General features: G+C 62.0%; 54 protein-coding genes, 1 tRNA gene, 1 other RNA gene and 3 pseudogenes (1 of these 59 running past the window's edge). 37 read left to right on the top strand and 22 right to left on the bottom strand.

What is annotated here, in order from left to right; genetic code table 11:
- Positions 1-679, top strand: partial view of a hypothetical protein gene (locus RA167_RS09035; protein WP_139336989.1) — the 3' portion only. 275 nt of this gene lie to the left of the window's left edge; 679 of the gene's 954 nt are visible here — the last part of the coding sequence; the start codon falls outside the window, past its left edge; its stop codon occupies positions 677-679.
- Positions 680-760: 81 nt separating this feature from the next.
- Here the strand turns inward: RA167_RS09035 and RA167_RS09030 are convergent, their stop codons facing one another.
- From RA167_RS09030 to ompA, 6 genes are all read right to left on the bottom strand, one after another.
- Complete coding sequence (locus RA167_RS09030; protein ID WP_076787329.1) at positions 761-1,210, bottom strand: type II toxin-antitoxin system YhaV family toxin; 450 nt, start codon at positions 1,208-1,210, stop codon at positions 761-763.
- Entirely contained in the window at positions 1,210-1,530 is a 321-nt protein-coding gene (locus tag RA167_RS09025; protein WP_076785287.1) for a type II toxin-antitoxin system PrlF family antitoxin, read from the bottom strand. Before RA167_RS09025 ends, RA167_RS09030 begins: the two co-directional genes overlap by 1 nt.
- Positions 1,531-1,830: 300 nt before the next feature.
- Positions 1,831-2,189: a transfer-messenger RNA gene (ssrA, locus tag RA167_RS09020) on the bottom strand.
- Between the two features lie 92 nt (positions 2,190-2,281).
- The gene (locus tag RA167_RS09015; protein WP_076787327.1) at positions 2,282-2,992 is read right to left on the bottom strand and encodes an HAD family hydrolase; all 711 of its coding nucleotides are present in this window, start codon (positions 2,990-2,992) and stop codon (positions 2,282-2,284) included.
- Between the two features lie 11 nt (positions 2,993-3,003).
- The gene (gene ubiG, locus RA167_RS09010) at positions 3,004-3,708 is read right to left on the bottom strand and encodes a bifunctional 2-polyprenyl-6-hydroxyphenol methylase/3-demethylubiquinol 3-O-methyltransferase UbiG (RefSeq protein ID WP_076787325.1); all 705 of its coding nucleotides are present in this window, start codon (positions 3,706-3,708) and stop codon (positions 3,004-3,006) included.
- Between the two features lie 230 nt (positions 3,709-3,938).
- Positions 3,939-4,685: an outer membrane protein OmpA gene (ompA, locus tag RA167_RS09005; RefSeq protein ID WP_076785286.1), complete on the bottom strand. Its 747-nt coding sequence runs from the start codon at positions 4,683-4,685 to the stop codon at positions 3,939-3,941.
- Between the two features lie 569 nt (positions 4,686-5,254).
- Between ompA and gyrA the strand changes: the two genes are divergently transcribed.
- The 16 genes from gyrA (at position 5,255) to cysM (ending at position 23,229) form a co-directional block, all read left to right on the top strand.
- The gene (gyrA, locus tag RA167_RS09000; protein WP_076785285.1) at positions 5,255-7,858 is read left to right on the top strand and encodes a DNA gyrase subunit A; all 2,604 of its coding nucleotides are present in this window, start codon (positions 5,255-5,257) and stop codon (positions 7,856-7,858) included.
- 82 nt (positions 7,859-7,940) lie between these two features.
- Complete coding sequence (locus RA167_RS08995) at positions 7,941-8,540, top strand: DUF2059 domain-containing protein (RefSeq protein WP_076787323.1); 600 nt, start codon at positions 7,941-7,943, stop codon at positions 8,538-8,540.
- A gap of 187 nt (positions 8,541-8,727) precedes the next feature.
- Positions 8,728-9,810 carry a 3-phosphoserine/phosphohydroxythreonine transaminase gene (serC, locus tag RA167_RS08990; RefSeq protein WP_076785284.1) on the top strand — a complete coding sequence of 361 codons (1,083 nt, stop codon included), beginning with the start codon at positions 8,728-8,730 and terminating at the stop codon, positions 9,808-9,810.
- A 46-nt stretch (positions 9,811-9,856) separates the two neighbouring features.
- Positions 9,857-10,939 carry a prephenate dehydratase gene (gene pheA, locus RA167_RS08985; protein ID WP_076785283.1) on the top strand — a complete coding sequence of 361 codons (1,083 nt, stop codon included), beginning with the start codon at positions 9,857-9,859 and terminating at the stop codon, positions 10,937-10,939.
- A gap of 242 nt (positions 10,940-11,181) precedes the next feature.
- Positions 11,182-12,102, top strand: a complete 921-nt coding sequence (locus tag RA167_RS08980; protein WP_076785282.1) for a prephenate dehydrogenase — start codon at positions 11,182-11,184, stop codon at positions 12,100-12,102.
- A gap of 14 nt (positions 12,103-12,116) precedes the next feature.
- Positions 12,117-13,433 carry a 3-phosphoshikimate 1-carboxyvinyltransferase gene (gene aroA, locus RA167_RS08975; RefSeq protein ID WP_076785281.1) on the top strand — a complete coding sequence of 439 codons (1,317 nt, stop codon included), beginning with the start codon at positions 12,117-12,119 and terminating at the stop codon, positions 13,431-13,433.
- Between the two features lie 73 nt (positions 13,434-13,506).
- Entirely contained in the window at positions 13,507-14,238 is a 732-nt protein-coding gene (gene cmk, locus RA167_RS08970; protein ID WP_076785280.1) for a (d)CMP kinase, read from the top strand.
- 176 nt (positions 14,239-14,414) lie between these two features.
- Entirely contained in the window at positions 14,415-16,148 is a 1,734-nt protein-coding gene (gene rpsA, locus RA167_RS08965) for a 30S ribosomal protein S1 (RefSeq protein WP_338876724.1), read from the top strand.
- A gap of 6 nt (positions 16,149-16,154) precedes the next feature.
- Positions 16,155-16,484, top strand: coding sequence for an integration host factor subunit beta (locus RA167_RS08960; RefSeq protein WP_076785279.1), 330 nt, complete (start codon positions 16,155-16,157; stop codon positions 16,482-16,484).
- 299 nt (positions 16,485-16,783) lie between these two features.
- On the top strand, positions 16,784-17,077 hold the full coding sequence (locus RA167_RS08955) for a LapA family protein (protein WP_076785278.1): 294 nt from the start codon (positions 16,784-16,786) through the stop codon (positions 17,075-17,077).
- Between the two features lie 36 nt (positions 17,078-17,113).
- Positions 17,114-18,289: a lipopolysaccharide assembly protein LapB gene (lapB, locus tag RA167_RS08950; protein WP_076785277.1), complete on the top strand. Its 1,176-nt coding sequence runs from the start codon at positions 17,114-17,116 to the stop codon at positions 18,287-18,289.
- Between the two features lie 83 nt (positions 18,290-18,372).
- Complete coding sequence (locus RA167_RS08945) at positions 18,373-19,773, top strand: UDP-glucose dehydrogenase family protein (RefSeq protein ID WP_076785276.1); 1,401 nt, start codon at positions 18,373-18,375, stop codon at positions 19,771-19,773.
- Positions 19,682-20,800 (top strand): D-glycero-beta-D-manno-heptose-7-phosphate kinase, encoded by a 1,119-nt coding sequence (gene rfaE1, locus RA167_RS08940; RefSeq protein WP_139336988.1) that lies wholly within the window; start codon positions 19,682-19,684, stop codon positions 20,798-20,800. Before RA167_RS08945 ends, rfaE1 begins: the two co-directional genes overlap by 92 nt.
- Before the next feature lie 42 nt (positions 20,801-20,842).
- Positions 20,843-21,829, top strand: coding sequence for an ADP-glyceromanno-heptose 6-epimerase (rfaD, locus tag RA167_RS08935; RefSeq protein WP_076785274.1), 987 nt, complete (start codon positions 20,843-20,845; stop codon positions 21,827-21,829).
- An 80-nt stretch (positions 21,830-21,909) separates the two neighbouring features.
- Positions 21,910-22,239, top strand: a complete 330-nt coding sequence (locus RA167_RS08930; RefSeq protein WP_170872451.1) for a ComEA family DNA-binding protein — start codon at positions 21,910-21,912, stop codon at positions 22,237-22,239.
- 87 nt (positions 22,240-22,326) lie between these two features.
- Positions 22,327-23,229 carry a cysteine synthase CysM gene (gene cysM / locus RA167_RS08925; RefSeq protein WP_076785273.1) on the top strand — a complete coding sequence of 301 codons (903 nt, stop codon included), beginning with the start codon at positions 22,327-22,329 and terminating at the stop codon, positions 23,227-23,229.
- Positions 23,230-23,232: 3 nt separating this feature from the next.
- Here the strand turns inward: cysM and mltB are convergent, their stop codons facing one another.
- Positions 23,233-24,426 (bottom strand): lytic murein transglycosylase B, encoded by a 1,194-nt coding sequence (gene mltB, locus RA167_RS08920; protein WP_370642904.1) that lies wholly within the window; start codon positions 24,424-24,426, stop codon positions 23,233-23,235.
- Positions 24,427-24,720: 294 nt separating this feature from the next.
- Between mltB and RA167_RS08915 the strand changes: the two genes are divergently transcribed.
- From RA167_RS08915 to RA167_RS08890, 6 genes are all read left to right on the top strand, one after another.
- The gene (locus tag RA167_RS08915; protein ID WP_076785271.1) at positions 24,721-25,644 is read left to right on the top strand and encodes a histone deacetylase family protein; all 924 of its coding nucleotides are present in this window, start codon (positions 24,721-24,723) and stop codon (positions 25,642-25,644) included.
- 261 nt (positions 25,645-25,905) lie between these two features.
- On the top strand, positions 25,906-26,940 hold the full coding sequence (locus RA167_RS08910; RefSeq protein WP_076785270.1) for a methionine ABC transporter ATP-binding protein: 1,035 nt from the start codon (positions 25,906-25,908) through the stop codon (positions 26,938-26,940).
- The gene (locus RA167_RS08905) at positions 26,930-27,583 is read left to right on the top strand and encodes a methionine ABC transporter permease (RefSeq protein ID WP_076785269.1); all 654 of its coding nucleotides are present in this window, start codon (positions 26,930-26,932) and stop codon (positions 27,581-27,583) included. Before RA167_RS08910 ends, RA167_RS08905 begins: the two co-directional genes overlap by 11 nt.
- A gap of 89 nt (positions 27,584-27,672) precedes the next feature.
- Entirely contained in the window at positions 27,673-28,467 is a 795-nt protein-coding gene (locus tag RA167_RS08900) for a MetQ/NlpA family ABC transporter substrate-binding protein (protein WP_076785268.1), read from the top strand.
- Between the two features lie 299 nt (positions 28,468-28,766).
- On the top strand, positions 28,767-29,516 hold the full coding sequence (locus RA167_RS08895; RefSeq protein ID WP_076785267.1) for an electron transfer flavoprotein subunit beta/FixA family protein: 750 nt from the start codon (positions 28,767-28,769) through the stop codon (positions 29,514-29,516).
- Between the two features lie 24 nt (positions 29,517-29,540).
- Positions 29,541-30,473 carry an electron transfer flavoprotein subunit alpha/FixB family protein gene (locus RA167_RS08890; RefSeq protein WP_076785266.1) on the top strand — a complete coding sequence of 311 codons (933 nt, stop codon included), beginning with the start codon at positions 29,541-29,543 and terminating at the stop codon, positions 30,471-30,473.
- A 186-nt stretch (positions 30,474-30,659) separates the two neighbouring features.
- On the opposite strand, the gene RA167_RS08885 is transcribed toward RA167_RS08890, so the two are convergent.
- Complete coding sequence (locus RA167_RS08885) at positions 30,660-31,952, bottom strand: D-amino acid dehydrogenase (protein WP_076785265.1); 1,293 nt, start codon at positions 31,950-31,952, stop codon at positions 30,660-30,662.
- Between the two features lie 129 nt (positions 31,953-32,081).
- Between RA167_RS08885 and RA167_RS08880 the strand changes: the two are divergent.
- Positions 32,082-32,569, top strand: a pseudogene (locus tag RA167_RS08880) (winged helix-turn-helix transcriptional regulator).
- Between the two features lie 37 nt (positions 32,570-32,606).
- Positions 32,607-33,773, top strand: coding sequence for a PA0069 family radical SAM protein (locus tag RA167_RS08875; RefSeq protein ID WP_076787317.1), 1,167 nt, complete (start codon positions 32,607-32,609; stop codon positions 33,771-33,773).
- 46 nt (positions 33,774-33,819) lie between these two features.
- On the opposite strand, the gene RA167_RS08870 is transcribed toward RA167_RS08875, so the two are convergent.
- Positions 33,820-34,311, bottom strand: a complete 492-nt coding sequence (locus RA167_RS08870; RefSeq protein WP_076787315.1) for a TM2 domain-containing protein — start codon at positions 34,309-34,311, stop codon at positions 33,820-33,822.
- A 405-nt stretch (positions 34,312-34,716) separates the two neighbouring features.
- Here RA167_RS08870 and rpsP point away from each other — a divergent pair, with 405 nt between their 5' ends.
- The 6 genes from rpsP to RA167_RS08840 all read left to right on the top strand — a co-directional run bounded on the left by rpsP (position 34,717) and on the right by RA167_RS08840 (position 38,877).
- The gene (rpsP, locus tag RA167_RS08865) at positions 34,717-34,971 is read left to right on the top strand and encodes a 30S ribosomal protein S16 (RefSeq protein WP_076785264.1); all 255 of its coding nucleotides are present in this window, start codon (positions 34,717-34,719) and stop codon (positions 34,969-34,971) included.
- 96 nt (positions 34,972-35,067) lie between these two features.
- Positions 35,068-35,724, top strand: a complete 657-nt coding sequence (gene rimM, locus RA167_RS08860) for a ribosome maturation factor RimM (protein ID WP_076787313.1) — start codon at positions 35,068-35,070, stop codon at positions 35,722-35,724.
- A gap of 11 nt (positions 35,725-35,735) precedes the next feature.
- A complete protein-coding gene (gene trmD, locus RA167_RS08855) occupies positions 35,736-36,509 on the top strand; it encodes a tRNA (guanosine(37)-N1)-methyltransferase TrmD (protein ID WP_076787311.1) in 774 nt (257 codons plus the stop codon).
- Between the two features lie 125 nt (positions 36,510-36,634).
- The gene (rplS, locus tag RA167_RS08850) at positions 36,635-37,021 is read left to right on the top strand and encodes a 50S ribosomal protein L19 (RefSeq protein ID WP_076785263.1); all 387 of its coding nucleotides are present in this window, start codon (positions 36,635-36,637) and stop codon (positions 37,019-37,021) included.
- Positions 37,022-37,084: 63 nt separating this feature from the next.
- Entirely contained in the window at positions 37,085-37,759 is a 675-nt protein-coding gene (locus RA167_RS08845) for a CoA pyrophosphatase (protein WP_076785262.1), read from the top strand.
- Positions 37,760-37,938: 179 nt separating this feature from the next.
- Positions 37,939-38,877, top strand: a complete 939-nt coding sequence (locus tag RA167_RS08840; RefSeq protein WP_076785261.1) for a CobD/CbiB family protein — start codon at positions 37,939-37,941, stop codon at positions 38,875-38,877.
- 123 nt (positions 38,878-39,000) lie between these two features.
- On the opposite strand, the gene rsgA is transcribed toward RA167_RS08840, so the two are convergent.
- Positions 39,001-39,978 (bottom strand): ribosome small subunit-dependent GTPase A, encoded by a 978-nt coding sequence (gene rsgA, locus RA167_RS08835; RefSeq protein ID WP_237574227.1) that lies wholly within the window; start codon positions 39,976-39,978, stop codon positions 39,001-39,003.
- A complete protein-coding gene (locus tag RA167_RS08830; protein ID WP_076785260.1) occupies positions 39,975-41,228 on the bottom strand; it encodes a M48 family metallopeptidase in 1,254 nt (417 codons plus the stop codon). Before RA167_RS08830 ends, rsgA begins: the two co-directional genes overlap by 4 nt.
- A 110-nt stretch (positions 41,229-41,338) precedes the next feature.
- Here RA167_RS08830 and orn point away from each other — a divergent pair, with 110 nt between their 5' ends.
- Positions 41,339-41,953: an oligoribonuclease gene (gene orn / locus RA167_RS08825; RefSeq protein WP_076785259.1), complete on the top strand. Its 615-nt coding sequence runs from the start codon at positions 41,339-41,341 to the stop codon at positions 41,951-41,953.
- A gap of 75 nt (positions 41,954-42,028) precedes the next feature.
- On the opposite strand, the gene mog is transcribed toward orn, so the two are convergent.
- Both mog and yjgA read right to left on the bottom strand, forming a co-directional pair.
- Positions 42,029-42,658 (bottom strand): molybdopterin adenylyltransferase, encoded by a 630-nt coding sequence (gene mog, locus RA167_RS08820; RefSeq protein WP_076785258.1) that lies wholly within the window; start codon positions 42,656-42,658, stop codon positions 42,029-42,031.
- On the bottom strand, positions 42,642-43,271 hold the full coding sequence (yjgA, locus tag RA167_RS08815) for a ribosome biogenesis factor YjgA (RefSeq protein WP_076785257.1): 630 nt from the start codon (positions 43,269-43,271) through the stop codon (positions 42,642-42,644). Before yjgA ends, mog begins: the two co-directional genes overlap by 17 nt.
- Before the next feature lie 67 nt (positions 43,272-43,338).
- Here yjgA and pmbA point away from each other — a divergent pair, with 67 nt between their 5' ends.
- Complete coding sequence (gene pmbA, locus RA167_RS08810) at positions 43,339-44,721, top strand: metalloprotease PmbA (protein ID WP_370642905.1); 1,383 nt, start codon at positions 43,339-43,341, stop codon at positions 44,719-44,721.
- Between the two features lie 13 nt (positions 44,722-44,734).
- On the opposite strand, the gene RA167_RS08805 is transcribed toward pmbA, so the two are convergent.
- The 5 genes and pseudogenes from RA167_RS08805 to RA167_RS08785 all read right to left on the bottom strand — a co-directional run bounded on the left by RA167_RS08805 (position 44,735) and on the right by RA167_RS08785 (position 49,766).
- Positions 44,735-45,232: a dihydrofolate reductase gene (locus RA167_RS08805; protein WP_076785255.1), complete on the bottom strand. Its 498-nt coding sequence runs from the start codon at positions 45,230-45,232 to the stop codon at positions 44,735-44,737.
- A 228-nt stretch (positions 45,233-45,460) separates the two neighbouring features.
- A complete protein-coding gene (locus tag RA167_RS08800) occupies positions 45,461-46,297 on the bottom strand; it encodes a thymidylate synthase (protein WP_076785254.1) in 837 nt (278 codons plus the stop codon).
- Between the two features lie 186 nt (positions 46,298-46,483).
- Positions 46,484-47,881, bottom strand: coding sequence for a class II fumarate hydratase (fumC, locus tag RA167_RS08795; protein WP_076787306.1), 1,398 nt, complete (start codon positions 47,879-47,881; stop codon positions 46,484-46,486).
- Positions 47,882-48,003: 122 nt separating this feature from the next.
- Positions 48,004-48,376 (bottom strand): annotated as a pseudogene (locus tag RA167_RS15670) (hypothetical protein); the annotation flags it as partial.
- Positions 48,360-49,766 (bottom strand): MATE family efflux transporter, encoded by a 1,407-nt coding sequence (locus RA167_RS08785; protein ID WP_076785253.1) that lies wholly within the window; start codon positions 49,764-49,766, stop codon positions 48,360-48,362. The pseudogene RA167_RS15670 and the gene RA167_RS08785, both read right to left, overlap by 17 nt.
- A 308-nt stretch (positions 49,767-50,074) precedes the next feature.
- Between RA167_RS08785 and RA167_RS08780 the strand changes: the two genes are divergently transcribed.
- Positions 50,075-50,482, top strand: a complete 408-nt coding sequence (locus RA167_RS08780; protein WP_175972387.1) for a hypothetical protein — start codon at positions 50,075-50,077, stop codon at positions 50,480-50,482.
- A 111-nt stretch (positions 50,483-50,593) separates the two neighbouring features.
- On the opposite strand, the pseudogene RA167_RS08775 reads toward RA167_RS08780, so the two are convergent.
- Positions 50,594-50,707, bottom strand: a pseudogene (locus RA167_RS08775) (CreA family protein); the annotation flags it as partial.
- A 368-nt stretch (positions 50,708-51,075) separates the two neighbouring features.
- Here RA167_RS08775 and RA167_RS08770 point away from each other — a divergent pair.
- Positions 51,076-51,324 carry a hypothetical protein gene (locus tag RA167_RS08770; protein ID WP_076787305.1) on the top strand — a complete coding sequence of 83 codons (249 nt, stop codon included), beginning with the start codon at positions 51,076-51,078 and terminating at the stop codon, positions 51,322-51,324.
- A 126-nt stretch (positions 51,325-51,450) separates the two neighbouring features.
- Here the strand turns inward: RA167_RS08770 and RA167_RS08765 are convergent, their stop codons facing one another.
- The 3 genes from RA167_RS08765 to fdxA form a co-directional block, all read right to left on the bottom strand.
- A complete protein-coding gene (locus RA167_RS08765; protein ID WP_237574228.1) occupies positions 51,451-52,800 on the bottom strand; it encodes a hypothetical protein in 1,350 nt (449 codons plus the stop codon).
- Between the two features lie 453 nt (positions 52,801-53,253).
- Positions 53,254-53,329, bottom strand: a tRNA-Asn gene (locus RA167_RS08760).
- A gap of 97 nt (positions 53,330-53,426) precedes the next feature.
- Positions 53,427-53,750 (bottom strand): ferredoxin FdxA, encoded by a 324-nt coding sequence (gene fdxA / locus RA167_RS08755; RefSeq protein ID WP_076785251.1) that lies wholly within the window; start codon positions 53,748-53,750, stop codon positions 53,427-53,429.
- Positions 53,751-54,017: 267 nt separating this feature from the next.
- On the opposite strand from fdxA, the gene pncB reads away from it, so the two are divergent.
- Both pncB and RA167_RS08745 read left to right on the top strand, forming a co-directional pair.
- Positions 54,018-55,211 carry a nicotinate phosphoribosyltransferase gene (gene pncB / locus RA167_RS08750; RefSeq protein WP_076785250.1) on the top strand — a complete coding sequence of 398 codons (1,194 nt, stop codon included), beginning with the start codon at positions 54,018-54,020 and terminating at the stop codon, positions 55,209-55,211.
- Between the two features lie 204 nt (positions 55,212-55,415).
- Entirely contained in the window at positions 55,416-55,634 is a 219-nt protein-coding gene (locus tag RA167_RS08745; protein WP_076785249.1) for a hypothetical protein, read from the top strand.
- Positions 55,635-55,676 lie beyond the last annotated feature (42 nt).

Here is a 55,676-nt window from a genome sequence, read left to right as displayed (position 1 = left end):
GCTACTATCTACTGAAGAGGAAAAGACTTGGTCTCAAAAAGCTGAGAACTTGAAGCAAAAAACGGCTGTGGAGCCGTTTGTTAATCATCTGGGCGTTGGGGAGGCAAAGTCAAAGACGGCTACGGCGCGGCTTGCTGATCATCTCGCAGGAGAGGACGCGCAGCTAAAGACGGATATCAAACGATTCATTGATCATCTTGCCAAGGGAATCGATGCGCAAGCCGATTTGATGATCAAACTTGTCGATGAGGCCATTAGCGGCTGGGATAAGTATGCGAAGCATGACGTCCAACCCGAGGCACCTAAGCAGCCGGGTAAACGCCGTCGAGGAACCTTCAGCAGCTTGGCCAGCTCGCTTCAAAGCATAGGGCGACGACGCTCTAGCTCGGCCCAATCGATGAAGCTAAACAACCAAACCGTGCCAGGTGTTGCTGCCGCGGCGGCGGATACAACGCCCGCTTCGTCAGCGAAGCAGCAGTCTAAGCTTCGTACGCGCAGCGCGTCGGTGGACAATTTTCGCAACGGTTTTTCGACATTGACGAGAAAACTTAGTGTGAAGCGCCGTAAGTCGATGTCGGATACCGCCGTCACCTCGCGCCCCGCCGATTCCCACGCTGCCGGACCATGTCAAGGCACGCAAGTCGAAGCGCTGATTCAGCAGCTACCTAACCCGGCTTAAAACGGCCACGCGATCGAGGGCTCGGCCGTGCGGCAATACGTCGCCGCGACGGCTGGCTTACCCTCGCCGCGGCCGCCCGGCCTACTTCCAATCGGACTGGCTCGCCGACACCAGCGCAGCCCAATCGTCCGGTGGGTGCCCGCGCTCCAGCATCCGTTGGAAGACGGCATACGGATCACTTTTGCTGCCGGAAGAGCGCAAGGTGTTTTCATCATTCACCCACGCAAAAATGATGATCCGGGTTTTCGAGTCGAACCGAAAAAACAACCGAAATCGTCGTCCGATTTTTGCGCGCCGCCAGTGCCGAAACTCAGCGCCCATGGTATTGCCTTGGCGGTATTCCTCGCGGTTCGGATCACTCGGCACGGCCTCGAATATCAACTTCGACAGTGCAGCGAACAGCCGGACGTTGGCGTTGGACTCGAAACCTTGCGGATCTTGCTGTTGCGCACGTTGAGTCGCAGCATGCAGTTTTACTAGCTGCTCAATTAAACATTCGTGAAAGAGCACATTCCACCCGTGACGCTGGATCACAGCGCCACATCGCCTTCAATGTCTGCGGCCAGGTCGACAAACTGGGGTAGTGTCGCCAGCATGGCTTGCACGAGATCGTTGGGCAAGGTGGTCAGGTGTCGCCCGTTTCGAATGTCTGTTTCCAACAATGCCAAAAAGCTCCCGATGGCCGGGTCTTCATGGGCAGAATCCTCGGCCCGGGTCACGATAACCTGCGAGCCGTGCAGGTCGAACGCCACCTTGCCGCCGTAGTCCACACCGAGCGCTTGGCGGATCGGTTTGGGTAGCGTGATCTGGCCTTTCGAGGTGATGGTGGCGACTTCATGAATGGTGGACATGGCTCTTCTCCCCTGCGTCCATTGATGGTAAGGATAATTCCTTGATGCGTCAAGTTACTCAAGCTGATCCATCGACCGCATCTGTGAATGACCGGCACGAGGTGGGTGACTCTGAAAACCGATTGGATACCCATGCCAGAAAACAACCGATTGGTTGAACAACACCCAACCCATTGATTTAAATGAGCGTGAGACGTGTTGCCTGCGGGCTCTGGCAGCTTTTTGACGTAGAGGAAGGAGAGAGGCGTGGCGGAAGCACATAAGAAAAACCCAACCGAGCGTGGTTGGGGTTTTGAATATTGGTGGAGCCGGCGGGAATCGAACCCGCGTCCGCAAGCACTCTACAACCAGTTCTACATACTTAGTCCAGTCGTTTGCTTTAACCGCACCGACGCGGACGAACACGCTTCGCTACGGCGAGTCACTGAATTTTCGGCCCCGGCGCCGTGACTTCACCGAGGATTAGCTGACGTGAATGACCTCGCGCGGTCTTACGACCCTAGCCCGTCAGCGAGCTAGTGCGAGGCAGGCCGGTGTTAAGCGGCCAGTGCGTACGTTTCGTCGTTCGCAGTTACTTAAGTCCCATTGATTTACGAGGTGACGGGTCCTCGGTATGCCCTGAATTGCTTCGCTACCCACGTCGAAACCAGGTCGGCCCCGAAAAGTAGACAACCATTATCTCACAGAACGTCAGATGCGGTCGATGGGGCGGCTTTCAAGGGACGGGCACGCCCAACCTACCGCGTCCGTGTTACTTCGACATGACCTCGAGCAGGCGCTGGAGTTCCGTTGTCGTTTCGACCACGTGGTCGGCTGCCCAATCGGACGGAGCCATGTTGTTGCCGCAATAGCCATAGGCCGCTGCGACGGTCAGCATGCCGGCCGCCTTGCCGGCTTCGATATCGCGCAGGTCGTCGCCGACGTAGACCATGCTGGTCGGTGCGATGCCGAGCCGCTGTGCGGCCAACAACAGCGGCGCAGGGTGGGGTTTCGGGTACGGTGTGGTATCGCCGCCGATCACACATCCGGCGGCGGCGCCCAGGCCCAGTCGGGCGACCAGCGGCAATGCCAGCCGTTCGACCTTGTTCGTGACAATGCCCCACTGAATGCCGCGCGCGGACAGTCCGTCAAGCAATGGACGAATGCCGTCGAACAGCGTCGTGTCGATGCAAAGATCAGCCTCGTAGTTGGCGAGAAACTCTTCTCGCATCGCGCTGAAATCGGGGTCTTGTGGCCCGATGCCGAATGCGCCGCCGAGCAGCCCGCGTGCACCGGCCGAGGCCAGCGGACGCAGCCTCTGCAGCGGCACATCCGGCAAACCGCGCACGCGGCGCATCTTGTTGACCGCTGCCGCCAGATCCGGCGCGGTATCGGCGATCGTGCCGTCCAAGTCGAACAAGATTGCGCGGCAGGTCGCGAACACGGCAGGTACCGAGGCGATCGGCGAGAGGATGTCTGTCATGTTGTTGCAGTTCACGCGGCGCGTCGGCACGCAAGCATGTAATTGATGCGAGTATCGTCGGTCAACGTGAAGCGCTGGCTGAGCGGGTGATAGGCTACCCCCTTGAACTCATGCGCGAGCAATCCGGCGTCACGAACGAACTTTGCAAGCTCCGATGGCTTGATGAAACGCGTGTAGTCGTGCGTGCCCCGCGGCAGCATTTGCATCACGTATTCGGCGCCGATCACCGCGAATAAATAGGCCTTCAGGTTTCGGTTCAGCGTCGAGAAGAACACCCAGCCGCCCGGCTTCACCAACTGCGCGCAGGCGCGCACGATGCTCGCCGGCTGCGGGACGTGCTCCAGCATCTCCATGCAAGTGACTACATCATAGGTCGCCGGCTCGCGATCGGCGAGGGCCTCCGCGGAGATTTCTTCATACTCGACGTTTGTCACGCCGCTCTCCAGGCTGTGCAGGTCGGCGACGCCCAGTGCGTTCTCGGACAAATCGATTCCCTTGACCGACGCGGCGCCCAGTTGCGCAATTGACTCCGACAGGATGCCGCCGCCGCAGCCGACGTCGAGCACCCGTTTGTCGAGCAAATGGGCGTGCGAGTCGATCCAAGACAGTCGCAGCGGGTTTATGTCGTGAAGCGGCTTGAATTCGGCTTTGGGATCCCACCATCGATGAGCGAGATCGCTGAATTTCTGCAGTTCGTGTGGATCGGCGTTGGTCATGACGGGCAAGGCGGGGGCGGCAGCAAGGCGGCGCGGCGCCGCGAACTGTTCACGCGGGCTAATAATGACTAGTATATCGGGCCACTGACACGCCGGCAAAGCGGTGCCTGCGCGATGATGTCGCAATTGGCGCCGAGCGGAACGTGCGGTGTCGTGGGTGACACTCGGATAAGGGCAAAAAAAAGCCCTGCCGATGCAGGGCTAGAAACCTCGGTTGCAAGCGAGCCGATTTATTGCTGCGGCTGGCTCGGCGTACCGACAGGCTGGTTCGACGTATCGATGGGTTGGTTCGTCGTACCGGCGGGCTGGCTCGACGGATCGATGGTTTGGCTCGTCGTACCGACGACTTCCACTTCCACGCGGCGGTTCGGTGCCAGGCACGCGATCAACGCCTTGCGGTTCTTCTGGTTGCAGTCCGTCACGACCGGGTTACGCTTGCCCTTGCCTTCCGTGTAGATGCGGTTGTCCGGGATGCCCTTGCTGACTAGATATGTCTTCACCGCTTGCGCGCGGCGCAGCGACAGACGGTCGTTGTACTTGTCCGAGCCGATCTTGTCGGTGTAACCCGTGGCGACGACCACTTCGAGATTCAAACCCTGGATTTTCGATGCCAAATCATCGAGCTTTTCTTCGCCGGCTGGCTTCAGCACCGCCTTGTCGAAGTCGAACAGCGTGTCCGCCTGATAAGTGACCTTCTGGCTCGTGATGATGGGTGCTGGTACGACCGGCGGGGGTGCCGGCGGCGTCGGAGCCTGAACTACCAGCGCGCCGTCGCACTTCGCGTTCGCGGTGGCCGGGGTCCAGAAAGCATCGCGCCAGCAAAGCTCGCTCGTGCCGTTCATCCACACGTATTCGCCGGTGCCGTTTGCCCAGTTGTCGTTGGCAGCTTGTCGCGAAGCTGGCACCGACTGTGCCGATGCGGATGCAGCCATGACCGCGGTAGCTGCAATGAACGCGAGCTTTGAAAGTTTATTCATATTTCTCCTCTCGAAATTGAGATTACCGCAGCTTTACTGCGAGCCTGTTGACGAAGACAAGTCAGACATTGCGCGAAGTATAACATTATGGCAATGCGAAAAACCGATGTGTATACACTTCGAACAGTGACTGACTTCTGCGCCACATTTTGCCATACCGGTCCTATCCAACGATAAATTTATCCTTCTCGCTAGGCCTTGATCCGGCAATTGTGGTTTGCTCGCAACAGTCGCCGAAGAACACTGTCGGGCTTGGCTGTGCAGCATTGTAGATAGGCGTTCGGACGCCGTCGAGAAAGGGGATGAATTGGGTGGCGACCCGCGACATTCACGCGCGAGCCGTCGCGGCCGATGTGCCCCCTGGCGCTGCACGGCGCTTCAGGTTCGGGATGAGCGCGCCGGTGAGGCTGTGTGCCCGCGCGCGCGGTACTGCGCGCCGAGGCCGCCGGGGCTCGCATGCTAGAATTGTGCGATACGCGTTGTCCGCTACCGCCACGCCGGCACATGTGCCTACGCCACGCCCCCGGCCCGGGCCCGGCACCGCCAGAGTTCGTCAAAGACACCAATAAATGGATCAATTCGCCAAAGAGACCCTGCCCATTTCTCTCGAAGAGGAAATGCGCCGCTCCTACCTCGACTACGCGATGAGCGTGATCGTGGGCCGCGCGCTGCCCGATGCGCGTGATGGACTTAAGCCGGTGCATCGGCGCGTGCTCTATGCGATGCATGAGCTGAACAACGACTGGAATCGCGCGTACAAGAAGTCCGCGCGTATCGTCGGGGACGTGATCGGTAAATACCACCCGCACGGCGACAGCGCAGTCTACGAGACGATCGTGCGCATGGCGCAGGATTTCTCACTGCGCTACATGCTGGTGGACGGGCAGGGCAACTTCGGCTCGGTCGACGGCGACAACGCCGCGGCGATGCGCTACACCGAGATCCGGCTCGCGAAGATTGGCCATGAGCTGCTGGCCGATATCGACAAGGAGACCGTGGACTTTGAGCCGAACTACGACGGCAGCGAGACCCAGCCGCAGGTGCTGCCGGCGCGGATCCCGAACCTGTTGATCAACGGCTCGTCCGGTATCGCGGTCGGCATGGCGACGAACATCCCGCCGCATAACTTGAACGAAGTCGTCGACGCGTGCCAGCATCTGTTAAATCATCCACAAGCGTCGATCGACGAGCTAATCGAGCTCGTCCCAGCGCCCGATTTCCCGACGGCGGGGATCATCTACGGCGTGCAAGGTGTGCGCGACGGCTATCGTACCGGCCGTGGCCGCGTTGTCATGCGCGCCAAGACCCATTTCGAGGAGATTGACCGCGGCCAGCGCATGGCGATCATCGTCGATGAGTTGCCATACCAGGTGAACAAGCGCTCGCTGCTTGAGCGCATCGCCGAGTTGGTCAACGAGAAGAAGATTGAGGGTATCTCTGATATCCGTGACGAGTCCGACAAGAGCGGCATGCGCGTGGTGATCGAGCTTAAGCGCGGCGAAGTGCCGGAGGTTGTGCTCAACAATCTGTACAAGAATACGCAGCTGCAGGATACGTTTGGCATGAACATGGTCGCGCTGATTGACGGCCAGCCGAAGCTGCTGAACCTGCGCGAGCTGCTGGAGTGCTTCCTGTCGCATCGGCGCGAAGTCGTCACGCGCCGCACCCTCTATGAGTTACGCCGCGCGCGTGAGCGCGGCCACGTGCTGGAAGGCCTGGCGGTGGCGCTGGCGAACATCGACGAGTTCATTGCGATCATCAAGGCGGCGCCGACGCCGCCGATCGCAAAGCAGGAGTTGATGACGCGCGCGTGGGACTCGGCGCTAGTGCGCGACATGCTATCGCGCGCGCAAGGCGAAACCCCGGGCGGGCGCGATGCGTTCCGCCCCGATGGGCTGGCGCCCATCTTCGGCATGCAAGCCGACGGGTTGTATAAGCTGTCGGACACGCAGGCGCAGGAAATCCTGCAGATGCGCTTGCAACGCTTGACCGGCCTGGAGCAAGACAAGATCACCGCCGAGTATCGCGAGGTGATGGCGCAGATCGCCGATCTGCTGGATATCCTGGCCAAGCCGGAGCGGATCCGCACGATCATTGCCGACGAGCTGGTCGCGATCAAGGCGGAATTCGGTGACCCGAGGCGCTCGCAGATCGAATTGAATGCCACCGAGCTTGGCACCGAGGACCTGATTACGCCGCAGGACATGGTCGTCACGATGTCGCACGCCGGCTACATCAAGTCGCAGCCGCTGTCCGAGTATCGTGCGCAAAAGCGCGGTGGCCGCGGCAAGCAGGCGATCGTGATGAAGGACGACGATTGGATCGAGACGTTGTTCATCGCGAACACACATGATCACATCCTGTGCTTCTCGAATCGCGGGCGCGTGTATTGGCTTAAGGTCTACGAGGTGCCGCAGGGCTCGCGTAACTCGCGCGGCCGGCCGATCGTGAATATGTTCCCGCTGCAGGAAGGCGAGAAAATCAACGTGGTGCTGCCGGTCAAGGAATTTTCGGCTGACAAGTTCGTATTCCTCGCCACGTCGCTTGGCACCGTGAAGAAGACGCCGCTGGAGGCGTTCTCGCGGCCGCTGAGGAAGGGCATCATCGCGGTGGGGCTCGATGATGGCGATTTCCTGATCGGCGCGCAGATCACCGACGGACAGCATGACGTGATGCTGTTCTCCGACGCCGGCAAGGCGGTGCGCTTCGACGAGAACGACGTGCGGCCGATGGGGCGGGAGGCACGCGGCGTGCGTGGCATGCAGCTCGAGGACGGCCAGCAGGTGATCGCGTTGCTAGTGGCCGGCGGCGAGTCACAATCGGTGCTGACTGCGACCGAGAATGGCTACGGCAAGCGCACGCCGATTGCCGAATACACGCGGCATGGGCGTGGCACAAAGGGTATGATCGCGATCCAGACCTCGGAGCGCAATGGCCGGGTGGTCGCCGCGACGCTGGTTGAAACGGATAGCGAGATTATGCTGATTACGACCGCTGGTGTGCTGATCCGTACGCGCGTTTCTGAGATCCGTGAGATGGGCCGCGCAACGCAAGGTGTTACACTAATTAGCCTTGACGAGGGCACCAAGCTGTCTGGCTTGCAGCAGATCGCTGAGACCGACGCGGAAGCCGACGCCGAGTCCGACACGGAGACGGGTGGCGCTGACGAATGACGGCCAGCTGAATGCATGTCAGTCGGGTGGGGCTGCGGAGCGAGCGCTGGGTCGACAGAACAACTTTTTCATGGGAGTCGTGATGCAAAAACAATTCAAGCAGTGGATGTTGCTGGCCCTTTTCGTGCCGACGTTGGCGATGGCACAGGCGCTGCCTACCCAGGGCGGCGCGGCTTCGACCCCCAGTGCAGCGCCGATCGATCCGGCCAAACAGGCCGCCATCAAGGACCTGCTCGATGCGATCGACGCGCCGAAGCTGGTCGGCGCCATTGCCACCAGCGCACAAATGCAAGCCAAGCAACTGGTGCCGGCGATCCTGTCTGATGCGCTGACCGAGAACAAGGCGCTCAACGACAAGCAGAAGCAGGCCGCCGTGCCGACGCTGCAAAAAAATGCCGTGCCCAAGCTCGTGGAATCCGCCGGCACGGTATTCAACAGCGAACCATTCCGCCAGGATGCGATGCAGGCGCAGTATGAAGCGTATGCGAAGTACTATTCGGCATCGGAAATCAAAGACCTGACGGCGTTCTACAAGAGCCCGACTGGCCGCAAGTTCATCGAGGTGCAGGATCAGGTAGGCCGCGACGTGGTCAGCGGCCTGATGCAAAAGTACATGCCGGCATCGATCAAGGCAACGCGCGACCAGGCCGACAAGGAAGTGGCCGCGGTCAAGGCGAAGTAACGTTGGCCGCGGATGCGCGCCGCCACGCGGGTGACGCGGCGGCGCGTGAGCGGCGGGCTGGGCGCCGTCAGTCACTTGGCGGTGCTGCGATGGCGATGTCATAATGGTCGTTTGCGATACTGCAAGCGGCCATTGCTTTTTTTCGACGCAGGCGCGTTGTTTGCGTTCGTTTCAGCTAGAGTCCCAGATGCGAGCGTTCAATTTTTCGGCGGGCCCCGCGGCGCTGCCTGAAGAGGTATTGCAACAGGCTGCCGACGAGATGCTCGATTGGCACGGTTGCGGCATGGGCGTGATGGAAATGAGCCACCGCGGCCGTGAATTCTCGTCGATCCACGAGCGGGCATTGCTCGACCTGCGTGAACTGCTGGCAGTGCCGGCCAGCCACCAGATCCTATTTCTACAAGGCGGCGGGCTCGGCGCGAACGCGATTGTGCCGATGAACCTGCTAGGCTCGCGCTCGAGTGCGGATTTCGTGTTGACCGGCGCCTGGACGCAGAAGTCCTATCACGAGGCAAAGAAGTATTGCAACGCGCATATTGCCGCCTCGGGCAAAACCGATGTGGGTTTCACGCGGATGCCGGCAGTGTCGGAATGGCGGCTCTGCGATGATCCTGCGTACGTGCACGTGTGCTCGAACGAAACGATTGACGGCGTCGAAATGTTCGAGTTTCCCGACCTGGGCAATGTGCCGCTGGTGGTCGATGCGTCGTCACACATTCTGTCGCGCCCGATGGACGTGGCCAAGTGCGGTGCGTTGTTTGCCGGCGCGCAGAAAAACATTGGCATTGCCGGCTTGACGATCGTGATCGTGCGCGAGGATCTGCTGGATCGCTCCCTCGCGATTTGCCCATCGGCGTTCGAGTGGAAGACGATTGCCGCGAACAACTCGATGTACAACACACCCCCCACGTATGCGATCTATGTCGCCGGGCTGGTGTTTCAATGGCTAAAGCGCCAGGGTGGTCTTGCCGCGATCGAGGCGCGCAATATCGAGAAGGCCACGCTGCTGTATGACTTCATCGACGGCAGCGATTTTTACTCAAACCAGGTCGAACGCGGGTCGCGCTCGAGAATGAACGTGCCGTTCTTTCTTGCTGACGAATCGCGCAACGACGATTTCCTGGCCGGCGCGAACGCGCGAGGGCTATTGCAACTGAAGGGCCACAGGTCCGTTGGCGGCATGAGGGCATCGATCTACAACGCGGTGCCGTTGGACGGCGTAAAGGCGCTCGTCGAATACATGAAGGAATTCGAGCAACGCCGCGCCTGAGGTCGCGTGGACCCAGGACCGGTTTTTTTCACGGGCCGATGTTGCGATGGACGAAGAATTGGATTTGAAGCTCAAGCCATTGCGCGAGCACATCGACGAGATCGATTGGCAATTGATCACGCTGCTGAACCAGCGTGCACAGGTGGCCCTCGAGGTCGGCGAGGTCAAGAAGGCGTATAACGCGCCAGTGTTCCAGCCGGAGCGCGAGCAGCAGGTGATCGCGCGTCTGCAGGCGTTATCTGCCGGGCCGCTGGGTGGCGAGCATATCGCGTTGATTTGGCGCGAGATCATGGCGGCGAGCCGCCAACTTGAGAAAGCGCAGCGGGCTGCGTACCTGGGCCCGGAGGGCACCTATAGCGAGCAGGCGATGCTCGGCTATTTCGGCCAATCGATGACCGGCCTGCCGTGCGTGTCGATCGACGAGGTGTTCCGCTCGGTCGAGGCGGGCGCAGCCGATTTTGGTGTCGTGCCCGTCGAGAATTCGACCGAAGGTGCGGTGTCGCGCACGCTGGACTTGTTGCTGGAGACGTCGCTGCAGATCAGCGGTGAGCTATCGCTGCCGATTCAGCATCATCTGCTTACGCAAAGCGGCACGTTGCAAGGGGTCACTCGGGTATGCGCGCATGCGCAAGCACTCGCGCAGTGCCAGAACTGGCTTTTTGCCAACGCGCCGCTGCTCGAGCGCCAGGCGGTGTCAAGCAATGCCGAGGCTGCCCGGGTGGCGGCGGTGGAACCCACCGTCGCGGCGATTGCCAGCGAACGCGCCGGGAAGCAGTACGGCTTGCAGACTGCGTTCGCGTTGATCCAGGACGATCCGTGCAATCGCACGCGTTTCCTGATCCTCGGCGGCGATCCGCCGGGTGCGACGGGCTGCGACAAGACATCGGTGATCTTGTCGGTGAAGAACGAGCCGGGTGCCGTGTTCCGAATGCTCGAGCCGCTGGCACAGTATGGTGTATCGATGAGCCGTTTCGAGTCGCGCCCGGCGCGCAGCAGTGCGTGGGAGTATTTTTTCTATATCGATCTTGAAGGCCATCGGCACGACGCGGCGGTCGCGGCCGCGCTCGTGGAGCTGGAGCATGCCGCAGCCTATGTAAAGATACTCGGCTCCTATCCGCGGGCTCGGTAGGACCCGCGCCGGCGGGCCATTCGCTGGCGGCTGACGTGTGATCGCCATCGCTTGCCACAACTGTTGGCCAACCTCGTCGTTATTTGTTTGGAGCCTGAAACATCATGTCAGCCATGCAATACGGTCGGTCCCACGTGCGTGCGCTTGCTCCCAATGAAGTGTTCCTCGCCACACTGCAAAAGGCGTTGGCACCGTCCTGATCCAGCAGGTGCATACCGTACACTTTATTACATTATCGTATCGTGGCCGTGTTCTCGTTTAATAAACTTGTCGTCGTCGGCGTCGGGCTGATCGGCGGCTCATTGGCGTTGGCGCTGCGCGAGCGTCACGGCCGCACCGGCACGATCGTCGGTGTCGGCCGTGGCGCCGGCTCGTTGCGCACGGCACTTGAGCGGCGCATCATCGATGAGGCGATCATGATCGACGATGACGCCGCGCTGGCCGGCGCGTTGCGCGGCGCGGATTGGGTCGTGCTGGCGGCGCCCGTCGCACAAACCCGTGCGCTGCTCGGTGCCATCGCGCCGCACTTGGAGCGATCCACGATCGTCACCGACGCGGGCAGCACGAAGCAAGACGTCATTGCCGCCGCCCGCGCCGCGCTAGGCGCGCGGCTCGCGCAGTTCGTGCCTGGGCATCCGATCGCCGGACGCGAATCCAGCGGGGTCGAGGCGGCGCTCGCCGACCTGTATGTGGGACGCAAGGTGGTGTTGTGCCCGCTCGCGGAGAACCCGCGCGTGTTAGTGGATCGGGTAGCTGCCCTGTGGGAGGCGAGCGGCGCCTCGCTGCATGAGATGACTGCGCAGCAGCACGATGCGGTTTTCGCCGCCGTCAGCCACTTGCCGCATGTGCTGTCGTTCTCGCTCGTCGAGACGATTCTGCGCGCGCCGGACGCAGCGTTGAAGCTCTCGTTCGCCGGCGGGGGCTTTCGCGACTTCACGCGGATCGCGGCGTCGAATCCGGAAATGTGGCGTGACATCTGCGTGGCCAACCGTGATGCGCTGCTAGACGGGATTGACGCTTACTCGGCCGTGCTCGGGACAGTACGCGCGGCGATCGCTGCGGGCGATGGTGCGACGCTCGAAGCGCTGTTTGCGCGTTCGCGCAGCGCGCGGGCGCAATGGGGCCACGAGCGTGACGCGGCGTCCGAGCTCAAGCGGTGCTGAAAGGAACTTCTATCATGGAATACCTCGATCTCGGACCCTACACGCGCGCGACTGGCACGGTGCGCCTGCCTGGCTCCAAGAGTATCTCGAATCGTGTGCTGCTGCTGGCGGCATTGGCTGAGGGCGTCACGACGATCGACAACTTGCTCGATTCGGACGATACCCGCGTTATGCTGGCCGCGCTCGAACAACTGGGCGTCGTGTTGCAGCATGACGCCGTGCAGCGGCGTTGCACCGTGACAGGCGCCGGGCGCGTGTTTCCAGTCAAACGGGCGGCGTTGTTTCTCGGCAACGCGGGAACCGCCGTGCGGCCGCTCACTGCGGCGTTGGCAGTCATGGGCGGCGAGTACCGACTGCATGGCGTACCGAGAATGCACGAGCGCCCAATCGGTGACCTGGTCGATGGCCTGCGGCAGCTCGGGGCGCGAATCGACTATGAAGGCAATCCGGGCTATCCGCCGTTGCTCGTGCATCCAGCGTCGATTTGCGCGAATGCGCCGATTCGCGTGCGGGGCGACGTATCGAGCCAGTTCCTGACTGCGCTGCTGATCACGCTGCCGCTGGTGGAGACGGCCGGCGGCGAGGCGGTAGTCGAAGTAGACGGCGAACTCATCTCCAAACCCTATATTGAGATCACGATCCGCTTGATGGAGCGCTTCGGCGTGCATGTGCAGCGTGATGGCTGGCGGCGCTTCATCGTGCCGGCCGCCGGCCGCGTGCGCTATCGCTCGCCGGGGCGGATCGTCGTTGAAGGCGACGCGTCGTCGGCGTCCTATTTCCTCGCGGCCGGCGCGCTCGCCCATGGGCCGGTGCGTGTCGAAGGCGTCGGGCGGGCCAGCATCCAAGGCGACGTGCAGTTTGCCGACGCGTTGGTCCGTATGGGGGCGAACGTGATGATCGGCGACGACTGGATCGAAGTGCGCGGGGTCGAATCAGATGATGGCAAGCTGCAGCCGTTGGACATGGATTTCAATCTGATTCCAGATGCCGCGATGACGATCGCAGTTGCCGCATTGTTCGCTAGCGGTATGACCACGCTGCGCAACATCGGCAGCTGGCGGGTTAAGGAAACGGACCGGATCGCCGCCATGGCCACCGAACTGCGCAAACTCGGGGCGCACGTCGAGGAAGGCGCGGACTACCTGCGTGTGGCGCCGCCCGCCGCGCTGACGCCCAATGCCGCGATCGACACGTATGATGACCATCGGATGGCAATGTGCTTTTCGCTGGCCAGCCTGGGCAATGTTCCGGTGAGGATTCACGATCCCAGTTGCGTCGGTAAGACATTTCCTGATTATTTCGACAGATTTGCCGCGATTGCGCGCGCTTGACCCCGTGCCGGCGGCCGGCCGGTCCGCGTGCGTAGGGTCGGCCGTTTGAAGTGTTTTAGTTTCCAATAGAGTAATGAAGTCCAATCGTCCATTTTATGAACCCGTGCCAGTCATCACGATTGACGGGCCGACGGCATCCGGCAAGGGCACGGTCGCGCAACTGGTGGCGGCGCACCTGGGCTTTCATTTGCTGGACAGCGGCGCGCTGTATCGGCTGGCGGCGCTGGCGGCGCAGCGCTATGGAGTGGGCAAGGACGACGTCGCCGCGCTGGTGGCGCTCATCGATGACCTCCATATCACCTTTCGCGAAGGCTGTGCGCAATTGGATGGTGTGGACGTCTCGACCGAGATTCGGCATGAGGCCGTCGGCAAGTTGGCTTCGGCGATCGCGGTACACGCGCCGGTGCGCGGCGCGCTGGTGGCCCGGCAGCGCGCGTTCCGCAAGCCGCCCGGCCTGGTCGCGGACGGTCGCGACATGGGCACGGTGATTTTTACCGACGCGATATTAAAGGTGTTTTTGACGGCAAGTGCGGAGGCCCGCGCGCAGAGGCGTTATAAGCAATTGATACAAAAAGGGTTTTCTGCTAATATAGATGACCTTCTGCGGGATTTGCGCGAGCGTGATGCGCGCGATGCAAATCGCGCCAGCGCGCCGCTGAAGCCAGCGGCGGACGCGCGCCTGCTCGACACGTCCACGTTGTCGATCGGTGAAGCGGTTGATCGGGTCGTGGCCTGGTACCAGCAAATCGACCCAGCTACCGGTGCGGCGAAGGCGGGTCATGGCCGGCAAGGCCCGCAGGCGTGAGCGTTGCGGCTATACCGTGACGGACCGGGCAGTAATGCATCGGTGGTGAGGCTTCGTAGTGTCCGATGCAGTTGTGATGAATAGCAGTACCGTAGGTATTCCACAGTGACGTGGGATGTGTTTTCAACCCTTAACCCCGCATGCGGTCGCCGGCGATCATGAAGCCGAGTCCCGCCATGCACCATTTCATTTTTATGTCCGACCTGCAAACCTCTAACCCGAATACTGAATCTTTTGCGGCTCTGTTCGAAGAGTCGCTGACCCGCCAGGACATGCGCGCAGGCGAAGTGATCTCTGCCGAAGTCGTGCGCGTTGACCACAATTTCGTGGTCGTCAACGCGGGTCTGAAGTCTGAAGCCTACATTCCGATCGAAGAGTTCCTGAATGATCAGGGCGAGGTTGAGGTGCAGGCGGGCGATTTCGTATCGGTCGCGATCGACGCCCTCGAGAACGGCTATGGCGATACGATCCTGTCGCGCGATAAGGCCAAGCGTCTTGCTTCGTGGCTTGCGCTTGAAAAGGCGCTGGACAACAACGAGCTTGTGACCGGCACGATCACCGGCAAGGTCAAGGGCGGCATGACCGTGATGGTCAACGGCATCCGTGCGTTCCTGCCCGGCTCGCTGGTTGACACCCGTCCGGTCAAGGACACGACGCCGTACGAGGGCAAGACGCTCGAGTTCCGCGTGATCAAACTGGACCGCAAGCGTAACAACGTCGTGCTGTCGCGCCGCGCGGTGATCGAAGCCACGCAAGGCGAAGAGCGCGCGAAGCTGCTCGAGACGCTGAAGGAAGGCGCGATCGTCAATGGCGTCGTGAAGAACATCACCGACTACGGTGCGTTCGTTGACCTCGGCGGCATCGACGGCTTGCTGCACATCACCGACATCGCGTGGCGTCGCGTGCGTCACCCAAGTGAAGTGCTGTCTGTGGGCCAGGAAGTGACCGCGAAGATCCTGAAGTTCGATCAGGAAAAGAACCGTGTGTCGCTTGGCATCAAGCAGCTCGGCGACGATCCGTGGGAAGGCATTTCGCGTCGCTACCCATCGGGCACGCGGCTGTTCGGCAAGGTCACGAACATCACCGACTACGGCGCGTTTGTCGAGGTCGAGTCGGGCATCGAAGGCCTCGTGCACGTGTCCGAGATGGACTGGACCAACAAGAACGTCGCGCCGAGCAAGGTGGTGCAGCTCGGTGACGAAGTGGAAGTCATGGTGCTCGAGATCGACGAGGATCGCCGCCGTATCAGCCTCGGCATGAAGCAATGCAAGCCGAACCCGTGGGATGACTTCAGCCGCAACTTCAAGAAGGGCGATAAAATCACCGGCGCAATCAAGTCGATTACCGATTTCGGCGTGTTCATCGGCCTGCCGGGCGGGATTGATGGCCTGGTGCACTTGTCGGACCTGTCGTGGAGCGAATCCGGTGAAGAAGCGGTTCGCAAGTACAAGAAGGGCGACGAGGTTGAGGCCATGGTGCTCGGCATCGATGTCGAGAAGGAGCGCATCTCGCTGGGTATCAAGCAGTTGGAAGGCGACCCGTTCAACAACTTCGTGGCGATGAACGACAAGGGCTCAACCGTCGATGGTACGGTCAAGGCTGTCGATCCGAAGGGCGCCGTGATCCAGTTGAGCGCTGAGGTCGAAGGCTATCTGCGGGCGTCGGAAATCGCGCAGGACCGTGTCGAGGACGCGCGCAATGTGCTGAAGGAAGGTGACAAGGTCAACGCGATGGTCATCAACATTGACCGCAAATCGCGCGGTATCCAGCTGTCGATCAAGGCGAAGGATTCCGCGGAGCAGCAGCAAGCGATGCGCGGCCTGCAAACCGACAGCAGCGCGGCCGCCAGCGGCACGACTAACCTCGGTGCGTTGCTCAAGGCAAAGCTGGACGGTCAACAGAACCAGTAAGGCAGCATGACCAAATCCGAGTTGGTCGCTCAACTGGCGCTGCGATTTCCGCAACTTGTCCTAAAGGATGCGGATTTTGCAGTCAAGGCGATGCTCGATGCGATGTCCGACGCGCTTGCCAATGGTCATCGCATCGAGATACGCGGCTTTGGCAGCTTTGCACTGAATCGTCGTCCGGCCCGGATCGGACGCAACCCCAAGTCTGGCGAGCGAGTCCAGGTCCCGGAGAAATGGGTGCCGCACTTCAAGCCGGGCAAGGAGTTGCGCGAGCGGGTTGACGGCAAGGCCGGCCAACCGATGAAGGCCGACAGCGCCGAGGCGTCGGACGACGCATGACGGCAATATCGGGAGGCCTGCTGTTTCGGCAACCATCGAAAAAGCGCCATTTGGCGCTTTTTCTTTGACTGGCATCGCACGGTGCCGGCGGCTCCGGTGGCCGGTTGTGGCCAAACACGCACGCCGTTGGGCGTGCCAGTAGGTGAGTGCGAGCGCTTCCATTACAATACGGGCACTTTTTCCGGCCCCCGGCCACGGTTCGGTTCCCTGCCACGGCCCGGCTACCCGATGCGCGGGTGCGGGTCGTTTGTCCAATTCGCTGGCGATCCGCTGTCCGGTCGCCGTCATCGAGATTGCCCATGAAGCTCATTGTCTGGCTGATCCGTGTCATCGTATTCGTGTTGCTGCTGGTGCTGGCGCTTGCCAACACGCAAGGCGTGACACTGAACTTCCTAGCCGGCTATACGTGGAATGCGCCATTGATCGTGATCGGGCTCGCATTTTTCGTGGTCGGCCTGCTTGCCGGGCTGGTGTCGGTGCTGCCGGCGGTCTTCCGGTTGCGGCTCGAAAACGGCCGACTCAAGCGCGAGCTGAAGACGGCCCGGCAGACACCAGTGACGACGGACGAACCGCCGATGCCGCCGATCATCTGACGCGTCCGGCACGCGTATGCTCAACGAATCACATTCATGGATCTTGATTTCTGGTGGTTGCTCATCATCCCGGTGGCCTTCGGGCTGGGCTGGGTCGCGGCCCGCTATGACCTGAAACACCTGCTGTCCGAGAGCGCGAACTTGCCGCGCTCTTACTTCCGGGGTTTGAATTTCCTGCTCAATGAGCAACCGGATCAAGCCATCGACGCGTTCATCGAAGTGGTGAAGCTAGATCCGGAGACAACCGAGCTTCACTTTGCCTTGGGCAGTTTGTTTCGTCGGCGCGGCGAGACGGAACGCGCGATCCGGGTTCATCAGAACCTGCTGTCGCGTGAGGACTTGCCGGCCAACGAGCGCGACCATGCGTTGTACGAGCTTGGCCAGGACTTTTTAAAAGCTGGACTGCTCGATCGGGCGGAAGAGACCTTCCAGCGGTTGCACAGTGGCGGCTACGCACTCGGTGCGTTGCGGGCGCTGTTGACCATCTTCGAAATCGAGAAGGACTGGCACAAGGCGATCGAGGCGGCGCAACGAATCGAGGCGATGGGCGCGCCGCCGCTGGGCAAGGAGATTTCGCAATTCCACTGCGAGCTTGCGCAGGAAGCGTTGCAGTACAAGCGGATAGACGATGCACGCAACGCACTACAACAGGCGCTGCGGTGCAACCCACAGAATGTGCGAGCAACGATCCTGAGCGGCGATGTTGAGATGGCGTGTCACGAACCGACGCGGGCGCTCGAGTATTGGCGACAGGTCGAGCAGCAGAATCCCGCCTACTTGCCGCTGGTTGCCAACAAGCTGATGCAAGCGTATGCGGCGACCGGCTGGTCGGCGCAGGGCGCCGCGCTGTTGACGCACTATGTCGAGGCGTATCCGTCGAACGATCTGCTTGACGCCGCCTACAAGCACATCGCCGAGTTGCGTGGCGCGGATGCCGCGCATGCGCTGGCGCGTACGCAGATGCAGAAGTCACCCAACCTGGCGGGCATGACGCGGCTGCTCGAAGCGCAGATTGCGGTGGCCGAAGAGCCTCGCAAGGGCGAACTGGAACTGATGCGCACGTTGATCCGGCAGCGCACGAAAAATCTGCCGCGATATACGTGCCAGAACTGCGGTTTTCGGGCGCGGTTATTCTACTGGCAGTGCCCCGGCTGCAGCGGCTGGGAAACCTACGCGCCTCGGCGGGTCGAGCCGATCGCGGCGGCGAACTGACGGTGCACGACACGCCGATTGTGATCGGCGTGCTGCGCGCGGTCCTGGAAAAGGACCGTGAACCTCATCGGATTTAAATAAGCATGAAAATCACCATTATCGGCACAGGCTATGTTGGCCTGGTCACTGGCGCATGCCTGGCGGAGTTGGGTAACGACGTGTTCTGCCTGGACGTGGATCCGCGCAAGATTGAGACTTTGAATGGCGGGGGCGTGCCGATCCACGAGCCGGGGCTCAAGGAGCTGATCGATCGCAACCGCGCGGCGGGGCGGTTGCAGTTCTCCACGCAGGTGGAAGCGAGCGTGGCGCACGGGGATGTGCAGTTCATCGCGGTGGGCACGCCGCCGGACGAGGATGGCTCGGCGGACCTACAGTACGTGCTGGCGGCGGCACGCAATATTGGCCGGCACATGCAGGGCTTCAAGGTGATCGTGGACAAGTCGACGGTGCCAGTGGGCACGGCCGAGCGAGTGGGCGCGGCCGTGGCCGAGGAGTTGGCGCGGCGCGGGGCGGGGCATGGTTTCTCGGTGGTGTCGAATCCGGAGTTTTTGAAGGAAGGCGCGGCGGTGGACGATTTCATGCGTCCTGACCGGATCGTGATCGGCAGCGACGACGACGAGGCCGGCAAGTACGCGCGCGAGCAGATGAAGCGGCTGTACAAGCCGTTCAACCGGAACCACGAGCGCACGATGTACATGGACGTTCGCTCAGCGGAGTTCACCAAGTATGCGGCCAACGCGATGCTGGCCACGCGGATCTCGTTCATGAACGAGTTGGCGAACTTGGCGGACCGGGTGGGGGCGGACATCGAGGCGGTGCGCCGGGGGATCGGCTCGGACCCACGCATCGGCTACAGCTTTTTGTACGCGGGGGCGGGCTACGGCGGCTCTTGCTTTCCAAAGGACGTGCAGGCGCTGATGCGTACGGCGCACGAGTATGGGCGCACGCTACGGATCCTGGAGGCGGTGGAGGCGGTGAACGACGCGCAAAAGAGCGTGCTGGTGGACAAGATCACGGCGCGGCTGGGACAGGACTTGAGCGGGCGCACGGTGGCGGTGTGGGGGCTGGCGTTCAAGCCGAATACGGATGACATGCGCGAGGCGCCGAGCCGCACGTTGATCATGGCACTGCTCAGGCGCGGGGCGACGGTGCGTGCGTACGATCCGGTGGCGATGCAGGAGGCGCGGCGGGTGTTGGCGTTGGATCTGCGCGATGAGCCGCAAGCGCAGGCGCGGCTGTCGTTCGTTCCCACGCAGGCCGAGGCGGTGCACGGCGCGGACGCACTGGCAATCATGACCGAGTGGAAGGCGTTCAAGAGTCCGGATTTCAACGCGCTCAAGCGTGCGCTGAAGGCGCCGCTGGTGTTCGACGGGCGCAACTTGTACGAGCCCAATGCGATGGCCGAGTTTGGCATCGAATACTACGCGATTGGCCGCGGTACGGCGCCGGCCAATGCGATGCTCAGTGAGGTGCAGCGTGTCTGACAGGCCGATTTCGCGTTTGGCGCTGCATGCCGCGAGCGAAGCGGCCACCGCCGACGCGGCGAGCGCGTTGCAACAGGTGCCGACCGTGCAGCGGCCACAGCTTGCTACTTCGCGCGTGCTGGTCGTCGGCGACGTGATGCTGGATCGCTATTGGTTCGGCGATGTCACGCGGATCTCGCCGGAGGCGCCGGTGCCCGTTGTCCACGTGCAGCGCACTGAGGATCGTCTGGGCGGCGCCGCCAACGTCGCGCGCAACGTATCGGCGCTGGGCGCCCAGGCGGGACTGCTGTGCGTGGTGGGACATGATGAGCCGGGCGAGCGTATCGTCGAGCTGCTCGGCCAGAGCAGCGTGAACGCGCACCTGGAGCGCGATCCTGCATTGCCGACGACGATCAAGCTGCGCATCTTGTCGCGCCAGCAACAATTGCTGCGGATCGATTTCGAAAAGACGCCGGCGCACGAGGTATTGCTGGCCGGGCTGGCGAAGTTCGAGACGCTGCTGCCCGACCATGATGTTGTGTTGTTGTCCGACTACGCGAAAGGTGGCCTGACGCACGTGAGGCGGATGATCGAGGCCGCGCAGGCGGCTGGCAAGCCCGTGCTGGTTGACCCGAAGGGGGATGACTGGGAGCGCTACCGCGGTGCGACGCTGATCACGCCGAACCGGGCGGAGTTGATTGAGGTCGTCGGCCACTGGAAGTCCGAGGCGGACCTGCATGCGCGCGTGGAGGCATTGCGCGCCTCGCTGCAGTTCTGCGCATTGCTGCTGACCCGTTCGGAGGAAGGCATGACGCTATTCACCGATGCCGGCATGTTGCACGAGTCGGCGCTTGCACGCGAAGTGTATGATGTGTCGGGCGCAGGCGATACGGTCATCGCGACGCTGGCGACCATGCTCGGTGCCGGCGTGCCGCTTGCTGAGGCGGTTCGTCAGGCGAATCGCGCCGCCGGCGTCGTGGTCGGCAAGCTCGGTACCGCGATCGTGAGCTACGACGAACTGTTCCCCGACCCGCCGGCATCGGCCTGATGTGCGGCACGTGCCTGAACTTATTCCACGGATGCGCAATTTATGACCATCATCGTTACCGGCGCGGCCGGCTTCATTGGCAGTAACATCGTCAAGGGATTGAACGAGCGCGGCGAACGCCGGATCATCGCTGTCGACAACCTGACACGCTCGGACAAGTTCCGCAACCTCGTCGATTGCGAGATCGACGACTACATCGACAAGCGCGAGTTTGTCGAGCGCTTGCGCCGTCATAACTTCGGCAAGGTGCGTGCAGTATTTCACGAAGGTGCCTGCTCCGACACGATGGAAACGGACGGGCGCTACATGATGGACAACAATTTCACGTACAGCCGCGCGGTGCTGGAAGCCTGCGTCGCGCAGCGTGCCCAGTTCCTGTACGCGTCGTCCGCGGCGATCTACGGCGGCTCGACGACGTTTGTCGAGGAGCGGGGTTCGGAAAGTCCGTTGAACGTCTACGGCTACTCGAAGTTTCTGTTCGACCAGGTCGTGCGGCGCATGCTGCCCGACGCAGCAAGCCAGATCGTGGGCTTTCGCTATTTTAACGTCTATGGTCCTCGCGAGACGCACAAGGGGCGTATGGCGTCGGTGGCATTCCACAACTTCAACGAGTTCCGTGCGCAACGCCACGTCAAGCTATTTGGCGAATACAACGGCTATGCGGCTGGCGAGCAGACGCGGGATTTCGTGTCCGTCGAAGATGTGGTCAAGGTGAACCTGTTTTTCTTCGATCACCCGGACAAGTCGGGCATTTTCAATCTTGGTACGGGCCGTGCACAACCGTTCAACGATATCGCGATGACTGTCGTGAACACGTTACGCGAACTCGATGGCAAGCCGGCGTTGCCGCTTTCTGAACTGGTCATGAACGGCACGCTCGAGTACATCGCATTTCCGGACGCGCTGCGCGGCAAGTACCAGTGCTTCACACAGGCCGATCTCACCAAGCTGCGCGCCGCCGGCTATGAGGCTCCGTTCCTGACCGTGCAGGAAGGCGTGGCGCGCTACGTGCGTTGGCTGAACGGCTGACTGCGGCGGCACCCTCGTCCTTCGTAGACTAGCATCCTGTGTCGGCGATGGCCGCCGGTGCGAGTTCGTTGGGAGATTCGATGGGTACGCTGCTCAATACGCTGAACGCGCCGCGCATGGCGGTGGTGCTGTGGCTGACCGCGGGCTTGGCCGCGGCGTCGCCACGCGTGCAGATCAACGCTGCGGATGATGCGATGCTGCAGACGATCCGCGGGATCGGTCCATCCACTGCGCAGGCAATCATCGAAGCTCGGGACGCGCAGGGCCCGTTCAGTAGCGCGAACGATCTCGTGCGACGCGTCAAGCGCGTGGGTGCGAAGTCGGTGGCGAAGTGGCAGGCACAGGGCCTGGTTTTCGATGCTGCGTCGCCGGAACAGCACTGCGCGCCCGCAGCCGCGAGCGTGCGGTAACCCGCATTGCGGCAACGGTGCGCGAGCGCGCGTGCGCGGTTCCGCTTTACAATAAAAAGTTGCGACCTTTCCCGGGCAAGGGCAGCCATGGCTTATAAAACAATTCAAGACACAATCGGCAACACGCCGCTAGTTCAACTGGTCAGGCTGCCTGAAGATGACATCCACAGCCGGGGCAATGTGATTCTGGCTAAGCTCGAGGGAAACAATCCGGCCGGATCAGTGAAGGACCGTCCCGCGCTGTCAATGATCAGCAAGGCTGAGCAACGCGGTCGCATCAAACCAGGAGATACGCTGATCGAGGCGACCAGCGGCAATACGGGCATTGCGCTGGCGATGGCGGCAGCGATCCGAGGCTACAAGATGGTGCTGTTGATGCCAGAGGATCTGTCGGTCGAGCGCCAGCAGAGCATGGCCGCGTATGGCGCGCAGATCGTGCTGACGCCGGTCAAAGGCGGCATGGAGTATGCACGCGACCTGGCCGAGCAAATGCAGCGCGACGGCAAGGGCGTGATACTCGACCAATTCGCCAACCCGGATAACCCGGCTGCACACTACGAGGGTACCGGGCCAGAGATCTGGCGTGATACTGATGGGCGTGTCACGCATTTCGTTTCGTCTATGGGCACCACCGGCACGATCATGGGCGTGTCGCAATACCTAAAGGAGCAGAACACGCGCATCGAAATCATCGGCGCACAACCGGACGAGGGTTCCCGTATCCCGGGCATTCGCAAGTGGCCGGACGCGTATCTACCGAAGATCTTCGACCGCGCGCGCGTGGACCGCATCGAGCACGTGAGCCAGCCGGCATCGGAGGCGATGGCGCGCCGGTTGGCCGCCGTCGAAGGCATTTTCTGCGGCATTTCGTCCGGTGGGGCCTGCGAGGTTGCGTTGCGCATCGCGCGGCAAACGCAGAACGCTACTATCGTGTTCATCGTTTGCGACCGTGGCGACCGGTACCTGTCGACAGGCGTGTTCTCCGCGTAACCGCTACTGCAGCGCGGACGGCGCGGCGGGTGCTGCCGGCCGAGGCGGTGTCGCGGAAAGGGCTTGCATCTGCGCCTTGACCCGTTCGCCCAGTTGATACACCGCCAGTGCATAAAAGAAGCTGCGATTGTAACGGGTCAACACGTAGAAATTTCTTAACCCGAGCATGTACTGCGGGGGTTGTCCGGGGGTGGGCAGTTCGACCACGGTCACAGGTGTTCCGGCTTCGCTTGCCGTATCGACGCCGCGTTCATCGAGTAGCATGCCGGCGCGCAACAGTTGTTGCAGCGCCCAGCGAGGTTCGGCCTGCCCGTGCGCGGCGGCCTGCGCAATGCCAATGCTGCCGGCATCCGCGCGAATGTGCCATACGACCGGCCGGCCGCTTTCCCAGCCGTGCTGCTTCAGATAGTTGGCGACGCTGCCGATTGCATCGGCCGGGCTGTTGCGCAAGTCGATACGGTGATTGCCCTCGTAATCGAGCGCGTATTCGATGATGCTGCTCGGCAGGAACTGCGGGATGCCGATTGCGCCCGTGTAGGAGCCCAGCACCGTGGTCGGCTCGATGCCGGCACTGCGGGTCCAGACCAGGAAGTCCTCTAGGTTCTTGCGGAACAGCGCCATGCGTTGCGTGCGATTGGACGTGTCTGGATAATCGAACGCGAGGGTGGTCAGCGCGTCGAGCACGCGGAAGTTGCCCATGTACCGGCCATACAATGTTTCGACGCCAATGATGCCGACGATCACTTCCGGCGGCACGCCGAATTGTTCGCTAGCTTGTTGCAGCACCGCCTTATTCTGTTGCCAGAACTCCACACCCGCGTTGATGCGCACCGGTTCAATGAAGCGTGCCTGGTATGCCTGCCAATTCTTGAGTGTTGGCGTTGGAGCGGGAAGTACCAGCTTGACCGCGGTTTTCGAATACACGGCTTGGTTGAACAGCGCGTGCAGCGCCTTCGAATCGAAATCGTACCGGGCGACCATGTCGTTGATGAACGCATCGACATTCGGATTGGCCGCATAGCGCTGCGGCACGATTTCCTCCTCGAACGTCTGGCCTGGCGGCACCGGCGTCTCCGGTTGCGCCTGGGCGACGATCATCGGGCGGGAGCCGCTCGGCGCCGTGCTGATCGGCGCGGCGAGCGCCGCGCCATGCGCGGTGGCGAGCATGAACAGCACCGCCTGTGTCCCGCGGGTCATTACGCGGTTAGGTCTCGATTGAAAACGGGGACAACGGTGGCACGACAGTAGGTCGAACAAGACGGTCATGGCAAGGCGTGACAAGTAAAGCGGCGAACGAATACGGCAGTGCGTTGGTGTTGCCCAGACAATGCGCCGATGCGCAAAGGGCGGCACGCCGGGTGGATAGGGTCAACGCAGTATAACCGAGGGTGGTGTGGTAATTTAATCAAAGGGTCGCCGCATGCGGTGGCCGGGACCCATAAAGAGGTGGCGCGTCACGGGCGCGTTTGTTACCCAACCGACCATATTGCGATGGCAACAGGTTTCTTCACCCACCCGGAGTGCCGGCTGCACGAAATGGGGCAGGGGCATCCGGAATGCCCGGCGCGCTTGTCCGCGATCGAGGATCAGCTGATTGCCAATGGCATCGATCCGCTGATCCATCACGAGTTGGCTCCATTGGCGGACGCAGCGTCGCTTGCGCGGGTCCATACGCGCGCGCACATCGATTTCGTGCGTGACACCGCACCTGAGCAGGGCTACGCGGAAATCGATGCCGATACGCAGATGAATCCTCATAGCTGGCGGGCGGCGCTGCGCGCCGCCGGCGCGTCGGTGGCGGCCACGGATGCGGTCATTGCGGGCCGCTACGACAATGCTTTTTGCAGCGTGCGCCCGCCCGGCCACCATGCCGAACCGGCTCGGGCAATGGGTTTTTGCTTCTTCAACAATGTCGCGATCGCGGCGCGTCATGCGTTGGACGTGCATGGGCTGGCGCGCGTGGCGATCATCGACTTTGACGTCCATCATGGCAACGGAACCGAAGCGGCATTCGCTGGCGACGAGCGGGTGTTGATGTGCAGCTTCTTTCAGCATCCTTTCTACCCGTTCAGTGGCTTTAACAATCAGGCGCCGAACATGGTGAATTTGCCCATGCCGGCCCGCACCCGGGGCATGGCGGTGCGCGAGGCAATCGACTTGATCTGGCTGCCACGGCTTGGTGCGTTCCGACCGCAGATGATATTCGTATCGGCCGGCTTCGACGCGCACCGCGAGGACGAACTCGGCAACATGGGGTTGGTCGAGGATGACTACGCATGGATCACGCGGCAAGTGCGTGATGTCGCTGTGCGTTACGCGAACGGGCGCATTGTCAGCTGCTTGGAGGGCGGCTACAGCCTATCGGCGCTCGGCCGCAGTGCCGTCGCGCACCTGAAAGCGCTGGCCCATCTGTAGCGCCTGTCATCCGCGGGTCGGGCACGATTGACAGTGACGATCGCGTCGCCGCGCACGAGCAGTGCCGCGTTAATGCTCGCACTCCCGGTCGTAGCGTGACGGCTATCGGTGCGCGAATCTAATTTCTGTAAGTTATAAATTGGCTAGAAACAATTATTTCCAGCTATGTGGCAGTTTGATAAAATGGCCGGTCGAAAAAACGGGTCACTGCGGCGGCGGACTGTGGCAACGAGACGGTCGTCCGCCGTTTTTTCATTTTCCATGATCGAACTGCACAACATCTCGCAGCGCTTCCCCGGACCCCGCGGGTGGGTGGAAGCGCTGCACAACGTTACGCTCACGGTGCCGCCGCGCCAAGTGTTCGGCATCATCGGACGCAGTGGCGCGGGCAAGAGTACGCTGGTGCGTACCATCAACCTGTTGACGCGACCCAGCGAGGGCCGCGTGATTGTCGACGGTCGCGACTTGACCGCGTTGTCAGCCGATGGACTGCGCGCGGCGCGGCGCGAAATCGGCATGATCTTCCAGCATTTCAACCTACTGTCCTCGCGCACGGTCTACGACAACGTCGCGTTGCCGCTGGAGTTGGCGGGGAAGCGGCGCATGGAGATCGACAAGGTCGTGTTGCCGTTGCTAGAGCTGGTCGGATTGTCCGCGCAGCGGGACCGGTATCCGGCGCAGATCAGCGGTGGACAGAAGCAACGTGTCGGTATTGCGCGGGCGTTGGCGAGCCGGCCAAAGGTATTGCTGTCGGACGAGGCGACGTCGGCGCTGGACCCGGAAACCACGCGCTCGATACTGGAACTGCTGCGCCAGATCAATCGAGAATTGGGGTTGACGGTCGTTTTGATCACGCACCAAATGGATGTGGTCAAGCAAGTGGCCGATCGCGTCGCGGTACTCGACGCGGGGCGCTTGGTCGAGCAGGGCAACGTGATCGACGTCTTTCTGAAACCGCACCACGAGGTCACGCGCGCGCTGATCGGCGACGTGATCGCGCAGGAATTGCCGCCTGCGCTCAAGGCCAGGGTCCAGCAGCGGCTGGAGGCGGGGCGCGACCATTTGCTACGGCTCGCGTTCTCGGGCCAAGGCGTCGAACAGCCGGTATTATCTGAGACGATTCGGCGATATGCGCTCGATTTCAGCATTCTGCATGGCCAGATCGACGAGATCCAAGGTCAGGCATTCGGCTCGCTTGCCGTGCTTGCCAGCGGCGAACCCGGCAATGTCGGAAAGGCAATGGCTTTTCTGCGCGAGCAAGGCGTCATCGTGGAGGAGTTGAACTATGTGGACTGAGATGTTCGACATGTTCGTGCAGTCGTTTTGGGAGACGCTGATCATGGTCGGCATTTCCGGGGCGATCGGCGGCGTGATCGGCTTGCCGCTGGGCGTGCTGCTGCACTTGAGCGAGCGTGGCGGCGTGCTGCAGAACGTAATCCTCAATCGTGTGCTCGGCATGCTGATCAACGCGGTGCGCTCCACGCCCTTCATTATCCTGCTGGTGGCGGTTATTCCGTTCACCCGCTTGGTGGTCGGCTCGTCGATTGGCACCGCCGCCGCCGTTGTGCCGCTGACGATCGCCGCCGCGCCGTTTGTTGCGCGTCTGGTCGAGACCGCGCTGCGCGAGGTAGATCGTGGCCTGATAGAAGCCGCGCAGGCGATGGGGGCGACCACGTCGCAGGTCGTGTTCAAGGTCTTGTTGCCTGAGGCCTGGCCCGGTATCGTTGCGGGCTTGACGTTGACGTTCGTATCGCTGGTTGGCTATTCGGCGATGGCGGGGGCGATCGGCGGCGGAGGCTTGGGCGACCTGGGTATCCGCTATGGCTATCAGCGCTTCCTGCCCGAAGTCATGCTCGCTGTGGTGCTCGTGCTGATCGTCTTCGTGCAGTTGGTGCAGTCCTTCGGCGATTACCTGGTGCGCCGGCTTAGCCACAAATAGCGGCACGGCGCAGATGCGCCGTGGCTTGGCCGGCAAGTGCTGCCACCGGGTGAGAAGTCCCATTCTGACTCAGAAAAAAGGGAAAATCGATGCAACGCCGTTTCATGATCAAGCTAGTTGCGGCACTGGGGATCGCAGCGTTCTTCATGGGTGCCGCGCGTGCGCAAGACCGGATCAAGGTGGGCGTGACCGGCGGCCCGCACGCGCAGATCCTCGAGGTTGTGAAGAAGGTTGCAGCCAGGAACGGGCTGAACCTCCAGATCGTTGAATTTTCCGACTACGTGCAGCCGAATGCCGCACTCGCTGCCGGTGATCTCGACGCGAACAGCTACCAGCATCAGCCCTATCTCGACGCGCAGGTCAAGGATCGCCGCTACAAGATTGTCAAGGTCGCCGATACCGTGATGTTTCCGATGGGCATCTACTCGAAAAAGGTCAAGTCGCTAAAGGACCTGCCCAGTGGCGCGAGGATCACGGTGCCGAATGACCCGACCAATGGCGGGCGCGCGCTGCTGTTGTTGCAAAAGCTCGGCATGTTGAAGCTGCGCGCGGACGCGGGGCTGAAAGCCACGCCGCTGGACATCGTCGAGAACCCGAAAAAGATCAAGCTTGTCGAATTGGACGCGGCGCAGCTCCCGCGCTCGCTAGCTGATGTCGATGCGGGCGCGATCAATATGAATTTCGTGATGGAGGCAGGCCTGCAGCCCAGGCGGGATGCGATCGCGATCGAAGACACGAATGGTCCGTACGTGAATATCCTTGCGGTGCGCCAGGCTGATCGCGACAAGCCATGGGTCGCGAAGCTGGTCGCTGCGTACCATTCGCCGGAAGTCAAGCAGTACATTGATAGCCGATACGGCGGTGCCGTAGCGGCCGGGTGGTGACCATGGGGGAACGCCCGTCGTCGGCCCACGCTTATGGCAACGGCGACTATGGCCGTGGCTGAGTCGAGGCTGTCGCTGTGGCTGCCGGGGCTATGGTTGGGTCGGGGCTGCGGTTGCCGCAGGTGCCACGATGAATCCGTATTGGGCCTGTCGTGGCTGACATGATCGGGCGTCTGGACTAGAGGGTTGAGTCAGGTTGACGGTTTCTCGCCGGTCTTTTTTGTCATTAAAATAGAACGACCGTTCGTCGTTATAATGGCCGTTGATGAGTTGCCGTATTCGTAACTTTGGAGCGTGGAATGAAAGTTCTTGTGCCGGTCAAGAGAGTGGTCGACTACAACGTGAAGGTCCGCGTGAAATCGGACGGCACGGGCGTGGACGTGGCGAATGTAAAGATGTCGATGAACCCGTTCGACGAGATCGCGGTGGAAGAGGCAGTGCGGTTAAAGGAAGCGGGCGTGGCCACGGAAGTGATTGCCGTATCGGCAGGGGTGCCGGCGTGCCAAGAGACGCTGCGCACCGCGCTGGCGATCGGCGCGGACCGAGCGATCCTGATCGAAGCCCAAGAGGAGTTGCAGCCGCTGGCGGTTGCTAAGTTGCTCAACGCGCTGGTCGCGCGGGAACAGCCGCAACTCGTGATTCTGGGTAAGCAGGCGATCGATGACGACTCGAATCAGACCGGGCAAATGCTGGCCGCGCTGGCTGGCTGGCCGCAGGCCACGTTTGCCTCACAGGTGACGGTCGAAGGTGGCCGCGCCACGGTGGCGCGAGAAGTGGACGGCGGCGCCGAGACGCTGTCATTGACGCTGCCGGCGGTGGTGACCACTGACCTACGGCTGAACGAGCCGCGTTATGTGACGTTACCCAATATCATGAAGGCGAAGAAAAAGCCGCTGGAGACCGTGACGCCGCAGACCTTGGGCGTGAACGTGGCGCCGCGGCTTAAAACGCTGAAGGTGGCCGAGCCGCCCAAGCGCAGCGCAGGCGTGAAGGTGCCGGATGTCGCCACGCTGGTCGACAAGCTCAAGAGCGAAGCAAAAGTACTGTAACGCACAACGCGCAAAGAGGCAGACATGACGATACTGGTCATTGCAGAACACGACAACGCGGCGCTCAAGGCAGCGACGCTGAACACAGTAGCGGCCGCGCAGAAACTGGGCGGCGAAATCCACGTGCTAGTGGCGGGGCACAACGCGCGCGGCGCGGCCGACGCGGCGGCCAACGTGGCCGGGGTCGCGAAGGTGCTGCTGGCCGATGCGCCGCAGCTCGGCGAAGGATTGGCGGAGAACGTCGAGGCAACGGTGCTGCCGATCGCGCGCGAATACACACACATCGTGCTGCCGGCGACCGCATACGGCAAGAACGTGGCGCCTCGTCTTGCCGCTAAGTTGGACGTTGCGCAACTGAGCGACATCACGGCCGTGGTGAGCGTGGACACTTTCGAGCGACCGATCTATGCTGGCAATGCTATCGCAACGGTGCAATCAGCGGATCCGATCAAGGTCATCACGGTACGAGGCACGGCGTTCGATCCGGTCGCCGCCGACGGCGGCAGCGCGCCGGTGCAGGCGATCGACGCGGCGCCGGCAGCGCCCGGCGTGAGCTTCGTGAGCCGCGAGTTGACCAAGCTGGAGCGCCCGGAATTGACCAGCGCGCAGATCATCGTGTCAGGCGGACGGGGGCTGGGCAGCGGCGAGCACTATACGCAAGTGCTTGAGCCGCTGGCCGACAAGCTCGGCGCCGCGCTGGGCGCTTCGCGTGCGGCAGTTGACGCGGGGTACGTACCGAACGACTACCAGGTGGGGCAGACCGGCAAGATTGTTGCGCCGCAACTGTACATCGCGGTAGGGATTTCCGGTGCGATCCAGCACTTGGCCGGCATGAAGGACAGCAAGGTCATCGTGGCGATCAACAAAGATCCGGAGGCACCGATTTTCAGCGTTGCCGACTATGGCCTGGTAGGCGATCTGTTCACGTTGGTGCCAGAACTGGTTAACGCGCTATGAGCGGCTGGCACGTCGCGTGATGCACGCGCGACAGAGCTTGGCAGAAGGGCGCATCGTGCGCCCTTTGTCGTTTCTGCGCTGCCATATGACGACACTACACTTTAACCGGGCGGGCAGCGATGCGTTATGTTCCGCCCGTCAATGACAGGATGCTCATGATCGATCGGCGGCTGCGGACCTGCGCGCTCACGCGCTGGCGTAAGCGGGGCGGCGCGAGTTGGCCCCGTCGGTGAGATAGCGATGCATGGATAGGTCGTCGGCCTGGATCGCGGGTCGTTTGCCGGACATCAGATCGGCGAGCAGTTGCCCCGATCCGCACGACATGGTCCAGCCAAGCGTGCCGTGACCGGTATTGAGAAACAAATTGGGCATCGGCGTGCGGCCGACAATCGGTGTGCCGTCGGGGGTCATCGGCCGCAAGCCGGTCCAAAAGCTTGCCTGCACCGTGTCGCCGCCGCCCGGGAACAGGTCGTTGACGCACATTTCGAGCGTGCGGCGGCGCGCATCGCGCAGCGACGTATCGAAACCGACGATTTCGGCCATGCCGCCGACGCGGATCCGGTCGTCGAACCGGGTGATAGCAATCTTGTACGTCTCGTCCAGCACGGTCGATACCGGCGCACGGGCAGCGTCGACGATCGGTGCAGTGATCGAATAGCCTTTGAGCGGATAAACCGGGACCTTGACGATGCCGGCCAGCAGGCGGGTCGAATATGCGCCCAGCGCGACCACGTAGGCGTCGGCGCGCAGCCATTCGGAGCCGCATTGCACGCCGGCGATCCGGCCGCCGGCGATGGCGAGCGAGTCAATTGGCGTGTTGAACCGGAATTGCACGCCCAGCGACATGGCCAATTGTGCCAGTCGCATCGTGAAAAGCTGACAATCACCGGTTTCGTCGTTGGGCAGCCGCAATCCGCCGGTTAACTTGGGAGCGACGCGCTGCAGCGCCGGTTCGGCTTTGCCCAACTCGGCGCTCGACAACAGTTCATACGGAACGCCTGCCTCCTCGAGTACCGCGATGTCCTTCGCGGCGCCGTCCAACTGCGCCTGCGTGCGGAACACCTGCAGTGTGCCGCCTTGGCGCCCCTCATACGCGATGCCGGTCTGTGCGCGCAGCGTTTGTAGGCAGTCGCGGCTGTACTCGGCTAGCCGCACCATCCGGCTCTTGTTGGTTGCGTACCGGCTGGCGGTACAGTTCTGCAGCATGTGCCACATCCATTTGAGCTGGAATGCGCTGCCATCGAGTCGAATGGCCAGTGGCGCGTGCTGCTGGAACATCCATTTGAGCGCCTTCAGCGGCACCCCCGGCGCTGCCCACGGCGCGGCATAGCCCGGCGAGATCTGGCCGGCGTTGGCGAAGCTGGTCTCCAGCGCGGGGCCCGACTCGCGGTCGACCACGGTGACTTTATGGCCTGCCCGCGCCAGGTAATAGGCGCTTGCCACGCCGACCACGCCGCTGCCCAGGACGATGACACGCATGCGATGCTCCGATTCGCTTGAATCCCGACTCAGTACTGCAAGTCGGCAAATGGGTAGTAAATTTGCCTATCCTATTGCGAGTCATCCAGTTGTTGTTATTTTATTTTTATGTTTTTTTAGTAACTAATCATGAGAACGCAGAGGCAGCCCGTGCGAGCGCTCGATAAGCTCGACCGCAAGATATTGAACCTGTTGCAGGCCGACGGGCGCATGGCGATGAAGGACCTTGCTGAGCGTATCGGTTTGTCGATTACGCCGTGTATCGAGCGCGTCAGGCGTATGGAGCGCGACGGTGTGATCACCGGCTACTATGCTCGGGTGAATCCGGCCAAGCTTGGCGCCGGTCTGCTCGTCTTCGTCGAGATCACGCTGGATCACAAAAGCGGCAACATGTTCGGCCAGTTCCGGCGTGAGGTCGAGCGCATTGCGCAGGTATTGGAGTGCCACCTGATCTCCGGCGAGTTCGACTATTTGATCAAGGCGCGCATTGGCGAGATGTCCGACTATCGGAAGTTACTGGGGACATCCTGCTCCAATTGCCCGGGGCGGTGCAGTCCAAAAGCTATGTCGTGATGGAGGAAATCAAGGAGACGTTGACGATTGCGGCGGGTGAGTGATACTGTATTTTTATACAGTATTGAGTCGCGCGAACTAATCAAATCGCCTGCTGATGATGCGTTGCCAGTGGTGCCACTGCGGCCACATAAAGGCCGCGGTGCCATCACGAACATTGCGGGCCGCTACGAGGTGGACGAGAGGCAACCGGTGGACGACGGCTGGCTGCACGTGGCCGCCGATTGCGACGGCGATGTCATCGCACCACTGAAGACACGCGTGTTCAACGAGCGGGCAAAGCGCATTCTGACGCGCAATGCATCGCCCGATATTCCATTCAGCGTATCGCTGAATCCGTACCGTGGCTGCGAGCACGGCTGCATTTATTGCTTCGCGCGGCCCACGCACAGCTACCTCGGGTTGTCGCCTGGCCTGGATTTCGAGAGCCGTATCTATGCGAAAGTCAATGCGCCCGAGTTGTTGCACGCCGAACTGGCCAAGCCGTCCTATGTGCCCGAGCCGATCGCGCTGGGGGTCAACACCGACGCCTATCAGCCGGTCGAACGGGATCTGCGGATCACCCGGCGCGTGCTCGATGTCTTGAACAGGCATCGGCATGCGGTGGCAGCGATCACGAAGTCCTCGCTGATCGAACGGGACATCGATCTGCTCGCACCGATGGCGCACCGTGGGCAGGCGTTGGTCGCGATAACGGTCACCACGTTGGATGCCGACGTTGCGCGCACCCTCGAGCCGCGGGCCGCGACGCCGTCGCGCCGGCTGCGCACGGTCCGGACGCTGGCCGATGCAGGTATTCCGGTAGGGGTCAGCATTGCGCCGGTTATTCCGTTCATCACCGAACCGGATCTGGAGCGGGTGCTCGACGCTTGCGCACAGGCGGGTGCGAGCAGCGCGTCCTATATCGTATTGAGACTGCCTTGGGAAGTCGCGCCGCTGTTTAAGCAATGGCTTGATGCGCATTTCCCTGGCCGAGCCGAGCGTGTGATGAACCGGATCCGCGAGATGCGCGGCGGCAACGATTATGACGCGTCGTTCGGCACACGAATGAAGGGCCAGGGAGCGTGGGCCGAGCTGCTCAAGCAGCGTTTTGAACGGGCGGCGCGCAAGCTGGGGTTCACCGGGCGTCGGCACGGGACGTTGGACATGTCCGCGTTCGCGCCGCCCGCGGCGCGCACTGCCCGCCGTCACGTCGCTAGATCCGCGGCCGATTCTCGCGGCGATGCCCAGATGAGCCTGTTTGACTGATGCGCGGCGCTGTCATGAGCGGCGCCGCGATCAAGCGAACATGCGATCAAGTTAGCGCGCCGAGGCCGACACGGCTCAGCGGCTGGACCGTGGCTTCGAAGTAGGTCTGGAACGCTAACGCCAGCGCGCCCATCAGCAACATCGCGCCGATGAACAGCGACAGGATCACAACGAACACGACACCCCAGCCGGAACGGTTCCGGCGGTTGCCGTGTGGGTTGAAGCGGGCGTCCCACTTATCGTCCGGCTGCAGGCCATAGACGATCGCGGCGAGGAACGCGGTCAGGAGCGAGACAGCACCGGGCACCGATAGCCCCCACCCGGCGACCGATGTTCGCTGCGTCGCGACGAGCCATTGCACGCCGACGACGCCGAGCGCCGTCGCGGCAATATGCAAGTACGCCAGCGCGTCGCGCGGACCATACAGGTAGAACCGATGTGCGCCAAGCGAACCGAGCAGGAACGCGGCAAGGGCGGCGCGGGTCTTGGACTTGAACTGGGGTGGCGGGGCCGGCGGCACGCGGCCGTCGGACCGCATGCGGGAAGAGAGGGACATGGCGGACAGGAATACGATGACAGAGTCGATATTGTACGTCGCGCCGTTAGCGCCTCGCGTAGGTGACGCGATAGATGGCGCTGGCATCGTCGAGGTTACCCGCGCGACGCAGTAGCCGACCTTGGTGCTGTCCAGGCGCACGATCCGCGACACCGCCGAGATACCGCACGCCATCGTGTCAGGCAACGGCTGACCGGCGGTATCCGGATCGCGTCTACGGGCCGCGCCGTGGCGGGATGGTACGCAAGTACGCCGGCCACCAGCACCATCACCGACACGGTAAGTATTTGTTAGAGCGCTATTTTCAGGTTATAATCGCGCGTTTCGGCAGATCGAAAACCCGGGTGTTGCTGGTCAATACCCAGGCTATTTAGGTAAGGACACAGCATGGTCATCATCCGCTTGGCTCGTGGCGGCTCGAAGAAGCGCCCGTTCTACAATATCGTTGCAACCGATTCGCGCAATCGCCGCGATGGCCGTTTCATCGAGCGCGTCGGTTTCTATAATCCGGTCGCGACAAAGGGCGAATCGCTGCGCATCGCGCAAGACCGCCTGACGTACTGGCGAGGCGTCGGCGCGCAGCTGTCGCCGACCGTGGCCCGCCTGGTCAAGCAGGCGCAAGCTGCACAACCGTCCGCGTAACCCGCTGAATGCAGGCCGTCGGCATTTGCCCAGGGCGGTATCGCGGCATCTGTCGGAGTGTGGTGCGCGAACGGTCAAACGCTGGAATGTAAGCAGATGTCAACCCGTGTGTCGTTGCCCCGGCCTGTGTCATTCGGCCATTTTGTGCGTCGTCCGGTTAAGGGTGGCGGCCGTGCGGGTTCGTCCGAGTCCGGCATTGAGAGCGTGGCGTCGTTGCCGGACGACGCGATTGAAGTCGGTGCGGTCGTCGATGCCTACGGCGTCAAGGGGGGGTTAAAGATCACGCCGCATGCCGGCGTCGGTTCGAGTGGCGGTGCGCTGCTGCGTGCAAGATCGTGGTGGCTCGTCAAGGGTGGCGTGTGTCGTGCGGCACAGGTTGTGTCGAGCAAGGCGCATAGCGCTACCGTGGTTGTGCAACTTGCCGGGTGCGCGGATCGCGATCAGGCCCTCGCGCTGCGCGGTGCTACGGTGCACGTGCGCCGCGCGGATTTTCCGGCGCTCGGGCGTGACGAGTACTACTGGGTTGATTTGATCGGCTTGGCGGTCGTCAACGAGTCCGGTGACGCGCTGGGCCAGGTCGTGGACCTGATGGATAACGGCGCGCACTCCATCCTGCGCGTGGAGTACGACGAGGTCGGGCAGGACGGGCGCGCCACGAAGGCGGAGCGGCTGATTCCGTTTGTCGACGCTTACGTGAAAACGGTCGATCCGTCGGACCGCCGCATCGTGGTCGACTGGGGAGCCGATTATTGATGGAGCGCGCGATGCAATTTGATGTCATCACGCTGTTCCCGGAAATGTTTCGCGCTTTGACCGACTGGGGGATTACCAGCCGGGCCGCTAAGCAACAGCGTTATACGTTGCGCACGTGGAATCCCCGCGACTTCACGACGGACAACTACCGGACGATCGATGATCGTCCGTACGGCGGTGGTCCAGGCATGGTGATGCTGGCCCGGCCGCTCGCCGATGCGATCGCCGCTGCCCGAGGGGCACAATGCGCGGGTGGGGCTGGGTCACCGCCGCATCGCGCGCGCGTCGTGCTGATGTCGCCGCAAGGCCGACCGCTAGACCACGCCAAGGTGATCGAGTATGCGGCGTTGCCCGGGTTGATCGTGTTGTGCGGCCGATACGAGGCGATCGACCAGCGGCTGATCGATCGCGAGGTGGACGATGAAGTGAGTCTCGGCGATTTCGTGCTGTCGGGCGGTGAGTTGCCTGCGATGGCCCTGATGGACGCGGTGATTCGGCAGTTGCCTGGCGTATTGAACGATGCGCAGTCGGCTGTGCAGGACAGCTTCGTCGATGGGCTGCTTGACTGCCCGCATTACACGCGCCCGGAGGAATATGAGGGTGTGCGGGTGCCGGACGTGCTGCTCGGCGGGCATCATGCGCAGATTGAACAGTGGCGGCGTCGTGAGGCGCTGCGCAATACGCTGGCCAAGCGCCCCGACCTGATCGAGCGCGCCCGGCGTAACAAGATGTTGAGCCGTGCCGATGAGGCATGGCTCGCAACTCTCGTGACATCGGAACATTGATGGCTGGTGTGCGAGGGGCAAGGCGGTGGCCGAAGCCGGCTGCCGGAAGTCAACCCATCCTCTACCGGGACCTTGATCGTGATCGGGGTAAGAAAACGCCGGCAAGATGGTTACAGGAGTCAGTCATGAATCTGATTGCAAAACTCGAGCAGGAAGAAATCGAGCGCGTGCTCGCGGGCAAGACCATCCCGGCCTTTGCACCGGGTGACACGGTCGTAGTCAACGTGAACGTGGTCGAAGGCAATCGCAAGCGTGTACAAGCGTATGAAGGCGTGGTGATCGCGAAACGCAATCGTGGCCTGAACTCGTCGTTCATCGTCCGTAAGATTTCATCGGGCGAAGGCGTCGAGCGGACGTTTCAAACGTACTCGCCACTGATCGCCGGCATTGTCGTGAAGCGCCGTGGCGACGTGCGCCGTGCGAAGCTGTACTACCTGCGTGAGCGTTCGGGCAAGTCTGCTCGGATCAAGGAAAAGCTGTCTTATAAGGAACGCCCAGCGTCCCACGGTTAAGCGCAGCACTGGAAAAAGCACCCCCCGCCGGGGTGCTTTTTTCGTTGGTGATCCTATTGCACCATGAGCCGGCCGATCTTCAATCCTGAGCTGCTGCCCGTTGAGTTGAGCGATACGCCCTTGGCGCCGGTTGCCCCGGGCCGGTTGACGCCGCGCGGCTTGCGCGAGCGGTTCCAGCAGGAACTGCGCTGGACTGCGGAGCCGCATGAGGTGCGGTGGACGCGCGGCGACCCGCGGCAGGCCGCGGTGCTGGTGCCGTTGGTGATTCGCGACGCTGTCACGGTATTGTTGACGCAGCGCGGAGACATGCTGACTGACCATGCCGGGCAAGTCAGTTTTCCGGGCGGGCGACGCGAGCCCGATGACGCAGACGCGACCGCGACGGCCTTGCGTGAGGCACGGGAAGAAGTCGGCCTGCCGGGGGATCGCGTCGAGGTGTTGGGGACGTTGCCCGAGTACCTGACCGGCACGGGATTTCGCGTCACACCGGTCGTCGGCTTGGTCCATCCGCCCTTTTCGACGGTGGCCGACGGCTATGAAGTGGCAGAGATTTTCGAGGTGCCGCTCGCCTTCCTGATGGATCCGTCCCATCATCAAATACGCGTTTTTCGTTCGGAAAATGCGGAGCGCCGTTTTTTTGCGATGCCGTATCCACGACTGGACGGCCGCGGTGACTATTTCATCTGGGGCGCCACTGCAGGCATGCTGCGCAACCTGTATCGGTTTCTGGCCGCATAGCAGCCGGCGTCCCGCCGTGTGCGCACGGCTGTGTCTTGCCGTGACCAGCGTTGTCCAACTGCTGTCTATCGCGTCTACGTAACAAGTTCCAGATCAATGACCGTTGAGCCGAGGCACTGTGCTATCTTTACGCCATCTTCATCGGTACTCTTGTACCAAACCGTATTACGGCGCTGCGCATGACCTTTTTTTCCGTATTGCTGGCTCTGATTATTGAACAGTTGCGGGCGCTGTCGCCGCACAATCCCGTGTCGATGCTGCTTCACTATCACGCGACCAGTGCGGCGCAAGCGTTCGATGCCGGCAAGCGCAAGCACGGACTGCTTGCGTGGCTTTCCGTCGTTGTTCCATGGACGCTGGCGGTCGCGCTGATCTACTACCTGTTGTATCGGATCAGTTTCGTACTGGCGTTCCTTTGGAATGTGGTGATCGTCTATTTGACACTTGGCTTCCGGCAGTTCAGCCATTATTTCACCGATATCCATCTCGCACTGAACAACGATGACGTGCCGCGCGCGCGTGAAGTCCTCGCGCAGTGGACCGGCCTGGACACGGTCGACATGCCAGTCAGCGAGATCGTGCGCCATACGCTGATTCGCGCGGTGATCGCGTCGCACCGGCATGTTTTTGGCGTGTTCTTCTGGTTTGTCGTGCCGATCGGACCTGCCGGCGCCATCCTCTATCGGGTGGCTGAGCATTTGGCGCGGACCTGGAACGATACGGTATCGGACCGCACGCCAGCCTTTGCCGCCTTTGCGCGGCAGGCGTTTTTTGTCATCGACTGGCTACCGGCTCGGCTGACCGCCATGGGTTTCGCGATCGTAGGCAACTTTGAGGACGCGATTTACGCTTGGCGCAATACCACGCAGCAGTGGCCGGATCCGAACGAGGATGTGTTGCTGTCCGCCGGCGGCGGCGCACTGGGGGCGCGGCTGGCGGGTCCGCTGGCCGAGCCGTCCAGCGTCGACGCGCTGTTCTCCACCGATGTTGGCCCGGTACCGGTGGGCGAGGATTGCACGCCGCGGACATTGCAATCGGCGGTGGGCCTCGTCTGGCGCGCCGTCATCCTGTGGATGCTGCTATTGCTAATGCTGACTGTGGCGGTGTGGGTCGGCTAGGCGAGCGGCTCGTGACGCACCGGCTGCATCAACCAACCGTCGAGTGGATCGCGAGGGGTGCCGCACGGCCAGCACAGCGTGAATTGCGCTTCGAGCTTCTCGCCACAGCGTAGGCAGTGCGCGCTATCGCACCACCTGGCTTGCTTCGTGCAGCAGTTGCGCATACAACGCATGGCGCGTCGGCGCGATGCAGCCTTGTGCCACCGCGTCCAGTATCGCACAGCCCGGTTCGTGCACATGATGGCAATTGTAAAAACGACAACCGCCGAGCAGCGGGCGGAATTCGGGAAAGGCGCGTTCGAGTTGTCCCTCGGTCAAATGATACAGTCCGAACTCCTGGAAACCTGGCGAGTCGATCAATGCCCCGCCGTTCGGTAACGTATACCAGCGAGTGAACGTAGTGGTATGGCGGCCGCTGTTCAGCGCCGATGAAATGTCGCGCGTCGTGGCGTTTGCGTGCGGCACCAGCAGATTCACCAGCGTTGACTTGCCCATACCGGACTGGCCGAGCAGCAGGGTAGCGCGATGCGCGAGTAGCGGTGCGAGTGTGGCGTGCGTGGCATCGGCGGCACCGGTCGCGGACACCTCGACGACCCGGTAGCCGAGTGCCGCGTAGAATGCGACGCGTTTGCGGGCAAGCGGCAGCGCGGCAAGTAAGTCGGCTTTGTTTAGTACCACCACCGGCTCAAGTTGATGGGCTTCGGCGGCCACCAGTGCGCGGCCGAGCAAATCCTCGCTGAAATGCGGTTCGGTGGCCAGTACGATCAGTAACTGATCGAGGTTGGCCGCAAAGCGCTTTGATTTGAACTGGTCCGAGCGAAACAGCAGATTGCGTCGCGCATCGGTCGCGACGATGACCCCCTGGTCCGCGGATGTCGCCTCGAAGCTGACGCGGTCGCCAACGGCGACTTCGCTCTTTTTACCGCGTGGAAAGCACTGCAGTAGCGAACCACCCCTGTCGGGCTGAACCACATAATGCCGGCCATGTGCGGCGATGACCCGGCCTTTGCCGGGGCCCGCTATTCGGTCGTGATCGCCGCCGCGTTGTGTTGCTGCCGGGCCCGTGCGACGCGGTGCGCCGCGTACTGAGCGGCCGCTCATGTGCGTGCGCGTGCCAGCAGCCGCTCAATGCGCTGCGCCGCGGGCGGATGGGAATAATAGAACGCGCAGTAGACCGGGTCGGGCGTCAGCGTCGATGCATTGTCCTGATAGAGCTTGACCAGCGCGCTGATCAAATCCTGTGCGCGTGCCTGCGTCGCAGCGAAGGCGTCGGCCTCAAACTCATGCTTGCGCGACGATAGGCTGGTGAGCGGCGTCACAAAAAACAGGAAGACCGGCATCACGAGAAAAAATAGGATCAATGCAAGCGCGTTGTTTGAGCCGGTCATCGACGGCGTAACGCCCAGGCCCGTGTAGAACCACGGACGTTGGGCGAGCCAGCCGAGCAACGCGAGCAGCGCGAATGACAATGCAAACGTGATGATCATGCGCTTAAGCACGTGCCGGTGCTTGAAATGACCGAGTTCGTGCGCTAGCACCGCCTCGATCTCGCTGCCATCGAGTCGGCTGAGCAGCGTGTCGAAGAACACAATCCGCTTGGCTGCGCCAAAGCCGGTAAAGTAGGCATTGCCATGCGCGGAGCGCCGGCTGCCGTCCATCACAAACAGCCCTTTGGCGGCGAAGCCGCAACGGTGCATCAACGATTCGATGCGCTCACGCAGCGATACGTCGGTCAGCGGCTCGAACTTGTTGAACAGTGGCGCAATCACGCTCGGATACAGGACCAGCACGCCGGCGCTGAACGCGACCCAGACGAGCCACGCCCAAATCCACCACATCGCGCCGGCCTGCTGCATCAGCCACAGCACGACGAACAACAGCGGCAGGCCAAACAGCGCGCCGAGCAATGTTCCCTTCACCAGGTCGGCAAAAAAAAGCTTGCGCGACATCCTGTTGAAGCCGAACCGTGCCTCGATGACAAAGTGCCGCGCATAATCGAACGGCAAATCGACGAGTCCCATGATGGCGGCGACCGTGGCCACCAGTGCAATCTGACCCGCATATCCGCGACCCAGCCATCCACTGAGCAGGGTATCCAACCATTGCAGGCCGCCCAATAACGTCAACGCGACCAGCAATGCGCCACTCACGCCGAGTTCCAGCATGGCGAGCCGTGTCAGCGACACCGTGTAGTCGGCTGCGCGCTGGTGGGCCTGCAGCGAGATCGTGTCGCGGAACCCGTCGGGGACCGCATGACGATGGCTGGCGACGTGCCGGATCTGTCGGCTCGCGAGCCACAGCCGGGTGGCAATCATCGCGACGAGAGCGACGACAAAGAGGATTGTAAACATCCGTTATCCGTGGGAACGCTGTAATGCGCCTATTCTCGCACGTTCGCTGCGGGTGTCGCCGCTGCGTCGCTTCGGGCAAAATAGCGAGAAATTCATTTTAAGGCGTTTGAATGAGTCCCGACCTGCAGCAACCCGGCGGCCAGCCCATGTTGGCCAAGAGCGAATTCAACCTGATCTGGCTGGATATGGAGATGACCGGCTTGCTGCCGAACACCGACCGGATCCTCGAAGTCGCGGTGGTGGTCACCGATTCGAACTTGGCGGTGGTCGTCGAAGGTCCGGTACTAGCGATCCATCAGTCAAATTCGACGCTGGATGCGATGGACCAATGGAACAAGAGTACGCATGGCCGCTCGGGCCTGATCGAACGGGTTCGCGCATCGTCGGTCACCGAAGCCGACGCGGCCGCGCAATTGCTCGCGTTTCTGTCGCAATACGTGCCGGCTGGCAAGTCGCCGATGTGTGGCAACTCGATTTGCCAGGACCGTCGTTTCATGGCGCGCTGGATGCCAGAATTGGAGGCATTCTTTCACTATCGTAATCTCGACGTGAGCACGCTGAAGGAGTTGTGCCGCCGCTGGCAGCCAACGGTCTACAAGGGATTCCAGAAGCGCGCATTGCATACCGCGCTGGCCGACATTCATGAGTCGATCGACGAGTTGAAGTACTATCGTGAGCATTTCCTGCGCGCGTCCGACGCCGCCGCGATGCCGCAGGTGGGCTGACGCGCCGGCTTCGCAGGTTGAAGTCGGTTGAGTCGGCTGCGCGGGCCGAGCCGGTCGGTACCGCGCGGCCCGCGCTCAGGTTGCGGCCGGCGGCTTTTGCCGGATCGCGCTCTTGGGCCGGAATGTGGCCACATGCGCCGGGTCGGTTTCGATATACGGGCCGCCGATCAAGTCGATGCAGTACGGCACGGCGGCGAAGATGCCATTGACGATCACGTTCCCTTGCGCGTCACGCACTCCCTCGAGCGTCTCACGGATCGACTTTGGCTGGCCGGGCAGGTTCACGATCAGCGCCGCGTGATTGGCCGTTTCGCGAATGACCGCCACTTGGCGCGACAGAATCGCCGTCGGCACGAAATGCAGACTGATCTGGCGCATTTGCTCGCCAAAACCGGGCATCGTCCGGGTGCCCACCGCCAGCGTCGCCTCCGGCGTGACGTCGCGCCGGGCGGGGCCGGTGCCGCCGGTGGTGAGCACGAGGTTGCAGTGGGCCTCATCCACGAGTTCGATCAGCGTGCGTGAGATGGTGGTTGCATCGTCGGCGATCAGCCGCGCGTGCGCTTGCCACGGACTCGTGAGCGTGTCGCTCAGCCATGTCTGTAGCGCGGGGATGCCCTGGTCCTCGTAGACCCCGGCACTGGCGCGGTCGCTGATCGAAACCAGGCCGACGATTAGTTTGTCGGCACGGTCATGCGGTGTCGTCATCGTCTTGCTCGTCGTTGGAAGAAGCGGGGGCCCCGGCGTGTTCTGCGCGCGGGTCCGGATCACCGGCTACCTCTTTGATCCACTGGAACAGTTCTCTGAAATAGCGCGGCGGCTTGCTTTGGACCGCCTCGCGCCGCGCATTGCGGATCAGCGTGCGGCCTTGCTGGACGTCGGCGCCCGGATGGGCGCGCAGAAACTCGGTGAGTGCCTCGTCGCTCGCGAGCAATTGCGCGCGGGTGCGCTCAATCCAGTGCAATCGTGCCGTCTCGGCTTTGTTCGTGCCGTTGTAGGTGTCCAGCGCGGTGCGCAGCGCTGCCACGTCGGTGTCCGGCAGCCCGCGCATCAGCCGCCCCACATATTGCAATTGCCGTCGCTTACCCTCATGGTCCGTGATGCGGCGTGCTTCGCGTACCGCGTCAGCTAGGTCCTCGGGTAACGGCATGCGCTTGAACGCATCCTTGGGCAGCTCAACTATCTCGGCGCCCAGCGCCTGCAGCGCCGTCATTTCCCGTTTGAGTTGCGATTTGCTCGGCCGTGTGTCATCGCGGCCGCCCTGATGGTCGGCGAGCGGTTGCGGCTGGGTCGCCGCCGTGGTTCGTGTCTTGCGCGTCATGCGCGTATTTTAGCGCGTGTCGCGTGCCGTCCTCGCGGTTGGGCAAACGGCTTGTTATGATCGCATCATGAAAACCGAGGATCGAACTGACATGGCAGCACACCAGCGCGTGTTTCCGCACACCCAGGCGCAACTGAAGGACATCGCGGCGGATATCCTGCGACACGCAAAGGCGCTCGGCGCAACCGATGCCGCGACTGAGATCTCGGAGGGCGACGGCTTATCGGTGTCGGTACGGCGAGGCGAGGTCGAGACAATCGAGCACAACTGCGACAAGACGATGGGGGTGACCGTATTCATCGGCAGCAAGCGCGGCAATGCGAGCACGTCCGATTTTTCACCGGCGGCGCTGCGCGATACGGTATCAGCCGCGTACAACATCGCGCGGTTCACCGCGGAGGACAACTGCGCCGGGCTCGCCGAAGCGGAGCTGCTCGAGAGGCATCCGCTGGATTTGGATTTGTTCCACCCGTGGGAGCTGCATGCCGACGACGCAGTCGAGATCGCGCGCCGCGCCGAACAGGCAGCCTTCGACACCGACCCGCGGATCCGCAATAGCGAAGGCGCGAGCGTATCCGCGCAGCATTCGCAGTTCGTACTGGCCACCTCGCACGGCTTTGTCGGCGGCTATCCGTACTCTCGGCACTATATCGCCTGCGCGCCGATTGCCGGCAGTGGCCAGCAGATGCAGCGTGACGACTGGTACACGACGCGCCGCTGCGCAGCGGAAATGTCCACGCCCGAGGCTGTGGGCCGCTATGCTGCCGAGCGTGCGCTGGCGCGTATCGGCGCACGCCGGCTCGATACCCGCAAATGCCCGGTATTGTTCGAAGCGCCGCTCGCCGTTGGCCTGCTCGGTGCGTTCGTGCAGGCGACCAGCGGCGGGGCGTTGTATCGCAAGACGAGCTTCCTGACCGATTCGCTCGGCAAGCCCGTATTCGCGCCGCACGTGCAGGTGTGTGAGGATCCGCATGTGCCCCGCGCGCTAGGCAGTGCACCGTTTGACGAAGAGGGCGTGCGCACCACGCGGCGTGACGTCGTGCGCGACGGCATCGTACAGGGGTACTTCCTGTCGACGTATTCGGCGCGCAAGCTGGGCATGAAGACCACCGGTAATGCCGGCGGTTCGCACAATCTGTCATTGACCAGCACGCTCACGCGCGACGACGACGATTTCCGCGCGATGTTGCGCAAGCTCGGCACCGGTCTGCTGTTGACCGAGTTGATGGGGCAGGGGGTGAACTATGTCACGGGCGACTACTCGCGTGGCGCGTCCGGATTCTGGGTCGAGAATGGCGAGATTCAGTATCCGGTCGAAGAGATCACGGTCGCCAGCACGCTGCAACAGATGTTTGCGCAAATCGTCGCGATCGGCGCCGATAAGATCGTGCGTGGCACGAAGGAAACCGGCTCGGTGCTAATCGAGCAGATGACGATTGCCGGCCAGTGAGTCGCGCGGCGGGTCAGCGGATTCTTTCGTATTCGACGAACGCGTAGTTGAAGTCGTTCGGTGGGCTCGCGCGATGCGTTTCGCGCGACACCTCCCGCCAGTGCTGCGGTGACGGCGCGGAAAACGTCGCGTCGCCTTCGAACGCGTGATCGATCTCGGTGACAATCAGTCGCCCGGCGCGCCCGATCCCTTCGCGATACAACTGGGCGCCGCCGATCAGGTACGCAAGTGGCGCATGCAGCGTTTCGCACAGCGCAAGCGCCGCGTCCAGGCTCGTGACGGTGTCGCAGCCATCGAAGCGTCGCGCCGCATCGCGCGTCACGACGATGTTCCGGCGGCCTGGCAGCGCGCGTCCAATCGACTCGTGGGTCTTGCGTCCCATGATCAGCGGTGCACCCATCGTGGTGCGCTTGAAGTGCGCAAGATCCTCGGGCAGCTGCCAGGGCAGCGCGTTGTCGCGTCCGATCACGCCGTTGCGTGCGCGCGCGACGATCAGGCAAAGCGTCGTCATCGATCCACCGTCAGTTAAACAAGCAGGGTGCGCGAGGGCGGGCCGCGCATGCCCGATTGTAGCCGACTGCTCGGTTCAGTTGATCCTTCGATTCAAGCGGCCGCAGCCCGTGCCACCACGCCGCGCGAATCCGCATGCGGCGAGTGGCGGCGGGTATGAGCACGGCAATCGCGGTTGACGCCGCCGGCCGGCCCGGGCCGGGGCCGCTCAGGTCCCGGCGCTGTCTGTCTACACAGCGATCGGGGCGGCAATATGGGGGTGCGGATCGTAGCCGGCGATCTCGAAGTCTTCGAAGCGGTAGGCGAACAGGGTGTCCGGCTGTCGCTTGATGATCAGCCGAGGCAGCGGCCGCGGCGTGCGGGTGAGCTGCAGCTGGGCCTGTTCGACGTGGTTCAGGTATAAGTGGGCGTCGCCGATCGAGTGGACGATTTCGCCGGGCTGCAAGCCGAGTTGCTGCGCGATCATATGGGTCAGAAACGCCACCGATGCGCAATTGTATGGAATGCCGAGAAACCAGTCGCCGGAGCGCTGGGTCAACATGCAGCTCAGCTTGCCGTCGGCAATGTAGAACTGGTACAGGATGTGGCACGGCGGCAGTGCCATGCGGCCCGCGAGCGCGTTTTGCACCGGGGACTTCGACTCGTCGGGTAGGAACGACACATTCCATGCGTTGAGGATGTGCCGGCGGCTGTCCGGCTTCGTGCGCAGCGAGTCGAGCAGCGCCTGCACCTGGTCGGTTCGGGTGCCATCGGGATTGGGCCAGGACCGCCACTGCGCACCGTACACGGGGCCGAGTTCGCCGTCGGACGTGGCCCATTCGTCCCAGATCGTCACACCGTTCTCATGCAGGTAGCGAATGTTCGTGTCCCCGCGCAGGAACCATAGCAACTCGTGCAGGATCGAGCGCACGTGCAGTTTCTTGGTGGTCAGCAGCGGGAAGCCAGTGGATAAGTCATGCCGGTATGACACGCCGAACAGTGAGCGCGTGCCCGTGCCGGTGCGGTCGCTCTTGAGCGTGCCGCGTTCGAGCAGATCCTTGAGAATAGACAGGTACGGTGCATCCATGGTCTGGCGCCGGGTTGTGGACCCGGCCAGGGAAAAGTGACTGGAAACGGCGAATGCACTATTCTACGTGACCGCCATGGACGTCAGGCAGGCGCTCGATGCGATTGTCGAGCTTAAGCCCGAGGAATTGACCGATGGCGGCACGCAAGCTTAGGGCTACCGCGTGAGCACCGGCGGTGCGGCCGGCTAGCCACGCGCGCCGACCATGTCCCGCGGTCGGACCCACTCGTCAAACTGCTCAGCGGTCAGATAGCCGAGCGCCAGCGCGGCGGCCTTCAGCGTGGTGCCTTCGTGGTGTGCCTTCTTGGCAATTTGTGCTGCCTTGTCATAGCCGATGTGGGGGTTTAGCGCGGTGACCAGCATCAGCGACTCGTTGAGCAGCGCGTCGATTCGTGCCCGATTGGGCTCGATGCCGATTGCGCAGTGATCGTTGAAGCTCAGCATGCCGTCCGTCAGCAGCCGGATCGATTGCAGCACATTGTGCGCGATCATTGGCCGGAAAACGTTGAGTTCGAAATTGCCGCTCGCGCCGCCGAAATTAACGGCGACGTCGTTGCCGAAGACTTGGCAGCACAGCATCGTTAGCGCCTCTGCCTGTGTTGGATTGACCTTGCCCGGCATGATCGAGCTGCCCGGCTCGTTTTCGGGGATCGTGAGCTCACCCAACCCGCAGCGGGGTCCCGACGCGAGCCAGCGGATGTCATTGGCGATCTTCATCAGACTTGCGGCGATCGTTTTCAGCGCGCCGTGCGCGGCCACCAGCGCGTCGGCGGCGGCCATCACCTCGAACTTGTTCGGCGCGGTGGTGAACGGCAGTCCGGTGAGCCGGCCGATTGCCGCGGCGACCTTTTGCGCGAATTGCGGATGGGCGTTCAATCCGGTGCCGACTGCGGTGCCGCCAAGCGCGAGTTCGTACAGATGGGGCAGCGTCGCGTCCAGATGGCGCATCCCCTGATCGAGCTGGGCGACGTAGCCTGAAAATTCCTGGCCCAGCGTCAGCGGCGTGGCATCCTGCAGGTGCGTGCGGCCAATCTTCACGATGTCGGCGAAAGCGGCGCACTTGTGCGCGAGCGTGTCGCGCAGCTTGATTAGCGCTGGTTTGAGCCGCGTTGCGATGCCTTGTGCGGCGGCGATATGCATTGCGGTCGGGAACACGTCGTTGGACGATTGGCCGCGATTTACGTCGTCGTTCGGATGCACCAGGCGCGCCTCGCCGTGTTCACCGCCCAGATACTCGCTCGCGCGGTTGGCGATTACCTCGTTCAAGTTCATGTTGGTTTGCGTACCCGAGCCCGTTTGCCAGACCGTCAGCGGGAATTGCGCCGCGTGCTCGCCGGCGAGGATCTCGTCTGCCGCGGCAATGATCGCGCGTGCCTTATCGGCGGGCAGCACGCCAAGCGCTTGGTTGACTTCCGCTGCGGCGCGCTTGACGATCGCCAGTGCGTGAATCAATTCCGATGGCTGCTTCTCTGTGGAGATCTTGAAATGTTGCAGCGATCGTTGGGTTTGCGCTCCCCACAGTCGGTCCACAGGCACGGCGATGGCGCCAAACGTGTCGCGTTCCATCCTGACGTTTTCTGTCATTTTATGCTCCAGAAGTGCGGACACGAGGTCCATGGTGATCGGACAAGGTTGCTGCGGTGGCCGTTCACAGTTGATCACGTAGCGGCAAGAAGAAAAGCAAGCCGGTGAGCACATTACGTGCGATCCAATGTGCGCGTGGCCGCGTGCGCGAGTGCGACGCGCATCTGCAGTGCGTCGGTGCCGTCGGCGAGCAAGCGGAATCCGTCCAGGCCGCCATGGGCCAACGAGGCCGCCTGCACACAGGATCGATGACATCGCGAGCAACAGCATGGCCGACAGCATCGTCCGCCGCCGTGCCGCTGCGCCGGCCACGGCCATGCTTGCCGCTGCGGCCGGTTGGCGCCTCCGGGGGAACCAGGTGCGAGCCAAAAGGCCCGTGGTTTGGCACTCGCTTGCGCTTACGTTTGCTCCGATCTGGCCTGCTGGCCGGTGTGCGCGCTCACGCGGGCGCCGCCCGCCGTTGCGATCTGCCACGCCTTTATGCCGCGGTGTCACGTCCGAGCGCCCGGCTTTTCCAGTAAAACCGGGCGACCATCAGGCATGCAACCGTGGCCAGACCCGCGGCCAGACCCCACCATAATCCCTTCGCGCCCAGGCCCGCATAAAAGGCGAGCCAATAGCCGGTCGGATAGCCGATACCCCAGTAGCCGGTGGCGGCCAGCAGCATCGGCACGCGCGTGTCGCGCAGTCCACGCAGGCAGCCGGCTCCGACGGTTTGCAGTCCGTCCACGACCTGAAACACGGCCGCCACCGTCAGCAGCGACGCAGCCAGCGAGATGGTCGCCGCATTAGACGGTTCGTGCGGGTTCAGATAAAGCGCGATGATGCCATGCGGTATCCATGTCATCACGGTGCCGCACGCTGCCATAAAGCCACCTCCTAGCGCCAGCGCGACGACCCCGGCGCGACGTGCCTCAACGGGATGGCGTGCGCCTGCCCAGTACCCGACCCGGACATTGGCGGCCTGCGCAATGGCGAGCGGCACCATGAAAGTGACCGATGCGACATTCAGCGCAATCTGGTGCGCCGCGAGGGCGGCTGCACCGAGTGTGCCCACCGCCAGGCTCGTCGCGAGGAATAGCATCGTCTCGGCACCGTACGTTACGGCGACCGGCCAGCCGACTGCGAGCAACTCGGACATCACGGACCAGCGCGGGCGACGCGAGCCGGCGACGAAATGCCGGAATCGTTCGGGTAGGTGCAACAGCGCGAGCAGCACGAGCGCGGTCAGCCAGATCGTGATCGTCGTGGCCGCCGCGGAGCCGAGAAACCCCATACGCGGCAAGCCCCACGCGCCATGGATTAACCCGTAGTTTAGGAAGCCGTTCAACATGACGCCCCCTATCGATACCCACAACAGCCGTCGCGCTGCGCCGATCGCCGGCAGGAACGCGCGCATCATGCCGATGCCGATCAGGCTGCCCAGTGCCGCCCAGCGCAACATGCGCGCGTATTGGCCCACTTGTTCAGCCAACGCCGACGGCTGACCTGCTGCCACCAGCAGAGGTGTCGCAAAGCTCATCAGCACGAACGCCGGCACCGCCAGCACCAGCGATAGCGCAAGACCCGTCCAGTAAATCGACGGCACGCGATGCGCTGCCTGAGCGCCGCGCGCTTGTGCGACCGTCACGCTGACCGACTGGAGCACGCCTTGCAGCAGGGTCATGATGGTGAAAAATAGCGTGGCGCCGAGTCCGCCGGCCGCCAGCGCGTCGGAACCCAGCGAGCCGAGCAGTATTGTGTCGGTGACGCCCATCGCCATTTGTGACAGTTGCGCGATGGCGAGCGGCGCTGCCAGGCGTGCTGTCTCAGTCGCATGATGAGCGAGCGTAGACTTGCCGTGATGGTGTACTGGCGTGCCCTGAGCAGTACCGAGATTTGTCATTAAAAACGGATCGAAAGGTAATGGTTCATCTTAACAGCACAGTTTACTGAGAAGAGCCCCAGTTGGGTGTGTCCGCAATACGAAATGACGGGGTCGATCACCGGTTGTAAGCAAACGCTGGTAAGCAAAACGGTAGGTAACAATCAAAACCGTGGCAAACCTCTCGCTCCCGCGCGGGTCAGTTCAAGGGCCCGACGCGTGCATGCTGTGCTAGGCTGTCGCGCACGGGCAGGCCGACAGGTGCGTGGGAGTGGTTGCCCATGCGGCTTTGCGCCGTTTCATTGATCGACTTCATAGGGAGGCATCTAATGACTGCAATTCGTCAAATCCGTCGTATCGTGTTGGGCGCCGCGCTGGCGGCTGCCACGGTTGCCGCTTTTGCACAAACGCCGGCTCAAGGCGGCAGCGAAACCGCTGGCGCAGCCGTTGGCGTGGGCGCGTACAGCGGCACGGATTCCACGGCGGGCAGCGGTGGCACGGGCACCAGCCAGCGTATCGTCGCGCCGGGTCCCGTCGATCCGCTCGTGCAGAAGCGCGATACGGACGCGGCGGCCAACGCGGAGTACCGTGCCAACAAAAAGGCGCTCAAGCAGGAGTACCACAGCCAGTTGAAGGCGGCCAAGGAACAACGTAAGGCGGCCAAGCGGGACGCGGCCCAAACGCTCAATGAGCAAACGGGCGGCGCGGCAGCGGCCGACAAGGGCGTGCAAAACTAATCGGTGTTGTGCGGGTGGCGCCGCCGTCGCCGGCGCGCGCCGACCCGCAGCCTGCTGCGCCGACCTACCTAGAGTGGCCTGGCATCGGCTCGGCGATTGCCGCACGGGCTTCGATGGGCTGTTCTTCGCACTGCCTGGTACGACGCGATCGCTATAGGTCAAATAGACCAGCGCATTGCGTTTGCGGTCGAGCACGCGCACGGCGTGCAATGTCTTGAAGATCAACAGTCGGCGGCCCGGGGCGGTGCACCGGTACCTTTTTCAATTTACCCTCAATGTCGCAACGATCGGCGCCGATGACGCGGGTAACCCTGCGTAACGTGAAATCGGGGACGGCGTTTGGGCTAATGGAGCAGCGACGCCATTCTTCCGTTACGCTATCGCTTCAGTTCGCTGCGCATGCGGGCCGCAATAAGTATGCGGCATCATGCCATGCGTGCGGCGCTGATCGAAACCGCCATTTTTCTTTTGCCACCATGCGTGTGTTTAACCGATTGTCGCTTTGTTCCGTCAACGCCCCGCCTCCGTACCGGCGTGGGCCGCGTCAGCCCTCTCGCGGTGGCGCGCCGCGCCGTGCGCACTCGAGTGTCACCTTGCTCGCCTGTGCGGGCGTCGCGGCCCTCGCGTTGAGCCTGCCGGCCATAGCGTGGGCGCAGAACAAGCCTGGCGTACCGGGCGGTATCCTGAGCGACTCGTTTCGCTTCAACGAGCACCCGCAGATGCAGTTTGCCGCTTCTGCGCCCGATCCGAAGTTCCAACATGGTCCACCGGACGAGCGACGGCGGCGGGCCGATCGCGGCGATCCGTCCGGTGATGCTTGCAATCTAAAGTGCGGCAAATGAGACGATCGGCGCGCCGCCGCCTCAGACTGAACTGGATGGGCGGCGAAACCAAGCGTCTATCGAATACTGATGTCGGACGCATTGACGTCACGGCCTACAAATTCACTGCTGCGCTAAAAACTGTGACTAATCGTACATAGTTCTGAGCCAGAGAGCACTATTTTGGATTCGCGCCCGGGCTGGCTCGGAGAACTGGTTGGCTTCCATAAAGTGCGTAATCTCGTCCATCGCTATTTCCCATTGGGGATCCTCTAAATCAAATAGCACGCCATCGTCCCGAAGCTCACTAAGTACGTCCCATAAGGCGGCTTCGCCCGCCCCATTCAGTAAATTCAATCCTTGCCGCCAGACTCGTTTTGCTTGCGTGTCGTTTATAATACTGACGCGTTTGAGCAGCCCGATTGCCGCATGCGTGCGCTGCCCCGCTGGCATGTGCGCCAAACGGCGTTTAAGCAATGCAAACTCCTGTGCCTGTTGCTCAGATGGCAACTTGTAAAGTCCTTCAAACAAATATCGCAGGGTGATGCCCAACGACTCATTGGGCAGTGATAGCGCCCAATTGCGCATCTGCGCGTATCGTACAGGTTGCTCCACTTTCGGCAATAGCCAAACGCTGTCCGCCAACACACCGACGGACGCGCCTTGATACAAAGTCGGCAGTCGCCGGGCCCGTTCACATAAGATCGAATACAGTTCAGGGATGCGCGGGTTCGCCTTATTAAAATGTTTTAAAAAACGAGATAATAGTGGAATCATCTGCGCTTGTTCTGCAACGTGCAATGACGGTAGCCGTGCTAGGAGCGCGTGATACCGCTGAGCAAACTGAGGCGTTTCAGGGGTATCGACAGAGAAAGACCACAATCCAAGCGTCAGTTCCAGCCACACGTTATCTTGCCTGGGCCCACGCTGCTCGGCCAGCGCGTGCGCAAAGTCAAATAGTTCAATCCATTCGTGCTCATCGTAATCGTAATGCGTGAGCAACATCGCCTTTTGTATCTGTACACCGTCCTGCGGGATACGCTGCGCGGCCGCGTACAAACGCTTAAATACGTCGACACGCCCGGCTTTAGGCAACGCTCGCAAACGCCGGCGCAGTGCGTCCAGGGGTTCGGCGTGCTGCGCTGGATCAGCAAGCGTGTCGCCCATCTCGTCCAACAGTTGTTTGATTGACTCAAGGCTTACGGCCTGGTTTGCCCGTTGCCAATAGCGATAGACGAGGCGCCTCATCCTCATCGCATGATACGTGCGCCGATCGACGGCGGAGAATGACATCACGTCTTGCACGGGCACGTAGTGGCCGATCCGTGCGATCACTTCGTGCGGCAGATCTTGGTAGGTGGTGGGGTGCTTGGCCAGCGGGTTCGCCAACGCGCCGCCGGGTGAAAGCGTTAACGTCGTCGGTTGCGGGCAGACTGCCTGTGCGCAGATATAGGCTGGCTGGTGATTGTTCAACGCTGCATGCAAGTCACAGTCCATTGGCAACCTCAGCAAGAAATTAGGAACATGCAGTGCGAAATGATGATGCGCCGTAAGGTACCCGAAAGCGAACAGAGGAACACAGCCAGAAGCCAAGATCGCTAGATTTTCGGCGGATGACGCGTTGGCAATTAGGGCATCAGGTCAAGCCGTGACGGCACATAATCGACGGTGTACCGGGTAAGGGCGACGAATTAGTTCAGCTAGAACGCATAGCACACCATGCACTCGGTTACCGATCTACATGGGCCAGTAGCCGCTCACGAATCAGCGTTCAATGAGCGCCAGTTCGAATCCGCCGGAAGTTAGCAGCAGACGGGTTGGGTGCAATTGCTAAGCGAGATCGAAGGAGAAGGATTGGGCGAAGTTTTCCTATGAGGAATATTAGCTGTTACTAATATAAAAGGCTAACTGAAAAAAGGGGTTGCGCCTTCACGCAACCCCTTGATTTCTTGGCTCCCCGACCTGGGCTCGAACCAGGGACCTACGGATTAACAGTCCGGCGCTCTACCGACTGAGCTATCGGGGAACAGCAGAGAAATGAAATTCTATCGGTGTCTTATCGTCTTGTCAACAGGTGGCGCATCAAGGCGTGATGTCGTCGATCATCGACGCACCCGGCGCGCTCATCGCTCGAGCAGCTTCAGTTTATCCTTCACGTCTTTCCATTCCTCCGCGTCCGGCAGAGCAGGTTTGGTCCTCGTGATGCTGGGCCAGTCCTTCGCCAGTTCCGCGTTCAGTTGGATAAATTGTTGCTGATCACCGGGGACGTCTTCTTCCGCATAGATCGCATTGACCGGGCATTCCGCCACGCAAACCGCGCAATCGATGCACTCATCCGGGTCGATCGCGAGGAAGTTCGGACCTTCGCGAAAGCAGTCCACCGGGCATACGTCGACACAGTCGGTATAGCGACACTTGATGCAGCTTTCGGTCACAACGTGAGTCATTGAAGCTCCTGCACTCTGTGTATAGCGATGTGGACACACGATGTAGCCACGGACGCCACCATTTTGCAAAATAACTATTGTAGCGCACCGCGTCGCCGCGTCGTCGCTCTCCCGTCTGATGCTGTTATACACTTTGGTGATGTCTTTATATGAGGCAACGGTGCTGCGTACGTGCCGTGGCATCGCTTGCGCTAACCTCAGCGTCAGGTGCCGCGCCAAACGGCCGCGGCCTGTCCGAGCTTCCAGCCTGTGCCTGGCTGTGCGACCATGATCATCACTTCGTTACTCGATACCGATCTCTACAAATTCACGATGATGCAGGTCGTGCTGCATCATTTTCCTGCCGCCAGCGTCGAGTACCGGTTCCGTTGCCGCACGCGCGGCATCGACCTGGTGCCCTACGTGGGCGAGATCCGGGAGCAGATCGGCCACTTGTGCCAGTTGCGTTTCACCGACGACGAGCTCGACTACTTGCGCCAGTTGCGCTTTATCAAGAGCGACTTCGTCGACTTCCTCGCGCTATTCCAGCTCAACGAGAAGTACATTCGCGTCTGGCCGTCGCCGAAGGCCAACGGTGAGATCGAGATCGTCGTGCGCGGGCCGTGGCTGCATACGATCCTGTTCGAGATCCCGGTGCTGGCGATCGTCAACGAGGTCTATTTCCGTAATACGCAGCGCTCGCCGGCGTACCACGAGGGACGCGAGCGGCTGACTGGCAAGATGGCGATGCTCGGCGCCAGACCCGACTACGCCGATTGCAAGATTGCCGACTACGGTACGCGGCGACGTTTTTCGAAGCAGTGGCACGAGGAGGTCATCCTGACGCTGATGGCGGGGCTCGGCGAGCAGTTTGCCGGCACCAGCAATGTTTACTACGCGATGAAGCACGGATTGACGCCACTGGGCACGATGGCGCACGAGTACCTGCAGGCGTGTCAGGCGCTGGGGCCGCGGCTGCGCGATTCGCAGATCTTCGGTTTTGAGATGTGGGCCAAGGAATACCGCGGCGATCTCGGCATTGCGTTGTCCGACGTCTACGGCATGAAGGCGTTCCTGCGCGACTTCGATATGTATTTCTGCAAGCTTTTCGACGGCGCACGGCACGATTCGGGGGACCCGTTCGAATGGGGCGAGCAGCTATTGAAACACTACGAGTTCAATCGCTGCGATCCTCGCACTAAAATCCTAGTCTTTTCCGATGCACTTGATATTCCGAAGGTGCTGCAGCTGTACGAGCGTTTTCGCGGCCGCTGCAAACTGGCATTTGGCGTGGGCACCAACTTAACCAACGACCTGGGCTATGCGCCGCTGCAGATCGTGATGAAAATGGTCCGCTGCAATGGCCAGCCCGTTGCGAAATTGTCCGACTCGCCGGGCAAGAACATGTGCGACGATCCCGCGTACATCGCGTATTTGCGGCAGGTGTTCGAGATTGACATGCTGTTGGAGGCGGGCCACTGAACCAGGTGAGGCCGGCACGCGGGGCGGCGCGTACGCGGCGCCCCGTGGTCGCATCGCACTGCATGGCGCAGTGGCGTCCCGCTGCAGGCTGGGTGCCACCACGACCATCAAAATCGCCGATGGTCATCCGGCCAATGGCTGCGCCGCGCCCGTCGGTATAATCTGCGCGAAGGCGTCGCCGACGCGCTAACAAAGAATCGCTACATGGACACTTCGGCGGCTCGCCGCAATATCATCGCGCGCATCCGCGCGGCGCAGCGCCGGCCGGCGCAGCCTGCGGCGGCCGAGCACGAGGTGCTTACCGACTATCGGGTGTGGCGCCCGGCCGGCCCGCGTCCCAATCTGCGGGGCGATCTCGTTGAGCTGTTTGCCGTGCAATCGCGCAAGATGGCGACCAGCGTCGCGCGTCGTCGGCGGCTTTGAGGACGCGTTTGCGTTGATGCGTGCGGTGACATCAAACAAACC

The organism is Mycetohabitans endofungorum (genome assembly GCF_037477895.1).
Lineage (GTDB): Bacteria > Pseudomonadota > Gammaproteobacteria > Burkholderiales > Burkholderiaceae > Mycetohabitans.
Note: the sequence above shows the minus strand (reverse complement) of the source record. Positions and strands in the feature narration are given on the sequence as shown.

What these genes read in the sequence shown, in the direction of transcription:
- RA167_RS08830 (WP_076785260.1), bottom strand. Translation starts at nt 41,228, where the DNA reads ATGTTTACAATCCTCTTTGTCGTCGCTCTCGTCGCGATGATTGCCACC.
- ompA (WP_076785286.1), bottom strand. Translation starts at nt 4,685, where the DNA reads ATGAATAAACTTTCAAAGCTCGCGTTCATTGCAGCTACCGCGGTCATG.
- RA167_RS08885 (WP_076785265.1), bottom strand. Translation starts at nt 31,952, where the DNA reads ATGCGTGTCATCGTCCTGGGCAGCGGCGTGGTCGGCGTGGCAAGCGCC.
- aroA (WP_076785281.1), top strand. Translation starts at nt 12,117, where the DNA reads ATGGAATACCTCGATCTCGGACCCTACACGCGCGCGACTGGCACGGTG.
- RA167_RS08895 (WP_076785267.1), top strand. Translation starts at nt 28,767, where the DNA reads ATGAAAGTTCTTGTGCCGGTCAAGAGAGTGGTCGACTACAACGTGAAG.
- RA167_RS08915 (WP_076785271.1), top strand. Translation starts at nt 24,721, where the DNA reads ATGGCAACAGGTTTCTTCACCCACCCGGAGTGCCGGCTGCACGAAATG.
- lapB (WP_076785277.1), top strand. Translation starts at nt 17,114, where the DNA reads ATGGATCTTGATTTCTGGTGGTTGCTCATCATCCCGGTGGCCTTCGGG.
- pmbA (WP_370642905.1), top strand. Translation starts at nt 43,339, where the DNA reads ATGAAAACCGAGGATCGAACTGACATGGCAGCACACCAGCGCGTGTTT.
- gyrA (WP_076785285.1), top strand. Translation starts at nt 5,255, where the DNA reads ATGGATCAATTCGCCAAAGAGACCCTGCCCATTTCTCTCGAAGAGGAA.
- RA167_RS08995 (WP_076787323.1), top strand. Translation starts at nt 7,941, where the DNA reads ATGCAAAAACAATTCAAGCAGTGGATGTTGCTGGCCCTTTTCGTGCCG.
- RA167_RS08910 (WP_076785270.1), top strand. Translation starts at nt 25,906, where the DNA reads ATGATCGAACTGCACAACATCTCGCAGCGCTTCCCCGGACCCCGCGGG.
- rpsA (WP_338876724.1), top strand. Translation starts at nt 14,415, where the DNA reads ATGCACCATTTCATTTTTATGTCCGACCTGCAAACCTCTAACCCGAAT.
- rpsP (WP_076785264.1), top strand. Translation starts at nt 34,717, where the DNA reads ATGGTCATCATCCGCTTGGCTCGTGGCGGCTCGAAGAAGCGCCCGTTC.
- RA167_RS08780 (WP_175972387.1), top strand. Translation starts at nt 50,075, where the DNA reads ATGACTGCAATTCGTCAAATCCGTCGTATCGTGTTGGGCGCCGCGCTG.
- rfaE1 (WP_139336988.1), top strand. Translation starts at nt 19,682, where the DNA reads ATGCGATGGCCGAGTTTGGCATCGAATACTACGCGATTGGCCGCGGTA.
- RA167_RS08870 (WP_076787315.1), bottom strand. Translation starts at nt 34,311, where the DNA reads ATGCGGTCCGACGGCCGCGTGCCGCCGGCCCCGCCACCCCAGTTCAAG.
- pheA (WP_076785283.1), top strand. Translation starts at nt 9,857, where the DNA reads ATGGACGAAGAATTGGATTTGAAGCTCAAGCCATTGCGCGAGCACATC.
- RA167_RS08805 (WP_076785255.1), bottom strand. Translation starts at nt 45,232, where the DNA reads ATGACGACGCTTTGCCTGATCGTCGCGCGCGCACGCAACGGCGTGATC.
- RA167_RS08905 (WP_076785269.1), top strand. Translation starts at nt 26,930, where the DNA reads ATGTGGACTGAGATGTTCGACATGTTCGTGCAGTCGTTTTGGGAGACG.
- yjgA (WP_076785257.1), bottom strand. Translation starts at nt 43,271, where the DNA reads ATGACGCGCAAGACACGAACCACGGCGGCGACCCAGCCGCAACCGCTC.
- rsgA (WP_237574227.1), bottom strand. Translation starts at nt 39,978, where the DNA reads ATGAGCGGCCGCTCAGTACGCGGCGCACCGCGTCGCACGGGCCCGGCA.
- pncB (WP_076785250.1), top strand. Translation starts at nt 54,018, where the DNA reads ATGATCATCACTTCGTTACTCGATACCGATCTCTACAAATTCACGATG.
- orn (WP_076785259.1), top strand. Translation starts at nt 41,339, where the DNA reads ATGAGTCCCGACCTGCAGCAACCCGGCGGCCAGCCCATGTTGGCCAAG.
- cysM (WP_076785273.1), top strand. Translation starts at nt 22,327, where the DNA reads ATGGCTTATAAAACAATTCAAGACACAATCGGCAACACGCCGCTAGTT.
- RA167_RS08840 (WP_076785261.1), top strand. Translation starts at nt 37,939, where the DNA reads ATGACCTTTTTTTCCGTATTGCTGGCTCTGATTATTGAACAGTTGCGG.
- RA167_RS08945 (WP_076785276.1), top strand. Translation starts at nt 18,373, where the DNA reads ATGAAAATCACCATTATCGGCACAGGCTATGTTGGCCTGGTCACTGGC.
- rimM (WP_076787313.1), top strand. Translation starts at nt 35,068, where the DNA reads ATGTCAACCCGTGTGTCGTTGCCCCGGCCTGTGTCATTCGGCCATTTT.
- RA167_RS09015 (WP_076787327.1), bottom strand. Translation starts at nt 2,992, where the DNA reads ATGACAGACATCCTCTCGCCGATCGCCTCGGTACCTGCCGTGTTCGCG.
- ubiG (WP_076787325.1), bottom strand. Translation starts at nt 3,708, where the DNA reads ATGACCAACGCCGATCCACACGAACTGCAGAAATTCAGCGATCTCGCT.
- mog (WP_076785258.1), bottom strand. Translation starts at nt 42,658, where the DNA reads ATGACGACACCGCATGACCGTGCCGACAAACTAATCGTCGGCCTGGTT.
- RA167_RS09025 (WP_076785287.1), bottom strand. Translation starts at nt 1,530, where the DNA reads ATGTCCACCATTCATGAAGTCGCCACCATCACCTCGAAAGGCCAGATC.
- RA167_RS08800 (WP_076785254.1), bottom strand. Translation starts at nt 46,297, where the DNA reads ATGGATGCACCGTACCTGTCTATTCTCAAGGATCTGCTCGAACGCGGC.
- cmk (WP_076785280.1), top strand. Translation starts at nt 13,507, where the DNA reads ATGAAGTCCAATCGTCCATTTTATGAACCCGTGCCAGTCATCACGATT.
- fdxA (WP_076785251.1), bottom strand. Translation starts at nt 53,750, where the DNA reads ATGACTCACGTTGTGACCGAAAGCTGCATCAAGTGTCGCTATACCGAC.
- RA167_RS08785 (WP_076785253.1), bottom strand. Translation starts at nt 49,766, where the DNA reads ATGACAAATCTCGGTACTGCTCAGGGCACGCCAGTACACCATCACGGC.
- fumC (WP_076787306.1), bottom strand. Translation starts at nt 47,881, where the DNA reads ATGACAGAAAACGTCAGGATGGAACGCGACACGTTTGGCGCCATCGCC.
- serC (WP_076785284.1), top strand. Translation starts at nt 8,728, where the DNA reads ATGCGAGCGTTCAATTTTTCGGCGGGCCCCGCGGCGCTGCCTGAAGAG.
- RA167_RS08890 (WP_076785266.1), top strand. Translation starts at nt 29,541, where the DNA reads ATGACGATACTGGTCATTGCAGAACACGACAACGCGGCGCTCAAGGCA.
- RA167_RS08745 (WP_076785249.1), top strand. Translation starts at nt 55,416, where the DNA reads ATGGACACTTCGGCGGCTCGCCGCAATATCATCGCGCGCATCCGCGCG.
- rfaD (WP_076785274.1), top strand. Translation starts at nt 20,843, where the DNA reads ATGACCATCATCGTTACCGGCGCGGCCGGCTTCATTGGCAGTAACATC.
- mltB (WP_370642904.1), bottom strand. Translation starts at nt 24,426, where the DNA reads ATGACCCGCGGGACACAGGCGGTGCTGTTCATGCTCGCCACCGCGCAT.
- RA167_RS08930 (WP_170872451.1), top strand. Translation starts at nt 21,910, where the DNA reads ATGGGTACGCTGCTCAATACGCTGAACGCGCCGCGCATGGCGGTGGTG.
- RA167_RS08960 (WP_076785279.1), top strand. Translation starts at nt 16,155, where the DNA reads ATGACCAAATCCGAGTTGGTCGCTCAACTGGCGCTGCGATTTCCGCAA.
- RA167_RS08765 (WP_237574228.1), bottom strand. Translation starts at nt 52,800, where the DNA reads ATGGACTGTGACTTGCATGCAGCGTTGAACAATCACCAGCCAGCCTAT.
- trmD (WP_076787311.1), top strand. Translation starts at nt 35,736, where the DNA reads ATGCAATTTGATGTCATCACGCTGTTCCCGGAAATGTTTCGCGCTTTG.
- RA167_RS08955 (WP_076785278.1), top strand. Translation starts at nt 16,784, where the DNA reads ATGAAGCTCATTGTCTGGCTGATCCGTGTCATCGTATTCGTGTTGCTG.
- rplS (WP_076785263.1), top strand. Translation starts at nt 36,635, where the DNA reads ATGAATCTGATTGCAAAACTCGAGCAGGAAGAAATCGAGCGCGTGCTC.
- RA167_RS08845 (WP_076785262.1), top strand. Translation starts at nt 37,085, where the DNA reads ATGAGCCGGCCGATCTTCAATCCTGAGCTGCTGCCCGTTGAGTTGAGC.
- RA167_RS08900 (WP_076785268.1), top strand. Translation starts at nt 27,673, where the DNA reads ATGCAACGCCGTTTCATGATCAAGCTAGTTGCGGCACTGGGGATCGCA.